Source organism: Lactiplantibacillus plajomi (genome assembly GCF_005405405.1).
GTDB classification, from domain to species: domain Bacteria; phylum Bacillota; class Bacilli; order Lactobacillales; family Lactobacillaceae; genus Lactiplantibacillus; species Lactiplantibacillus plajomi.
This window is the reverse complement of sequence record NZ_BJDZ01000004.1, coordinates 1-57,671: the sequence shown is the minus strand read 5'-3', so window position 1 is coordinate 57,671 and position 57,671 is coordinate 1. Positions and strand designations below refer to the sequence as shown.

Genomic DNA, 57,671 nt, shown 5'->3' with positions numbered 1-57,671 from the left:
GGTTAACGCTCAACGTATCGGTAATGACCGGACTAGTTAAAACGTTCCCGTTGGCCGCAATGTCGATCCCCCAATTAATGTGCGTTTGGGTCGTTGAATCCGCCCACGCCGCAGTTTTAGACACTGTAATCGGGACATCCGGAATTGGGTCCGGGACATTCGGTTCCGTCCCCGTAACTGCTAAGTGAATATACCCCTGCCGGTTTAACGGATAAAAAGTAAACGTGCTATTTAACGTCACCGTCCCGGTGTGCGACCCCGCCGCAATGAAGAACGTCCCGATAGATTTACCACTGGACGTATTTGTCATTGTGAAGCGGTCATCCGCCGGGATTTTTACGTTAGTTGGAACCTGCACGGTCATCGTATCACCACTGAACACCAAAACCCCGTTCGGAATGGCCCACTTATAATTTACGGTGTACTCCGAGCTTTCGGGTAACACCGCGTCGTGCGATAAAATGTTGCCATCCGCATCCTGAATCACGGCACTCGCCTCATCCAAGCCGGTTGCCTGGGTGATTTCCCGTGCTTGACTAAGAAGGGGTGGACTAATCAATATAAAGGTCATGCCCACAATGGCCGTCAATAACCATTGCCAAATTTTCCGCATGCCGATGCCTCCTCGTTAAAGATAATCGCGGACTTTTTTGCCCACACCCAAAAGATACCACGTTTGTACACTATCCTTTTATTGATTCGGATTGTTCGGAAGTTAACCGAACCACGAGCAAAATAGTTGCACCAATATACCTATGGGGGTATATTTAAATTATTCATTAACTTACAGGAGGAACTTACCATGATTAAAGAAATTCACGATCAAGACTTTGCTAAAGAAACCGATACAGGCGTCGCCGTTGTCGACTTTCGGGCCGACTGGTGCCCGCCATGCCGGATGATGGACCCGATTTTAAAATCACTTTCAGAAGACCCCGCCTACAAGGACCGGGTCAACTTTGTTTCGTTGAACGTCGATAACGATCAGCAAATCGCCAGCCAATTTCAAGTTCAGGGAATCCCGACCTTCTTGATCAAAAAAGACGGCCAGGTCGTCAACCACCTCGTTGGCGCGCGGCCCAAGCCAGCGTTTGAAGCCGAATTGAAGAAAGCCCTGGTTGATTAACATGACGACCACCGATTCGGGCTACGTAACCAGCAAACAAATCACGAGCCGGCTAAAGCGTTCCGCTGGCCAACTTGACGCGGTTTTACGGATGATGGAAGCGGGACGCTCGTGTGAAGACGTGCTGGTTCAACTCTCAGCCGTTAAATCCAGCGTCGATAAGGCAATGAAGCTAGTTATCGCGCGTAACATTAATAATTGCGTTGATGACGCGTCAACGCCCGACCCCAGTGAGCTTGAACACGCCCTCGATTTACTGTTAAAAACTAAGTGACGCGCGTGCGCTCAAATTTGGAGTGCCGGGAAGTACTGACGGTACAGGATGCATAAGCCTGGGCTTGAGTTATTCATCTTACAGAATTAGGCGGGTTCAGCTAACTTTTGGCGCCGCCTTAACCATTATGGTGGTGCTTTTTCTTTTATAATGAAACAGCGCAAATAATTGAATTCTGATAGCCAACCTGCTATCATCAACAATATGAAAGTAGTAGTGTTCGATTATTATGACTGGAATGAATTTACGACTTATTTAGACCGTTTACCGGATAAAGATGCTGCTAAATTACTAGCAGTTATTAATAATATTGACGAGCAAGGATTAACGATTGCTAAACGCCAAAAGTGGGTCAAAAAGTTAGCGCCAAATCTTTATGAAATCCGGTCTAAACAAGCCTCCAATATTCAGCGGGCAATATATTTTCAATGGGAAAATAATAAGTACATTATTACGCACGGATTTCCGAAAAAGGCCGAAAAAACACCTCAACGTGAAATTAAGAAGGGCCTACGTCGGCGTGACATTTATGAAGGGAGATGCCATCATGAGTAAGATTGATGAATACATTGCTAAACGTAGTCAACTGAGTGCCAATTTTGCTCAGAAATATCAAGAAGAAAACCAACAGTTACAGGTCGCGGTTGAAGTTCGTAATCTCCGTGACAGGCTTGGCATGAGTCAACGAGAGTTTGCTCAACTAGTTAAGAAACCACAATCGACTATCGCCAGAATTGAAAGTGGTAAAATGAATGTTTCTATTAACGTGTTAAATGAAATTGCTGACGCCACTAATCAAAAATTGACGGTTAAATTTGAGCCGGCGACCGCTTAACTGATGACATCTTTCCCATTATTCACTTACAAAATCAGGGTAAATAATCTGATATAACTAAATAATAACCACCCACTATGGGTACCAATCCAAAAATAAGCTGATTTTTGGACGGTTCTTAAGCGGCTTCATCGTAAAATTATTTTGCGGTGAGGCCCTTTTTATATCGTAGGACCAACGTAATCGAAATAGTAAATCCCAGCTTCGATTATGTTGACAAATTCCAGCCGCGTTCTAAGCACAGTAAAATCCCCTTAAAGTTAACAGATAATTATCGTTTTTCAGCTGTCAGCCTTAAGAGGACTATTTTAGTAGCGCTAATCCAATATTATATTATTTTGCTTTAGTCACGGTCAGTAAGTACTGTGCCGCTTCCGCCAAGGTCGCTAACTGATGCTGTTGGCGAATTTCTTCTAGTTTCGCCTGCGCCTTGGCACTGAGTTTAGTAACGTCAAAATTTTGCTTATCCATAACGATTTCCTTCTGAATTATTCAGGCTAGTCTTTCCAGTCGCCCTTTTTCCAGTCATCCTGGTTCCAATCGTCTTTATGCCAGTCATCGTCGTTATCCGACTGCTTTGGGTCCTGCGGGCGTTTCTTCGCCCGTTTTAACAGCACCGCCGTCGAAACAATTGTGACGAAACCGGTCGCGATGATGAAGACCAGCGTCCACATGATAATGGTACTAATTGACATCGGTCAGCCCCCATTTCTAATTGTCGTTAGTATAGCGCAGGCTTCACCGAAACACAAAGAACCACCCGCAACCGCGTGCCCACACAGCACGGTCGCGGGTGGTTCCAGATTGGGAATCACTGACGGAGGTGATTAATCCTCGTCGTCATCGTCGTCTTCTTCATCTAAGCCGGTCCGGGCGTCGTTACCTAGGTAGGCTTGTAATTCACGGATGTTGCGGTTGTTACTACCGCGGTAATCCGCCAACCAAGCGGCTAAGGCTGGTCGTTCTTCCTTTTCAGCTAACTTGATTGCCCGGTCGACGAATAAGTTTTCCGTATCGTAATCCTTAACGATTGCGGCTACCGTCGTTGCGGCGTCCTGGTACTTGAACGCACCGTTTTCTTCCAACATTGAATACTTGATCAATTCGGCCGTCGTTGAGGAAGGTTTTTGGTTTTCGTCCAACAATAAGTCACCTAATTCCGCGAACTGACGGACGTTTTGGTCCAACAGCCGTTGGAATTCGCCCCGTAAGTTAAAGGATTGCGGGCCCTTAACGTACCACTTAGCTTGGCCCAACTTGACGTACGCCACCATTAAGTTCGATAAAATGTGATTGGTCATGGCACCGGCCGTTGGGACGTGGTGGTCAATGTCACTTTGCTTTAATTCTGCTTGGTATTGTTCTTCGATTGTTAATTCGCTCATTACTAAATTCCTCCTACTTAACCTTAACGCTTTCGACTTCGTAACCTAAACCAGTAACAATGTCCGATAATTCATCGGCGTTGGTTACCTCGGGATCAAAATTAGCTTTAACCTTACTTGCGTTAAATAACACTTTTACGTCTTCAACGCCGTCGTGGTTCGCCACGGCCTTTTCAATCTTGGTCATGCAAGATGGGCAAGTCAACGTTCCTAATTTCATAATACTTTTCATAATTAATAACCTCCATTGCTTCATTTGATGGTTCTATCATAACGAGAAACCGGGGTTAAAAAATTGACGGCCGTCAAGAAATCAAAAAAGTTTTTCGAGTAAACTACAAGGTATAGAAAAATAAACCGCAAACCGTTATTTTAACGTTAAATCTGCTATCCTATTAGTGAAATCCTTTAAGGAGGTCTTTTTTATGGCAATCCACGAATGTGTGCAACTCGTCCCAATTTTTCAGGAACTTGCCGAACCACAACTTGATACCATCGAATCAATCGTTCGCCACCACCATTACCAAGCCGGCGAAACGATTTTTAGCGCCGACGATCCGCTCGACCAGTTAATGATTGTTTCCGCCGGTCAGGTCAAGGTTTATCAGCTGGCTGCCAACGGTCGTGAGCAATTACTCTACCTATTACAGTCCGGTGAAATCGACGGTGAGGCCGCCCTCTTCGAAAATCAGCGGCGAACATCCTTTGGTGAAGCGCTGGTTCCCACCGACGTTTGCAGCATTCGCCGCGAAGACTTCCAGAACTTGATGCAACAATACCCAAGTATCAGCATTAACGTCCTGAACGTTTTCGGCAAACGACTAACGCAGTTGGAACGACAAACGACCAGTACCGCTACCGAATCGGTTGAAGCCCGGCTCGCCAACTACCTCACCGAAACGGCCGCCTCGTTGAACACCAATACTTTCAAATTACCGCTTAAGAAAAAGGATCTCGCAACCTTCCTCGGGACGACGCCCGAAACGATTAGCCGCAAGCTGACCCGCTTTGAGCAACTCGGCCTTATTACCCAGAAAGCCGGTAAAGTGATTCAAATTAACGATGCGGATCAGTTGTTATTAACGGAATAATTTTCTTCCAAAACATACTTACGATAGCCCCCTAAGGTTGACAGATGAAAAACGATGATTCATCTACCAACTTTAAGGGGATTTTAGGGCGGATAAAGGATCTTGTGTAACCATTAATTCATTTGAACAGTAGTAAAAGTACTAAGCTTAGCGGCATAGCAGTTATCCAACGGGGTGCTTCTATGCTGCTAAACTTAGTATTTTTTTATTGTGGTAAGCCCGTCATAACTTGCTGCAAATAAAAAGACAATCACAGCGAGTTCAGCGATTACCTTACACGAATTCACTTTGTACGGAATAATCTATCGAAAGTAAATATCTCATATGTAAAAATCTAATGTACTTTAGAAATAAAATACTTAAACAGTCTTCTCAAACTAAAAAATAAGCCAGCTGGGATCGAAATTAGAATAAGAACCCCATTGAATAAAAAATCAACAATCAAACTAAAGCCGTCATCCCGATTGTTACTATGTCCCTTCAAGTCAAGTTTATTCATGACTGGATTGATTGAATCATGATACAACTTTGAAGTATTATGATTACTTTCGTTATTAAAACTCAATGCTTTAGTTGTAAGTGACGTCATATGGACACTCAATGTTGTTCGCTTTAGTAACCGTAGTCTTAAAACTGGATAAAAAAATAGAAATGAAATCGTCCAAATTGCATTAAGCACGTTCCACCTCAATGGCAACGTACCGTCCGGATTGGCGGACACTAGGTAAAATACTAATACGTAAATCAATATCCCGTGTAGATAGGAAGTTATGACACCTTTTACTATTTTCATATAACCCCTCCCAAGGACAAAAGCTAACCATTTCCGGGACCATTTAGATAATCTCCGTTTTTCAAGTAACTAACTAAATCACTAATTAAATCGGGATTGCCACCAGGTTCGTAAAACATCTGAGTTCCATTAGTCTCAGTGTTAGCGGCTGCCGCTGAAACTTCGTTAAAATTAATGGCAAAAAGGCCAGCCATCACTGTTAACAAAAGCATTGTCGTAATCTTCTTCAGGCCTATTCGCCTACTCTCTTTCTTAATAGTGCATATTATAACTTGGCATCTCTAAAATATCTCATACATTTGAAAAGCTTTAATGACCCAAAGTTTAACGATTCTTTTTTAAGTCAAAAAAGCGTGGATACTATCCAAAAATCTGTGTCTTGGCTAGTTATATTGTTAAAAAACACTCACAAATAATTAGTTAATGTGCCTAATAGCGTCAACCTTCGCATGACCAATAACGCTTACTCAGTCAACCATCCCCCAACTAAAGTCAGGCGATTTCCGCCACGAATGAATTAAATTGAACGCCCCTTCAAAATTGACGGTTTCGTCTAATTCTGAAGGGGCAATTTATTTCTTGGATTCAAAACAAATCAGTATGCCTGCCAATTGCAACTAAATAAACATTGTCGAGAGCTGACGCAAAGACTGAGTCGTCGGTGTCAGTCTACTCATTTAATAATTTCTCCAGCGTGGCTTTATCACCCGCACCTTCTAAGGGCTTAGTCCCAGCCAAATCATCCTTAACTTCGTTAACTGATTTAATCACCTGTTCATTGGGGAAACCGTAATACCGCTGTAAGCCCTGATTAGCAATGGTCGTTACCATAACTCGCATAAATTCGGACATCGTTAAACCGTGCTGCGCTAATTGTTTCTGCGCCCGTTCTTTAATTTCCGGATCAATGCGCGGATTGATTTTTGCACTAACAACTTTATGAGGCATCATTTTCAGTCTTTTCATAATCATATTGCACTCCATATGCCATACACGATGATAACTATTTGCCTGCGATTTTTTCACTTTTTATCAGTACCGGCATTATTCCACAAGGTCAAAACGTGTCCCCACCAAGCGTCTAGGGTATAATAAAATTAGTATTCGATAATTTATTAAGGAGTGGATTTAATGGCAACCATTAATCAAGCAGCAGTGAAGGAAGACCTGTACGACGCCGTCAACGGTGACTGGCTCAAGACCGCCGAAATCCCCGATGACCACGCGTCAACCGGGGGCTTCATGGACTTAGTCGACACAATTGAAAAGACGTTGATGCACGATTTCGATGCAATGGCCGCGGGCGACGTTGCAATCGACAATCCGCAGTTAGCCGAGTTCATTAAATTTTACCGTTTAACTAAGGATTTCAAGCAACGCGACGCTGCGGAAGCCCAACCACTCCAGTCGTGCCTCAAGCAAATCGATAGCCTGTCCGACTTAGCGGATTTACAAACGCGGATGCCGGATTGGATTTACGATGGCTTGCCATTACCATTCAGCTTGGACGTCGACGCTGACATGAAGAACACCAAGGTCAACACCCTTTTCGCCCAGGCACCCAACACGATCTTACCGGACAAAACCTACTATGATGAAGGCAATCAAGCGGGGCCTAAGCTATTAGCCGTTTACGCGAAAATGATGACCGAGCTGTTCCAAAAGGCCGGTTACGACGACGCCGATGCGCAACAAACCGTTGACGACGCGTTGAAATTCGACCGCTTGATCGTGCCGTGGGTCAAGAGTTCCGAAGAAGCCGCCGATTACAGTAAGATGTACAATCCGCGCGACTTCAAGCAGTTCACTAACGATAGTCGTTACTTGGACTTAGCCGCCATCACCTACGCCGTAATCGACGGTGACCCAACCACCGTTATTTTGCCGGAACCGGCCTACTTCGACCACTTCAACGAAGTCGTTAATCCTGATAACTTCACCATCATGAAGAACTGGATGAAGACCAAGCTGGTTCAACGGCTGAGCGCCTACCTCAGTGACGACATGCGGACGCTAGCAACCACTTACTCACGGACGTTGTCCGGGCAAAAGCAGCCGCGTAGTCGGGCTAAAAGTGCTTACTACTTAGCTGCCAACACCTTTGACCAAGTTGTAGGCTTATATTACGGCCACAAATACTTCGGGGAAGCTGCCAAAGCCGACGTTCACCACATGGTCGAAAAGATGATTGACGTTTACAAACGCCGGTTGGAAGCTAACGACTGGCTGAGTGCTGCCACCCGTGAAAAAGCGGTCACCAAACTGAACCACCTCGGGATTCAAGTCGGCTACCCCGACCAACTCGAACCGGTTTACAAACAATTCAAGACCCACACCGCCGAAGAAGGCGGCAGCGTCCTCAGTAACGTCTTAAACTTCGGGCGCATCGCCCGCAAGGACATGTTCGCCAAGTGGAACCAACCGACCGACCGGACCCGTTGGGAAATGAGTGCCGACACGGTCAACGCTTATTACCACCCGTTCATGAACATCATCGTGTTCCCGGCGGCGATTTTACAAGCACCGTTTTACAGTCTGAAACAGTCTTCCAGCGCGAACTACGGTGGCATCGGTGCGGTAATTGCCCACGAAATTTCGCACGCTTTCGATAACAACGGTGCCCTGTTCGATGAATTCGGAAATCTGAACAACTGGTGGACCGAAGCCGATTCCGCCCACTTTAAGGAATTAGCCAAATCAATGATTACCGAATTCGACGGCATTGACTTCGCCGGTGCCAAGGTCAACGGGACCCTGACCGTTTCTGAAAACATCGCCGATGCCGGTGGTTTGAGTTGTGCCGAAGAAGCGGCCAAGGGCGAAAGTGACGTTGACCTGCACGCCTTCTTCACCAACTGGGCAATGATCTGGCGGATGAAAGCCACCAAGCAGTACATGCAACTCTTACTATCAATTGACGTTCACGCGCCAGCTAAGTTACGGGCCAACGTTCAGCCACAAAACCTGGACGACTTTTACTCGACCTTCGCCATTCAACCCGGTGACGCCATGTACCTCGCCCCTGAAAAGCGGGTCAAAATCTGGTAACCCTACGTAAAGGAAGTTAGTATGGCACAATTTGAAAAGTATCACCCAATCTTAACGCCACACTACGCGTTAGATTGGCTCACAAAGGCCCGGGCAATTGACGTGCAACGGCTCTACGCCAACAACGCTAACGTCCCCGTCCCGATTACGGCGGTGGCCACGACCATCAACCAAACGATGCGCGCCATTTTCCGTAATCAAAAACTCGTTTGGGGCGTCAGTGACCGCACCAGTGACGCCTTCGTTGGTCAGGTCGGTTTCGACCCAATCGATATGACGACGCACCAAGCAACCTTACAAGTCAGCGTGTGCCCCGATTATCAAACGGCCGTCACGTTGCAAGAACTCTACCAACGGCTCGTCGCGTTCGGAACCGCCGAACTGAAGCTGACAACGTTAACGGTGCAGCACGTCGATGACCCGACCGCTGAGATTTTAACCGCGTTAGGGTTCCAGCGACTGAACCAACAAACTTATCAGTATCAGCGTTAAGACATCTAGCACTGGGTGACAATTTCCTAATTAACCATTAGGACGTTGCCACCCAGTTTTTTTGTTTGTGAGAACTTATTTTTGCCAGAACTTTTTTCTTATAAAAATTGTAATGTTTAATGATTAATGCCTGATATCATTGACTTTAGGCCCGCTTATTGTACGCGAATCGCCTTAATGACGCGGTTAGTTATCGTTTGATTAGTGAAAAAGTCCCCTTTTTTCGCCAAAAATGGTTGCGTTTTCTTTTTAATCTAGTACAATGAAATTGTTATCGAAAGCATGATACACAATCGTTTTTGTGAAAACTAACACATTAAAGGGAGCTGTTTTGCATGAAAGTTATTGTTATTGGTTGTACCCACGCCGGCACCGCCGCCGTTAATCAAATCTTAGCGTCTGATCCAAGTACCGAAATCACGGTTTACGAACGGAACGATAACGTCTCGTTTCTCTCCTGTGGGATTGCCCTGTACCTAGGCGGCGAAATCGCCGATCCTCAAGGCCTCTTCTACTCCAGTCCGGAAAAACTAGCCGAACTCGGCGCCACGGTCCGGATGCAACACGACGTAACCGACATTGACACGGACAAACACCAAGTAACGGTAACCGACTTGCAAAGCGGTGAAGTTAAAACCGACCACTACGATAAGTTAGTGATGACGACCGGTTCATGGCCCGTTATCCCGCCAATCGACGGTATTGATAGCCCGAACGTCTACCTGTGCAAGAACTGGGGTCACGCTCAAAAATTATGGGAAGCGGCCAAGCCAGCTAAGCGGGTCATCGTTATCGGTGGTGGTTACATCGGGACTGAACTCGTTGAGGCTTACCAACAACAAGGTAAGGACGTGACCTTGATCGACGGGTTACCGCGAATTTTAAACAAGTACCTGGACGCCGAATTTACCGACAAGATCGAACAGGACTTCGTTAACCACGGCATCAAGTTAGCACTCGGACAAATGGTCAAAGGCTTTAGCGACGACGGTAAAGAAGTCACCGTAACGACCGATAAGGGCAGCTACACCGCCGACATGGCAATTATGTGCGTTGGTTTCCGGCCAAACACCGGGCTCTTAAAGGGAAAGGTCGACATGAACAAGAACGGGTCAATCAAGACCAACGACTACATGCAGACTTCCGACCCGGACATTTACGGTGCCGGTGATTCCGTGGCCGTTCACTACAACCCGACCCACAGCGATGCCTACATTCCGTTGGCCACCAACGCCGTTCGCCAGGGGACCCTGGTTGGGCTGAACATTTTCAAGCCAACCCGTAAGTACATGGGTACCCAGGCCACTTCCGGCTTAATGTTATTCGGCAAAACCATCGTTTCTTCCGGAATGACGGTCGAACACGCCGCGGCAGAAAACGTCCCGGCCGAAGCCGTGACGTTTGAAGACAACTACCGGCCAGAATTCATGCCAACCACGAAACCGGTGCTGATGAAGTTAGTTTACAACCCCGAAACCCGCGTCATTCTGGGTGCGCAGTTCATGAGTGAACACGACGTTTCGCAATCCGCTAACGCCATCTCGATCATGATTCAAAACGAAAACACGATCGACGACCTCGGCTTCGTCGACATGTTCTTCCAACCAATCTACGACCGGCCATTCAACTACTTGAACTTACTGGGTCAAGCAGCCATTGCGCACGCTGACCAACAAGCTTAATTTAATTACTAACTAAAACGGCGAGCGCCCAACCTAACAATCAGGTTGAGCGCTCGTCGTTTTACTTTTTATTAAGCTAACGTCCGGCGGTTCGCTAAGTAAACCACCACAATCAACGGTACCGTCAGCCCCAGCATCACCGGATAGAACCAGCCCATCGGTAACGCACTGCTGATAATCCCACCGATAATCGGTCCCAGTGACATTCCCAGGTCGACCCCAATGTAAAAGGTACTGTTGGCCAAGCCATGGTCGGCTTCCGGCACCAACATCATCGCCTTGGCCTGACAAATCGAGAACATTAAGCCGTAACCGGCCGCCAACCCGAGGGCGGCAATCGCCATCATGACCCAGTTCGTCATGTCGGTCAGTCCTAACAGACCGATCACGTTGAATATCAGGCAAATCCAGACAAACCGGCGAAACGGGACTCGGTCAAACAAGTCGCGTAAAACCAGGCGCAAGACGAGTAAAATCACCGCGTACACCGGGAAAAATAACCCGGCGGCAACGTGGAAGTGGCGGGCCGCAACGTAAGTCACAATGTAAGTCTGGGTCGCAAAGTACGGCAAGGAAAACAGTAACAAAATTGCCGCTACCGGTAACACTTTCGGTTGCACGATTCGAATCCGGTGCGGTGCCCCGGCCGGCCGCTCCGGCCGTTTTACCGGCACGCCGCGGTCAGTAACGAACTGAATCATCAAAACTAGGAGTCCGCTGCAAACGGCCGCTAACCAAAACACACTTTGGTAACTATCATGTTGGTACAAGAACACGCTAATTGCCGGACCACAGGCCATCCCCAGCGCATTGGCCAGCCCGTAAATCCCCATCCCGGAACCAATGCGGTCGGGTGATAACAAGCTGGCCATCCAAGTCGCCATGCAAACGGAACATAGGGTGTAGCCGACCCCGTTCAAGACCCGAAACGCCGTAATCAGTGCAACGTTGGTCGTTAAACTATAACCCAGACTGGCGGCTAGTAATAGGCACCCACCGATTAGCGTTAGGTGGTACTTGGACACCCGGTCCGTCAAGTTACCCGCCAGCGGTCGTAACACCAGCGACGTCAGGTTGGTTAAGCCAGCGATGACCCCCGCAAAAACCGAACTCGCCCCGATTTCACGAACAAACCCCGCAATCACCGGGTTGATCAGCATCGGACTCATTAAAAAGAAAAAGCTGGCAACTAAGACCAGTTTCACGTTGGGCGTATACAGCCGCGTTTTCATCAATACTCACTACTCTCTCTATTTTCGGCGGTCATTGCAAAAGCAAGGCCGTCCCTTGCCATTGTACCGCTGGTTCGTCATTTTTCAAAAGTGGCCGAACCGCTAATTGTCAGTGGCCATCAAAAATATGGTTACCGGCCAAAACCGGTAACCATATTTTTTTACTCATCCGTTAACCCAAAAGTCATTGCGGTCACTTTAACTCGGCGCGTTGGTCAACGTCCAGGTAATTTTGCCACCGTAGTTGCCGGGGGTCGCCGCCGCGTTGGACTTATAAAACAGGCCAGTTTGATCAGACCAATCCTTAGTGACGTCGTATTCGTCGGTATCACTGGTCGTTTCGTGCTGGTCGATCACCGTTCCCTGATCATTCAGAACGGTCGTTTCACCGGCCTGCTTGAACAGTAATTGGCCGGGCAATTTTTTGCCGGCTGCGTCGGTAAAGTCGCCCACCTTGGCCTGTAATTGCCAGTTCGAGCCCTTACCGCGTTCATCACTAACGACGACTTGCCAATCATCTTGGCGGCCAGTTTCCTGGGCCTTACCGTCGAGCGTAATCGGTTGAAAACGGCTGGTCGCCGCCACGCTCTTGAACCCGAGTTCACCGCCGCTAACCGTGATCGTGGCGCTGGCTTCTGGGGACTCGTTGTCATCCATATCGGCCGCCCACAGCGTCAGCGTATTTTTACCAACCTTCAGCTGGTCCGCTTTAATCGTTAACGCGTAGTACCCCGATTCATCGTCATCACTCATTTGAAAACTAGCTAGTTTTTCCCCATTAAGCGTCGGGTGAACCGTAATGCTACTATTTTTTAACTGCTCAGAGTCTTCCGCAATCACCAACCCACTGACCTTGACGTCCTCACCCTTATTGACTGGGTAATTCGACTTCATGATGTACAGTGAAATTGGTTGATCGACGGTAATCACGTAGTCTGGCGAATCGGCAGTCGTTGAGAAGGTCTTATTCTTAAACGTACTGGTCGTCGTGGTGGTATTACTATTAATTTTGACGTCGTCAGCCGTCCCGGTCAACGTAATTGTTGCCGTTGCGTTGGTCGCGTACAACGCCTTTCCCAATTGATAACTAACTTCTTTGGCTCCCGCTTCCGGCGCGGTTAAAATTTGCTTCGAACCGTCGGCGTATTGAATCGCAGCGGTTTTAAAGGTCACGTTTTCCGGTAATTTCAGGTCAGCCTTCACGTTATTCCAGTCCTGACTACCGCCCTGATAATTAACCGTGTAGTCGTACTGCAACCCGTGCTTGGCCTTGACCTTGTCACCAGCATTGACGACCCGGTTCTTGGTTGTGTCGGTCACCTTAACGCTGGCAGCGGCTTTGACCATGTTCGGGGCACTTTCAATCACGACCATGTTGCTACTACTGTTGCTCCCAGTGGCCGCCATGAACCCCCAGCGTACGAGTCCGTCCGCGCTGTGGAACTGACTGGTATCAATGACTTCGCTCTTAGTGAAGCCGGCGGTATTTTCGCTCCCGTCCGGATTAACGTCATCAAACGTGTAGGTCATCGTCCGGCTGGCTGCGTGCCAGTCCAAAACCAGGTGGTGCCACTTGCCGTTACCTAGTGCCAGCCCGTCGACTAAGTTAGTATGATTTTGGCTAAAGTAATACCGGGTTCCCAATAAAACCCCCGTTAAATCCCAACTCTTTACGGATTGGCTAGCATACGTGGCCGCGTTGCCCGGATAGCCGGTCGCCATATGCTGGGTCTTAATCCCCTTATCAAAGGACAAGCCATTCCCCGCGTTGCCGTATGACGTTTCCTTATGCGCGTAAGTGTCAAATTCCAACGCCCAACTATTTTGAATCGCGGTGCCAGCAATCACTTGCGGGTCCTGCTGCTTGTTGTCGGAATCCACACCCCAGGTCGCCATCGTTTCCGCCAAAATTTTAGATGGATTAACTTGCGCCGCCGCGCTGACCCCGTTTGCGTCGTTTTGCAACACGAACGTCATCCCGGCGCCCGCCTTAGAAGCACTACTTTGACTACCTAAATAAACCCAGGCCTTTAAGGTAGTGTCTTCATTTAAGTTAAAGCGGTTCGCATCGTTGGACCAGACGCCCGCTACCTGATTTTTTGCATTAACCAGTTCCACGGCCTGGGTGTTCGGTGCCGCAGCGTTTGTCACGTCCGAGATTTTAGCCTTGTTGGTACTACCGTTGCTAAACACGGACGGGACGGTAAAAATCTTGTCCAGCTGATCTAACCCGGACGGCGCGGTCGCGAGTGACATGGCGTCACCGTCATCGGCGGCTGAGCTGCGGAGGGCCCCACCCCATAAACCGAGGCCCACTACCACTGCTAGTACGAGTCCCTTCTTCCACTTACGCACGCTGACCACTCCTTTCCTCAATCATTAATCGTCCTGCCGACACTTATTTTTCAATACCAACCAGATGACAACGGCCAGCAACGCAATGATGATCACACCGAGAGCCACGAACCACCAGAAGTAGTTCGGTTGGGCCTGATCGCCGACCGCCGTCTCGTTCAACTGATCCGCGTCCTTACTACTAATGGTAAAGTCGCGGGTAAACTGCCAATGACCCTCATCGGCCTTGGCCTTTAAGTGTAAGGTGTACTTACCAGCTTTAAGTGGCGCTTCGCCATCACCCATCGCGAAGTTGAAGTTACTGTTTGGTGCCATCGCCAAGTTGTCCTTTTTAGTGACCATTAACTGCTTTTTCCCGCCGCGTTTCGTAATGTAACTATTGATCTTCAAATTATGCATAATCGCGGGCTGGTCGTTTTGCAAGTTAGCCGTCACGTAATTCCGGTAGTTTAACTGGGCCGCTTTAATTTGGTGCAACTTCATCCGCGGTTTTGACTTACTCGTTACGTTCTCACGTAACTGTACGCCTAAAACGTAGGCGTACTGGTTATCGATTGCCATACCGCTTTGCTTCTTACGTTGGCTAGTCTTCGCTTGGACCACGTTAATGCCGCCCAGTGCCGTCCCACTGAACCGTTTTGCCGGCACCGTCAGCTTGACGGTGACCCGCTTACTCGACTTCGCCGCGACCGTCACGGTTTGTTTACCCGATAACGCCGACTTAACGTTGAATTTTAACGATGAATCTGCCTTGGCCTTGGACTGGCTATAGTCGATGACCCCGTTATCGTTGGTCACCGCTAAGTTAGGTGAAACCGTGTACTGGTGGTCACGCTTGTCGTTGTTCGTAATGGTAACGGTTAAATTTTGACGTTGGCCGGGTTTCACTTTCAGATCGAAGTAGGAGACGTCCTGATTGACCTGGTTGGAAGGTAGCTCCGCTTTAACCGTGTAATTAAGATTATCCGCACTAGCGGTGATCGCTAGCCCACTAACGAACAACCCCACTACCAACATTACTTGCCAAATTATTTTTTTCATGAGCCATTCCTTCCCTTTCAACAGTTTGTCCACAGTGGACTATGTAACAGAGCCGCCGGTAAAAAATCGCCGGCAGCTCGTGCGTTGATCATCATGCTTAGTGGGGTGCGTTAGTTAACGACCACGCTAACGTCCCGGTATAGTTGCCAGTGGTTAGCTGGCGGTTATTGATTTTGAGCGTCGTGGGGGTGGCGCCGCGATTAAAAATAAATAACCAAGTTCCGAGACCCGCGTTGGCGTTAGCGACCGCCACGTTATTCGCCACACCCGGCATTAGCGGTCCGGTGTTGACGATTTGCGGCGCCGCACTAACGTTGCCACTACCAGCTTGGAGTTGGATTGAGCCAAGCGTGAGCGTTGTCGACAACGTCGTTTGCGCACTGCGTAACGGGCTAGGTGTGACCTGTAAGGTCCAGCCGGCGCCCGTTCCACGCCGGTCCGTAATTTGAATCATCGCCCGCTGATTACGGGCGGCCAGTTCTAACGGACCGTTAGCAGCCGTAGCACTAAACTTTAAGTTACTAACATAATCAATACTTAACGTATCGGTCGAACCGGTACCGGTGACGTTATCCGGATCCGCTGAATCACCCGGATACGGCTGACCCGGTTGATCCGGGTCGACTGGTTGAACAGCCGTATTATCATCCGTCGGTGTCAGGTTGACCTGCACTTGTGACCGGCGCGCCGCCTGACTAACGACGGGAGTCCCAATCAGTATCAATGCAAGTGTCGTCAACACTAACCGGCCCGTGCGAAAGATTCCCTTAGTCATGCTGCCACCTCAGTCTTTTAGCGACTCGGCTTAGCTTGGGGCGTTACTGAGCGTCCAAGTTAAGGTCGATTGGTAAGCACCAGCCGCGTTCCCGGCAGGTACTAACAGTGACACGTTATCGGTCGTGTGGGTGGTCGTAAACAGCCCGATCCCTTCGTTTACGGCCGCCGTCACGATGGTTTGGTTCTGATTGTTAATTGTAACCGTTGGACTCGTTGGTAATTCGGACGCGTTTTGCGTATCATCCGCAGTCGTTTGCCCGTTTGCGAATGTTAATTTGGCCCCCCGTAACGTCTTGGAACCGTCACTAAAGTCGGTACCTTGAACTTGAACCTTCCACCCGTCAGTGTTACCAGGGTTCGTGACCTTAATGGCACCGTCGATCGTGTCGGCCGTATAAGTCGTCGTTTCATTCTTGTTAATGTGGCTCCCAAGGTTCACGCCGGGAACTTGCGTTAACTCAATATCCTTGTTAGTTTCGTCCTGAGTCAATTCAACTTCAGCCTGCGTATCCTTAGTGACATCCGCAGCCTGGGCAGCCAGTGGTAATCCGGCCATTAAAGTGACTCCAGCAATTAAAGTTCCGATGGTTTTTTTCATTTTGGTTGCTCCTTTATTGTTTGACGATGACGCCAACAGATGATTGTTAGAAAAATCAACAAAGTAAATCCGACCAAGCCTAACAGGAGTAGCCACCACTGCTGCGCAGCATTTAACTGTGGTAGCACCCCGTTGAGTGGTCCGGGTGCTGCCGGCGTACCACTACCCCGACCCGCCGTTTCGACGACGAGCTGGTAATGACCCGTCTGGACGTCCGCTCGCACGGTCGTTAGCAACGGTCCCAGTAGCCAGAAAACCCCGCTTATTAAACTGAGCTGCCAGCGCATCCGATCACTCCCTAATTGGTTCAAAACTCCCTTGCCGACCTTTCATTCTTGGTTACCAATAGTGTCCTGCCCTATCAGCAACGAGAATATAACACGGAATTGAAAGCCCTGTCAATTGATTCGAGGGGTTAATTATCTATGGGCAAACTTATTTTAACGTGGCTATGAGAATTTTATAATTTTTGAGTTTGCGAACTGCATCAGTTTAACCTGTTCCAATCAGTTTATAAATAAGGGATTCCGTTATCTCGGAGTTTGTGAAGAATGCAAAGCGCTTGCACCGATTAATAAAACTACTTTCATTCATTATATTTAAATTAAATTTAGATGAGATAAAAATTTCGTGATTTTGGCAATAATTAAAATATCATATTACATCATCAAAATAACATAAGCTTGTTATATCAAGCACTACTATATAAAAAATAATTATCTTTAGCGCAATTCAGCGTGCTAAAATTAAATCATATTATGTTCATCTTTTAGAACATTAAAATTCGCTAGTAACCCCGTAAGTCGTGCAATCCGTTGCCCCAATCCGACCGGCTCGCGCGGTATGGTATACTGACAACACCACTTCAACTTGAAAGGAGGGCGTTTCTTGCCTGCTAAAAAAACCTTCAATGACGACCAGGTCGTTGAAAAAATCATGCACCTGTTTTGGAAACAGGGTTACTACCACACGTCGATGGACGACATCGTCACGACCAGTGGTGTCAAAAAGCAAAGTCTCTATAATGCACTGGGCGATAAACATACCCTCTATTTAAAAGCGTTATCCCGCTACCACCAACAGACGTTAACGGCCTGCGCCCGCAACATGCAAAAACTCGAACGGGCCGGTGAATCCGCCCTGACCGTCCTGGGCATGCTCTTTAGCCGCGGTTTGAAAACTGACGCGCAACCGCAAGGCGACTTGATGGCGAACGCCGTTGCAGAATTTGGTGCCAGCGATGCCGACGTCCAGCGCGCCGTTACCTGGTTCTACGACGACTACCTGACCTTGATCGCCGCGGCGATTTTAAAAGGTCAAGCCAGCCAGCAAGTCACCACCCAGCAATCTAGTATGGCGCTGGCCCAAAGCTTACTGGACGCCCGCATTGGGTTACAAACCCGGCTGCGACTTGGTAGTCAAATCGACGTTGCCCAGCAGCAACAAGTTTGGCTCGCTTTCTTAAAAGCCTGATTTAAAACCAAGGAGACGCAAAAAGAAGCCGTGACGCACGTCACGGCTTCTTTTTGTCGATTTCACATGAATTATAAGTACGGTCGCACCAACCACCGCTGGGCGGCCGGACTCAACTGACTACCAAAGTGCTGACAAATTTGTTGCACCCCGGCGTAACTTTCAAAGTCCCAACGACTAGTGAGCGTCTGACTGCGCAACAACGCCTGGGCGAATTGCAGGTCATCGGCCGTAATCTGCTGGCGGTACGGCAAGTCTTCGTCAGCTATGATTAGTTGCCACTGGTCATTCAGCACGGCGGCCGCCCGCTGGTAACGCCGGTCGTGCGTTAGTAGCGACTGCATATCCCGTGGCTTTAACGGTTCACCCATCCGCGTCCCCTCCATTTAGATGCACGACCCGACCAACGACCGGCTGAACCGACAACTGGTCACTCGGCTTGGCGAGTAGCCAAATCACGTTGGTGAAGTGGTGGCAAGCCACGGTGCGTTCCCCCCGGCCGTCAGTTAGAATCAGTGCTAGCGTCGTCGCGTTGGTCCGGTGTTCGGCAGCCAAGTCGTCAAAGATACTTTGATAAACGGTGCCACCACCACCGCGACGGTTAAAGCGTACCTGCTGCGGTAATTGTGCTTGGTAGCGTTGCCCCGGTTGGACGATTGCGTCAAACGGCTTAACGGTAATGGTGCTAGCCACCAACCGCGTTAGGGCGGCCACCTGGGCCAACAACGCCCGTAACGTCTGGTCACTGATCGATCCGGAATTATCCACATAAACTTGAAGATCCAGGCGCTGGTCACTGACCTGCCCCGGCAACTCCATCCGGGCCGGCTGACGGCGGTTAAAGCGGGCCCGCGACGGGCGTTTACCCGCTGGTTGACGGCCCAACCCGCGAACTAACCACTGGCGCCAGTCGATTTGAGCCGGCGTACTTTGCCGTTTCAGCGTTGCAACCACCTTTCCCGCAACCAGGCCGCGGCCGGCTTCGTTAGTCGCCGCCCAGGCATCGTGGGTCAGTTGGGTGGTCCGGCTGGCCGCCAAGTTTGGGTTCGTTAGCCCCCCCGCCTGTTCGGCCCACGGTTGCGGGTCGTCGATAACGCTGAGCGGTTGGTGCCCCGTACTCACTTGGGACTGCTGCTTGTCCGATGGTTGCGGCGCTTTTCCGGCTTGCGAGGGCTGCGGGGACGTTTGTTGCCGTTGTAACAATTTCAAATAGGTCCCCGAATCGGCCTTTAATGGTAGGCGGGTCGCCACTAACGGTTGCACCGTCGCCAGACCGGTCATCCCCGCCGGTAACCCCGTAACGTACTGGTTAACGGCCAAATCAGTCGCCAACCGTACTAATTCGGGTTGGCGCAACACCCGCTGACGGTAGCGGAGCGGGTGTTGCCAAACAACGTGCAACGCCACGTGTTTCAACCCCGCCTGCAAGCTGTCAAAGCGGGGAAAGGCCGCTGCGATCGCGTTCGGGGCCAACTTTAAGACCAGCCGATTATCGCGCCAAGCGAGCGCAAACGGCGCCGTTTGGTTGACCGCCAACTCCCGTGGCAGCCGAGTCAGTAACTCCCCGTAAAACTGGTCGCGTGCTAACAAATCAATAACGGCTCGCGTCACCATCGTCAAGCCGGCGGTCACGTCCCCGCTCCGCGTTGTCAGTGTGGCTTGCCGCCACTGTGCGTATTCCGCCGCGTGATTAATCATCGCGACCACTCCTTTCTAGCTTACTGGTTCGACCAACTAGCGACTTGTTGTAAATATTGGTACAACGCCGTTACGTAGGGTTGTTGCTTGGCCACGTTGACCGTGTATAGCTGCTTTAATAACTCGCGGTTCTGCCCAATCGTCTGGACCAGTGCAAATTGGCCGTCTTGACTAAGGGTCTGCATCAATTGTAGGAAGCGACCGGCGTTCCGTTCATCGGTCAACGGGTAATCGCGCGTTAACTGCAAACAGCTCCGTAGTACTTGGGCCTTTTGCACCTCACTCATCACTTGAAATTGTTTCAGGATCGGTGCCGGTACGACCGCCCCGACCGGTTGACTCGTATACAGCTCCTGGGGCGTCAAATGAATCGCCTGTTGTTCCAAGAAGGTTTCAAAGCTCCGCCCTAAGTCGGCGCCGACGTCGCCCTGAAAGATGTCCAATGCCACCGTTTCCCGGGTTACCGGTGGCAGTTGTTCCAACTGATAAAGGTTCGCCGAGACCCGTTCCCAAGCCCGCGGGGTGGCGACCAGGTCTTCCTGCGGGTCGGCCTGGTTCAAACGGGTCACGTCCTCACTAATAAACCGTTGTACTAACGGGTGAATCCGGGGCCGTTGCCGCTGCGAATCAGTCGTCGCCGCCCAGCGTAACCAGTCGGCGGCATCACTGCGCATCACCAGCCGCACGGTGCGGTCCTTAATGGCGTTATCGCCGGCAACCACCCCGTAAGTACTACTTTCAAAGCCGGTCATACTAGCATCCGGATTTTCGGCCAAAATCAGTTGGACCTGTGCCGGCAGTTTCAAGGTATTGATCGTTCGTTGCAACACCAAGTTCATCAGTTCGCTTTGCACCGCCTGACTCCCGCGGTTAAATTCGTCTAAAAACCACAAGATTGGTTGTTCCGGGTGGGCCTCCGCGTACTGAATAATTTCGATCAACGTATGGGCGTAACCGAACTGAACGTCCGCCAAGCTCCCGTACGCATCCGTTTGGACAAACGATTCGCTAGTTAGCGGGGGCACCGGAATCGCTAAATCCCCCTTTTCGGACAGACTGACGACGGTCGTAAACAACTTTGCGTGTAACTGTTGCGCTACGTCCGCCACCAGGGCCGACTTACCGATACCGGCCTCGCCGACAATGTTCGGGACGTTGCCCGCTTTCAAAACTACCGGTACCGCCGTTAACAGTGCCTGATACGATAACGCCATAACTTCATCCAACCTTCCTGTTTCACGTGAAACATTTATGCAAATCCAAGCTGATATTTCACAACACTTTCACCATTACCCTGCGGAATTACTTGTAACTGCGCCGGCAACTGTTCCTCCAACTCGCTAACGTGGCTAATAATCCCAATCATCCGTGATTGGCCCTCCACCCGTTGGAGGGTTTCCATCGCCATGTCGAGTGCTTCTTCATCTAACGAGCCAAACCCCTCGTCAATAAACAGCGCGTCGATTTTAATTCCACCGGACTGTTCCTGAATGACCGTTGCCAAAGCTAACGCCAACGATAGCGCCGCCACGAAGCTTTCACCACCCGATAAGGTGTGCACACTGCGGACCTTACCGGCGTTATCATCGTAAACGTTGATTTCCAAGCCGGTGCCGTTACGGTACGTCCCCTGCTGCTGATCCAGTTGGAAACGGTAGCGCCCGCGGGTCAGCTGTTGCAGTCGCTGATTACCGGTCTGCAGGACCTTTTGCAGGTATGTTTGTAAGACAAAACGTTCTAAGCTTAACTTTTGCGGGCCGCTCCCGTTAGCCACGTTCGCCAGTTGTGCCATTTCGGCGAGCTGGGTCTGTTGCTTGCGAGCGGTGGCCAGGGTCGCCTGCATTTGTTCAACTAAGCGTTGATTAGCCGTTAACAACTGGTCTAATTCTGAATAAGCCTGCTGGGCCGCTTGTTTGGCCGTATTGGCGGCTGTAACGGCCGCGGCCAGCTTTTCTAGGTCTGGTTGCGCTTGGTGACCAATTTCTCGTTGAACCGCTTTTAGTTGACCGGTTAACGAACTTTGACGTTGCTCGTAATTGCTAATCGCCTGTCGTAGCGGTGCTAAATTATGCAGTTGCGCCATTAACTGTGTCAAGCGGTCAAAATCGACCGCCTGCCAATTCGTCTGCATGGCGGCCGTTAAGTCGTCGGTTTGCTGGCGCTCATTTTGTTGGGCCGTAGCCAACTGGGCCTGAATGGTCGTCAGTTGTGCGTGGGTCGCGGCTAACTGCCGTTGAACGTTAGTCAACGTATCAGTGGCGAGTTGGTAAGCGTCCTGGAACGCCCGTTGCTCACGCCCTAATTTTTCAATCTGATCATTTAAGCTGTTCAGGTCCGGATATTCGGCCGACCGCTGTTGTTCCAAATCATTCAAACGGGTCGCTAATTTTAAGGTTTCTTCCTTATAACTCGTTAAGGTTGCGGTGGTTTGCGTGACTTGGTCACTGACTTCTTGCTGCTGCTCCGTTAGTGTTTCGAGTTGCCGCTGCGCATCCTTAGCCGCCACGACCCGCTGTTCACTTTTCTGAATTTCGCGTTTTAACTGCTGACTAGCCGTGGCTAACTGCTGCATCACGGTTGCCGGCGTGTTCGGGGTTCCCAGCGATTCGGTCATCGCCGTAGTCAGTTCAGTCGTGGCCCGATTGAGTGCCGTTTGTGCCGTCGCTAACTGGGTTTGGTCGGCACTGAGTTGATTTTCCGCCGCCGCCAACTGTTGACCAGCATCCGTGCTGACCCGTTGCGCCGCTTTGACCTCGTCTTCGGTGACCGTTAGTTGGTCAGTTGGGGCGGGGTGCGGGTGTTCCGGCGAGCCGCAAACCGGGCAGGCCTGCCCGGGCAACAACCGTTTGCTCAAAATGGCAATTTGGGCGCTGGCCCAGCGGCTATCTAACTGCTGGTAGGCCGCCAACTTGGTCTGCGCCGTTTGCCGACAAGTTGCTACGGTAGCCGTCTGCGCCGTCACCGTGGCGGCTAACTGGTCAAGCTGGCGTTGCTGGTCGCGAACTAGTGCCGCTTGTTGGGTCAGTTCACGTAAACTTTGTCGCCGTTGGTCTAACTCCCGTTGCTGAGTCAACGCCGCACTCAGATCCGCGGCGACCGGCGTAAGCCGTTCCCGCTCTGCCGTCACCGTTGCGAGCTGCTTATTAACGTAACTGACCGCGTGTTGCTGTTCTTGTAACCGCTGCTGGGCTCGCGCATGACCCGCTTGGGTGTGTGCTAATTGTTCGTACACTGGTCGTTGAGCAGTTAAGGTGGTAATCTGCGCTTGGCGCGCGTCGGCCGCCACTTTTTTAGCCGTTAACGCCTGGAGCTGATGAGCACGCTGCTTTTCTTGGGTCGTTAGTGTCGTCGCCCGGTCAGTTAATTCGCTAACTTGTTGCGTTAAAATTTCAATTCGGTGCTGAACGTCCTGGCGTTGCTGGTAAGCGGGCGCCATCGCTTGAACGCTTTCTAGTGCCGCCACTTGCTGGCGCTGGGCGTCAATTTTAGCGGCCTTAGACGTGAGTTCGCCCAGCTCAGCTTGCAGGTGGGTCTGGCGTTGATAATGGTGTTGTAACGTTTCACCGGCCGTTTGCGCCGTTCGCGCGCTGGTCAGCGCCGTGTCGGCCGCATCGAGGGCCTGCTTGCGGGCGGCCAATTGGGTGCATAATTCAGCTTGTTCCTGACTCTGGGCATCGACCGCCGCTTGCGGCGTTAACCCTTCGGCGTCTTCGGGGTGTTGCCACTGTAACTGACTTTGTAACGTCGTTAACCGGCTCGTCACGTCACGGTTGGCTTCTTGTTGGGCTTTTAGTTGGGCCTTCAACTGTTGCGCCCAGCGGCTGTACAGGCTCGTCCCGAAAATGTCACGCAGGACTTTTTCTTTATCATCACTATTAGCCATTAAGAATTGGCGAAACTGGCCCTGCGGTAACAGCACGATTTGTGAAAACTGCTCGCGGGTCAGCTGTAACAACTCGTGAATGTACGTTTGAACGGCGTTGACCTTTTTTAACTGGTCGACTTCCTGACCGTTCGCGTCAAAAACCGTAAGTTCTACGGCCGCCTTTTGTAAATGGGTGCCACTCCCGCGTTTCTTAGCAACTTTCTGTTCCGGTGAGCGGATAATTTTAAACGTCTGGTCCTGGTGTTCGAAAGTGAAGGTCACTTCAGTCTGGTCGTCAAAAGTGGCGAAGTCCGACCGCATTTGCTTGACCTGCCGATCGCCGCCCGACGTCCCGCCGAACAGAGCAAAGCACATACCGTCAAAAATCGTCGTCTTCCCAGCCCCGGTCTTACCGCTGATCAAAAAAACCGGAAAGTCACTAAAGGCGGTGAAGTCCACCGTCTGGTGCCGAAACGGACCAAAGTAATTTAAAGTTAAGGTTAACGGTCGCATTTTAGTCCTCCTTGTTGGCTGCGGTCAGTGCGGTTTGCGCCCACTTGCACTGTTGCTCGGTCAGTGCACTACCGGTAGTCTCTTCAAAGAATTGATCGAATAACTCACTCGGATTTAAGTGCGGGTCGACCGGGGTCAGTTCTTCTGCCAACTTAACCGGCCCGTCCGCGCGACCCAACTCAATGACGTTCGGATAAATTTCCCGTAACGCCTGCATCACGTTGGGGATCACTCGTTGATCGGTTAACTGAATCGCAAGGTAGTCGTCGACTTGCTGCTGACGGTAAAAGTCGGGCGCCGTTAAGTCATCGAAGGCCCCCTTTAAAATCCGAACGTCGCGCAACGGCGTTAGTGGCTTAAACGTCAGCGTAAACGGGTCGGTATCCACGATCCAGACGCCCTTTTGCTGGTCGGCTTCCGAAACCGAGAATTTCAACGGCGAGCCGCTATACCGAACCCGTTCGGCGTGCAACGCGTCCTTACCGTGTAAGTGGCCTAGCGCCACGTAGTCAAAGTCGGCCAGGTCGCTGACCGGAATTACGTTAAGCCCGCCGACCATCACCTGCGTTTCCGAATCAACGTGCGAACTGCCGGCCGCAAAAAAGTGCGCCACTAAGACGTGCTTTTTAGCCGGATCAAACGTTGACTTCATCGTCGCCACAATTTTGACCATCGCGGCTTGGACGGTCGTAATTTCGGGGTCGTCAAAGTACCGCCGGGCTTCGAACGGTTCGAAGTAGGGCAGTAAAAAGAACTGGGTATCACCAAGCGTGACCGGCGTAAACGCCTGACTGAGCTTAGTATGTAAATAAAAATTAGTTGCGGTAAACCACGGACTCCCGGTACGCAACCGCGGGGCACTATCATGGTTACCACTAATCGCGAGTACCGGTAGTTGGTGGGTCAGGTTCAAGTCTTGTAGCATGGCGTCCAACTGGGTGACCGACTTTTCGTTCGGCACACTGCGGTCGTACAAGTCACCAGCAATCACAACGGCGTCGACCCGCTCATCCAGCGCAATTTGCCGAATTTGTTCGTAAGCATCCTGCTGTTCCGCCGTTAAGTCAAAGCCGTGGAGTTTCTTACCGATATGCCAATCGGCCGTGTGTAAAAATCGCATGTTGTTGCCCCCTTCTCTTCAATACTCCCATTATAAAACAGTTTCGCCCGTCAGCGAACCGCGGTGTTTCACCACGTTTCCCACCAGTTTGAACGTTGAACTTACCTTGGATCAAACCTCCTTTTTTTCGTGAAAAAAATTAGGAAACTTATTCTGACAAGCTTCCAAGTCCAATATAATTGAACAATTTCAATTATTTACTTGATTAATATAATTGTGCAAAGATTATTGATATTATCATTTATCTATCGTTTTTTTGGCGCCACCAAGCGAAAAGTATTGTAAGATAACTTATGTAGCAATTTTTTATAAAGGAGTGCGTTAATTATGCGCAAATATTTAGCCGAATTTCTCGGCACATTCATGCTGGTCTTCTTAGGGACCGCAACCGTCGTCATTGCTAAGGGCGACGTCCTCGCCATTGGGTTAGCCTTCGGGTTAGCCATCACCGTTTCCGCCTACGCGTTCGGTGGCATTTCAGGCGGGCATTTCAACCCGGCCGTCACGACCGCAATGCTGATCAACCGGCGGATTGACGTAGCCGATGCCATCGGCTACGTGATCGCCCAAATTGTGGGGGCCATCGTTGCCTCAGCCGCCGTTCGCAGCTTTGTTAGTGCCCTCGGCTTAGCCACTAACTCGCTGGGCCAAACCGATTTTCCAAAAATCGGCGCCGGTATGGCCTTCTTCGTTGAAGCCCTGATCACCTTCCTGTTCTTGATGGTCATCTTGAACGTCACCAGTAAGGACCACGGCAACGGCGACTTCGCTGGTTTAGTCATCGGGATTACGTTAGCTTTCTTAATTATCGTTACCCTGAACTTAACCGGTGGGTCCTTAAATCCGGCCCGGTCGATCGGACCAGCCATCTTCGCCGGTGGTAGTGCCTTATCACACCTGTGGGTCTACATCGTTGCGCCAGAAGTTGGGGCCATTTTAGCCGCCTTCTGTGCCCGCGTTTTAGGTTCCGAAGAATAAGATTCCATGTCAGCAAATAAGCTGTGACTAAAAAGTCACAGCTTATTTTTTGTCGCTATCGTAATTGTCGCTATCGTAATTGTCGCTATCGTAATTGTCGCTATCGTAATTGTCGCAACCCGCGTCCAAAGCCAGTTAGCCCACTATTGCCTGCGTTCAGTGCATGCCCACGATCATCTGGTCGCCCCAACTTTCAAGCGCCCGTAACGACTGTTGTAAAGCTAGTCCAGTTGGCGTCAGCTGGTAACGGTAGTGGTCGCTTTCCGTCACTAACTGCAAGCCGTTCATCTTAGCGAGGACCGTCAGTAACTCGAGCGTGCCGATCCCCCGCACTCGCCTGCGCAACGTCATAAAATCCGCGGGCGTTGCGGTTAAATTACAGAGTACCAACCCGTACCAACGGTCGCTCAGGACGGCCAGTCCCAACTTTGTTCCAATGTTCAAATCACGCATCACCACGTTATCGACCCCTTCAACTCAAATTAGACTTTCATTTTAGCGAACGGGGTGCGCGATTGCGACTAATCGGTTCGCTCAGCCTTAATCGTCAACGATTTTCAAGAGGCCGTTCAAGTTTGCTTGGCGGTTTAAGGTGGCCACTAATTGTTGCTTGGCCGGTTCGAAGCGCAGCTGGTCAAAAACCGCCACGTCGGCGGCCAAAACCGGCGTGCTCAACTGGGTTAAATTAGGGAGCGGGTCAATTTTTGAACTAGTGGTATACATCATGGCAAGGTCCGGGAGCATCTCGCCTAACGGTAGTTTGGTGGTATAGTTACCACTTTTAAAGTAAGCGTGTAGGCAATACATCAAAATTGCCCGTTCGTACATCGAAAGTTGCGTTAATTGTGCTTTAATCTCTTTTGCCATCCCGTATAATCATCCTTAATTAAATTTATTTTTACTACCTAGTCCGTTATAGTTTGCCGCGCCAGCGCTGATACCAGCGGTGCAACGTCCGAATAATCAAGCCAATAATGACTAACACGGCCGTTACGTAGCCGAAAATCCCGATGTTAGTAATCCAACTATTATCGGAATGGCTCTGCACGAGCAGTGACGACCCCACGATCAGGGCGGCCAAAACGACCGCTAAAACAAGTTTATTGACCATGGCATCAATCCGGTCCAAAAACTGCTTGCGGTGTGCGAACACCAGGTTGACCCGCGCTTGCCCGTTATCAAACGTATCCAAGGCGGCTAATAGCCGCGACGGTAACTTAGGAGCGTCCTGTAACCCTTTTAGAGTGGCTAACAAGCCGTCTTCTAGCTCGTTGCGCAAGTTCAGGTGTTCGCGCATATACTTGCGAGCAAACGGCCGAGCGACGTCCATCATCGACAAGGTTGGGTCGAGCGTTTCCACGATTCCCTCGATGGTCCCAAAAGCCTTGCCCAGCATGGTGACGGCTGGGTTCATCTGAATATTGTTGTTACGGCAAACCTTGACCATTTCAAATAATAAGCCTTGAAAGTCAATGTCGCCAAGACCAGAGTTATAATACTGGCTTAAAAACGGTGCTAATTCACTAAAAAAGGCCTCTTCATCGACCGTACCGGTACGGTTTGAAATCGCCAAAATTGCTTTACCGACCTGGCGAGTATTTTCGGTCGTAACCGCGATCACCACGTTGGCAATGCCGCTCATTAACGCCGGGCTGATTTCACCCATCATCCCGAAGTCTAAGTAGACCAAGCGGTACGGCGGCAAGCGCCGTTTACCAATCTTACCCGTCCGTTGCGGAACCGCTTCGTCAAAATCAACGTCGCCCGGTCGTAACTGGCGTAATAAGATGTTGCCGGGGTGCGGATCAGCGTGGAAAAAGCCGTCTTCAAAAACTTGTTTCAAAAAGTTTTGGACCAGCGCCCGAGCTAAATACTGCCGCACATCGTCTAATTGATGGTCGTTAGCTTGATCCGCCGCGCGAACCTGCGCCATAAAGTGCTGAATGCTAGTCCCTGCCATGTACTGGTTGACCAGCACCTTTTGCGTACTGTATTTCGCGTACACCCGTGGCACCCGGATAATGTCACTGTGATCATTTAACTGGTAAAAGCGGGTCCCGTTTTGGACTTCAATGTTGGTGTCCAGTTCGTTGAACAGGGACCGCTTGATTTCCGCCACCATTTCGCGTAAATCGACAACCGAAGATTCCGGAATGTAGCGTAGCAACGGTAACGCCCGCTCAAACAGCGAAATGTCGAGCGCAACTTCGGCGTCAATGCCCGGGTGCTGCACCTTTACCACAACTTTTTGACCGTTCAGTAAAGTTGCGTGGTGGGTCTGCCCCATCGAGGCCGACGCGAACGGTTGCGGATCAAAATCCGCAAAAATCTCCTCGAGTTGCTTACCAGTTTGACGTTCAATCGTTTGCCGGACCACGCTAAAGTCGTCCGCTTTAACGTTATCTTGCAGCCGCTTAAACTCGTTCGCAAACTCTGGCTTGACGATGTCGGTTCGCGAGGATAAAATTTGGCCCACTTTAATAAAGGTCGGTCCGAGTTCCTCGAAGGCGGCCCGCACCTGCTCAGGGTGCTTTTGGCGTGCGAGGTTACTCAAAACGTTATACCGCCGCAACACGCTCACAATCGTTCGAAAACGGGTATGCCGGTTTTGGCTTTTCTGTAATTTTGGCTGTTCAGTTGTGGTTTGCTCCGCTTGTGCCACTTTTAGGCCTCCTCACCGGTGCGCTCTTCTTTCCATTATCTAACAATCCTGGAGAATTCGCACGAACTAGTGTTGGATTTATGATAAAAATACCAATCACAAAAACTAGGGCTCAAGTTCACTTTTACAGAACTCGAGTCCTAGTTTATTGGGGGAAATATTAAGTAAGGCGCTATTGGGGGTTAACTCTTACTTAACCGGGTCTTTATATTGAAAACCCGCATAATTAGTCGCAACTTCAATGATTCGGTAAACGTCAAGGTATGGTTGGAACTGGGATTCGTGTAACTTAATGAAGTCAACGAACCCGCGCCATTCAGCTTCGGCTAAGCTGGTCTGGTCGTTGGCAATGTCCGCCAGCGCCAGGGCTAACTGGCCGTAAGCTTGGCGGTGATAATCCAGCACCCGCCAATTTTGCCGTTGCACGCCGGTCGTTTCGGGTAACGCCTGGTTAACCGTGGCTAAAAAGTCGGTCGTCAACGAAACGATTTTTTCGAACCGTTGGCCCATTTCAGGATTATGCCGCGGGCCGATCGCATTGAAGTAGTCACTGCTAGAATGATCCGAAATCGCTTGAAGGTACGCGCGAACTTGGCCACCCTGGTCACCGAAGGCCGCCGTGAAGTACTCGTCACACAGGTCGTTGTAATCGGCTGACTTGTCCCACAACGTCCGCCCCATCACGTAGTTTGGTAAGGTCGTCGGTAAGCCGGAACGTAATTCCTGACAGCTAATATAACCATTTAGGTGGAGCTGATCCAAGAACTTAATGTCGCGGGAAATAATCTCGCTGATCCGCATGTAACCTAAATCACCGTAATGGGCCCGGCCAAGCGGGTAGTCGTAAACGAAACTGTCGCCGTTAAACTGCTTTTGCCAGTCGAATAAGAAGGCCAGGTTGGCTTCCAGTGAATTCGGCAAGGTAATGTCATTTCGAACGTACGGTGTCGCGGCGGGAATCCCGTGTTCGTAGTCAACGTCCGCGTAACTCTTTTCAAACGTCCGGCTGATTGGGGCAAACATCATGGTGAAACGATCCGGATGCTTGATCTTCGCGTGTTGCGGTGCAAATAGTAATTCATGGTAAAGTAAGAAACAAATTTTGGTATCAAGGTCGGCAGCGGTCAACTTTTCATCCAATAAGTTTAAGAATTCAACGTATTGGTCTGACGGCGTCGTCTTTTGGCAAATGTCACACTCACAAATGTTATTATTTGCGTCCGATAGCCAAACGTGCAAGTAATCAACGTTTTGGTGGGTTGCCGCGTAATCCACGATCACCCGTGCCATCTTTTCATTAACTTCCGGATTAGCAAAGTCCAGACTCGTAAAGATCGGCGTATCGTTGATCAAGGCCCGTTTACCGTTGACTAGTGCCACCAACGGCTCCTTTTCCTTCGGCAGGGTCACGCCGGATTCCCACCCAAACTTGGATGAGTACCCGAGCACTTCACCGGTCCAACCGTGGCCGACCCGGTGATGGTGCAGCCCGCGAACCTGAATAGCTTGGTCAATGGCATTGTTCATCGCCGTAATGGTGGCCGTTGAGAGTGCTTCCCGTTCCAAATAGTTATTTGATTCGTGGTCGTACCACCGCTTCAAGAACGTGTACGAATTCTCGAACTGAACGAAGAAACTGTTGTACCCGTTTTTAGGTAACCAATCGATGAAATCAACAATGTTTTCAACGGAATCCGCCCCTTCGATGCAGACGCCGCGGTGCTTATAACTCGCCACGTGGTCGTAGTGGTAATCATCCAAGAGAAATTCCGCGCTGACGGCTGGTAATAGGTCGTGCGCCTTGTCTGGGCGCAGGAAACGGGCCCCCAGATGGTGTAAATATTCGTACACCCCGATTAAGGCTGCGACCGGGCGGTTCCCCGTAATGGCGCAACGGCCGTCCCGTTGGTCGATCACCACATGGTCCAGCGTTTCGTCATCTGCAACCCAGTTGACCCGAATGGTGGCGTTCGGCGTGTCGCCGACCAGCGTGATTTTCGCCGGCGTCATTTTGGTTAAATGAGCTTGTAATTCTTCGGCGGCAAACTGTAAGGTTTGATCCGCCCGATTAGTTGCAATTGAAATTAACACGCTAATCTCCTCCTATGCTTGTTCGGTAGTTGCTTTGGTTGTCACGTCTTCTTTTTCCTGCTTAACGTGGGCACGGTCCGCAACCTTGAAGAATGGGTAGTAAATAAAGAACGACAGGACAACGCAGAGCGCTTGTAACAAGGCTGCTGCCCAGCTACCACCCGTTGCTAAGAACCCACCGATAATTGGCGGCGTGGTCCACGGCAAGGTTACCCCGGTCGTCAACGGTACCCACCCGAGTACCATGGCAAAGTACGTAATGGCAGCGTTTGCAATCGGTGCCAACAAGAATGGAATCATCATGATTGGGTTCAAGACCGTCGGGAACGTGAACAGGATGGCGGTATTAATGTTAAACAGCGCTGGAATCCCGGAAATCTTCCCTAACGTTTTGTATTCCTTACTGCGACTAAAGAACATCAAGCAGAGTGCTAAACCAATCGTAGCACCGCCACCACCGGCATAGACGAATAAGTCAATGAATGGTTGCGTGATGATGTTTGGTAAGTGTTCCGCACCGGCTTGTAAGGCCACCCGGTTTTCATCGGTAAATTGTAACCAGATTGGTTGCATCACCGTGTTGACCACTTGGCCACCGTTGACCCCGCAGAACCAGAACAGTGAGTTAAGTAGGATCGCAACGAAGGCCCCGATTAAGCTCCCACCGATCAAGCTCAGTGGCTTACCCACAATAATTGCTAACAGGGCGTTTAAGCTCGTGATATTAAGCGCTTTCAATCCCGCGTTAACTAACGCGAAGAAAATTAAAATGACCGCACCGGGAACTAACGCCATGAACGATTGCCCCACGACGGCCGGCACACTATCCGGCATCTTGATGGTAATGTTCTTTTGGATAAACCAACGATAAATTTCCGCCGTAATGAACGCGATCACAATGGCTGAAAAGAGCCCTTGACCACCGATTCCGCTGTAAGGAATCCCGGCAACCCCGGTTTTATCCGCAATTGACGGTGTGGCTAAAAGAAAGCTGGCTAACGAGAGGGCCCCGGCTGGTAACCCTTCGGTATCGTAAGATTGTGCCAACCGGTAGGCAATCCCGAAAGTGGTGAGTAACGCAATCAGACCAAAACTGTTATTGACCATCCGGTTTAAAACGTCACCAATTCCCGTCTTTGCTAACCAATTGGTATAGCTGGTAATGGGAAAACTGACTAATAATTGAAAAATCGACCCAACGAGAATTAGGGGCATTGCTAGCATGAAACCTTCACGCAGTGCTTTTAAGTGGCGCTGTTTGCTAATACGTTCGCCGACTGGGGCTAACTTATTTTGTAGGAAGTTCATGAATCCGTGCATCCGTAACATCTCCTCTTCTTTATTTATATTTCAAAAATAATAATAACATGTTTCACCGGATAATCAAGCCTTTTTTTATATATAATAAATAAAATCGCTCATTTGATGACGCTCACATTCGCTTATTAGCCGGATTCTATACTTCTCTTGGTTAAAACTAGCGCTTGTTTCCCTTTTATTTTTAAATTATAATTAAAACTGGTGATGAAGATGAAAAACGAACAAATTAATCGCAGTAACTACACCCGCACCATCCAATTTTTATACCGCCATCCGCGGGCAACGCGAACGGAAATTTACCAGGGGACCGCGATGACCCCCGCGACCGTTTCGCAAACCGTTACGGCGCTGATTGCCGACGACCTCGTCATTGAAACCGGCGCGGAAGTCACGAAGACTAAGGGCTCCGGCCGAAAGCAAAAGGTCATTTCACTCAATCCCGATTACGGGGCTTTAATGGGCATCGACTTTACACTGGCCGGGATGACCGCTGTCATTACAACCATTACGGGCACCTTGATCGACCACCAGAGCATTCCGTACGACCAAGTGGCGGCTCACCCAATTAACGAAACGATCGTCGGGCTCGTTCAGACCATGCAGGCTAACAATCCCGACCTCAACTTACTCGGACTGGGGCTGTCAATTCCGGGGCACTACGACATCGACAAGCACACGATTATTTCGAACAACCCGATGTGGAACGACTTCGACTTGGAAATCGTCCGTCAACAAGTTGATTTCCCGGTACTGGCCGATAACAACGTCGAAGCGATGGCACTCGCACGCTACCTATTCAACGCGGAAACAACGCCCGAAAAGTTCCTCTTTCTGCAGGTCGGGTTCGGGCTATTCTGTTCATTTATCGAACCGAACAGCCTCCACCCGAAGCAAAATTACTACATCGGCGAAATCGGGCACACGGTCGTCAACCCCCGCGGGACCCAGTGTGAATGTGGTAAACGCGGTTGCTTACAAACCTTTATTTCGGAAACTTGGCTGATCAAACGGGCCAAGCAGTTATTCGAGCTGTCCGAAGCCTCGCTGATCCATTCGCTGGTAAACAGCGCCGATGAGATCGACTTAAAAACGGTGCTCGCCGCCTACGAACTAGGTGACCAGTACATGACCGATATTTTGGATCAGGGCATCGAATATTTGGGCATTTCGGTCGCCAACCTACTAATGATGTGTGACGCAGACGCTATTTACATCAATAGCCGGATCCTTCAACGTCACGAGTTCAATCAGCGAATCAGCGCCACGATTGCTAACCAGCTCCAATTCATTCCGACTAAGAAAAACACTGAGGTTCAAATCTTACCGTATGAACAAACTCGTGGGGCGCTGGGTGCCTGCGCACTCGTAGCCTTTTCCAAGGTCATTCAAAGTCCGGCCTACGAACAGATTACGCTAGCCTAATTACTTTTACTTCATAAATAAAACGGGTGACCCGCACTTTTTGCGGGTCACCCGTTTTCAATTACAATCTATTCAAAACTAATTTTTAGCGTCTTACCCAGTGCCGCCGCTAACTTAGATAGCGTGTCAACGCTGGTATTGGCCCCGCGTTCGATCCGCGAGATCGTTGATTGCGGCATTTCGGCCAAGTCGGCCAATTGGCGTTGTGTCAAGCCGGTTCGTTCACGCGCCCGGGTCACCGCCCGTGCACTGGCGAAGGTCACGTCCTGCGCCGTTGTTGGAACGTCCGTCTTAGTTGATAAATAATCATGATACTTCATTTTTGTCATGAACAAATTTCCTTTCTACACAAACATGTCATTAAAAAATCAGGTGGGTCAATCTTCCCCGTAACCTCACCTGCAAAAAAGACCCCGCCAGCCGCTAAACTGACGGAGTAAAAACAACCTACTTCGTACTGTCGCGTTCGATTAGTCGCGTTCCAAGTTCGACCCGCTGTGGTGTTAGTCGGCCCTCTAAACGGCTAACAATCAAGTCGACCGCCGTCGTTCCCATTAGGTCAGTATCCACCCTGACCGCACTGAGCTCTGGGTATACGAACGTGGCTAACGACGTGTCATTGAAACTAAATAGCTTGACCCGTTCCGGCACCTGGATGCCCGAAGACTGCAGGGCCTTGAGCGCCCCGGCCGCCATCGGATCGTTGGCAACGAAGAACGCCCGTGGTAGCTGTTTGCCCAGCGTTTTAATTGCCCGTTGCATCATCTTGAATCCCGACTGACTAGTGTAATCTCCCTCAAACACTAGCTTAGGGTCATAGGCGTGGCGACGCGCCATTGCAGCTTTGAAGCCCAGCATCCGTTGATCGACCACTTCGACCGCGTTATCGGTCGTCCGTTCGTGACCATGAATAAAACCAATTGCGTGAATTTTTTGTTGCCAAAAATAAGCCACGACCCGTTCGGTAGCCAACTGAAAATCAGTGACCACACTATCATAGCCCGCTTCGAATTGGTCATCATCAACAAAAACCAAGTTATCAGTAACTGCGGCCATCCCGGCAACCTGTTCCGGACTGAATTTTCCAATTGCAATCACCGCATCAATGTCGTCACCCAGCTGTTCCAAATTATTTTGGAAAATGCGGGTCACTTCAAACTGGTGCGCCTGACCACGTTTTTCAATCCCCATCCGGATCGACATGTAGTACAGGTCATCTTGTTCCTTAGATTCCGAGTACCACTGAACGACGGCTAGCCGTTTGCGCGCTGTCACCGATACGTGGCGTTTGCCCTTTGAATACTGTAGCTTTTCCGCCACTTCAAAGATCCGTTGCCGCGTTTCGGTACTGACGGACAGTGATTGGTCCTTATTTAATACCCGCGAAACCGTTGCTAGTGAAACGCCAACTTCGGTCGCAATGTCTTTTAACGTTGCCGCCATGTTCTGCCCCCTGATTGAACGGCATTTTGAACTAGTTCAACGTGGCAATAAAGCGGTCAAAGGCAGCCGCCCCGGCTTTATCCCACTTGAAGACCCCGGCATCCGCTAAAACGCGGGCAAATACGCGGCCAACTTCCTGGTTCAGAATTTCCGTTACGTTATCTTGATTAAATTGATACTTCGCTTTCAATGCATCCGCCCACGGCTGGTGCATCGCTACCATTTGATTATGCCGTCCCAGCAAATATTTTGCAACTTCGGCGAGTTCGGTCTTCAAACGGGCTGGTAGAATCGCCCGCCCCATGACCTCGATCAAACCGATATTTTCCTTCTTAATGTGCTGAACGTCTTGGTGCGGGTGAAAAATACCGTCCGGATAAGTTGCGGACGTCTGGTTGTCACGCAAAACGATATCTAGCACGTAATCATCGCCGACTTTACGGGCAATCGGCGTCGTCGTGTGGTGGCGCGTCTTCCCCGTATAAGCGCGGACGTTAACCGTTTCATCCGAATAGTCTTTCCACGCGTCGTGAACTTTGACCGCCGCATCGACTAACGCCGACGGGTCACTGGATTGTAGCCGAATCGTGGACATCGGCCATTTCACGATCCCCGCGCTGACGCCGGCCACGCCAACGTCGATTTTCTTCGCAATCGGTGCCTTCATCATCGGAAAGTCGTGGCGTCCGCCCTGGTAATGTTCGTGCGACAACATTGAGCCGCCCACAATCGGCAAATCGGCGTTGCTGCCGACAAAGTAGTGTGGCAACTGGTGGACGATTTCAAGCAAGTTAGTGAACGTCTGCCGGTTGATCACCATTGGCCGGTGAACCGCGTCTAAAAAGATCGCGTGCTCGTTAAAGTAGGCATAAGGCGAATATTGGAAGCCCCACGGTTCGCCGTTGATCATCATTCGAATGATTCGGTGGTTACTACGGGCCGGGTAACCGAGCCGACCGCGGTAGCCCTCATTTTCCATACATAGTTGGCATAGCGGGTACCCATTTTGCGGCTGGTTACGCGCGGCCGCAATCGCCTTAGGATCCTTTTCCGGCTTTGACAAATTAATGGTAATTTCTAAGTCGCCAAAGTCCGTCGCCGCATCAAAAACCACGTTTTTAGCAATCGCCTTGGTTTTAACGTAGTCGTTCGCCCGACTAAGCTGATAAAAATAGTCGGTGGCCACTTGCGGACTTTGCTGATACTTATTCCAAAACGTTTGGTTTAACGCGGACGGTAACGGCGTCACAAATGCCATCAACTGGTCGCTTAAAATTTCGCGGTCGGTTGTCGTGGCCTCGATGCGGCCATTGTCAATTGCCGCTTGAACTAACGTCGCCACTAAGCCGGTCAACGTTGGTTCCGCCGCCGTGGCCGGTATCGCATCACCAACGAGCCCGAGCACCCGGTTCGTCACGTAAATACGATCCAAGTCCTGATAAGGGGCCGGTGACGCAATCACGGCGTCAACGAATTGAGTTAAAACGGTCATGTTACTTATCCTCCCGATCGGCGTACCCCTTAGGATGACGTTGTTTCCAATTCCAAGCGGTCCGAATAATTTCTTTAACGTCGTCGTACTGCGGTTGCCAGTTCAACACTTTCCGCGCCTTCGTGCTAGCCGCAATCAGCGTACTTGGATCCCCTGCCCGGCGCGGTGCCATAACGGTCGGAATTGGTTGACCGGTCACTTCGCGGGCCGCTTCCAACATTTGCTTATTTGAAAAGCCGGTTGACGAGCCGAGGTTGAAGGCGTCACTATCATGCCCCTGCTTTAAGTATTCCAGCGCCAAGATGTGGGCGTCGGCTAAATCAACGACATGCACGTAATCGCGCACGTTGGTGCCGTCCGGCGTCGGGTAATCGTCGCCAAAAATTTGGAGTTGGTCACGTTCACCAGCCGCCACTTGTAAAATAATCGGTACGAGGTGGGTTTCCGGGTGGTGGTCTTCACCGATACTCCCGTCCGCCTTCGCGCCGGCAACGTTAAAGTACCGTAAGGCGACGAATTTAATCCCGTAAGCCAGGTCTGACCAGTGCATGATTTTTTCCATCGCCAACTTACTTTCACCGTACGGGTTGGTTGGTACTTGCGGGTCGCCCTCCTCGATCGGCACCCGTTCTGGTTCGCCGTACGTTGCGGCGGTTGACGAGAAGACAATTCGCTTAACGTCGTGTTTTGCCATCACTTCTAGTAACGCGACCATCCCCGCCGTATTATTGTCAAAATACTTGAGCGGATTTTTCATCGATTCGGGAACGATTGAAAAGGCGGCAAAGTGGATGACCCCCTCTACGTCTTCCTGATCAAAAACCGAGTTCATGAAGTCGCGGTCGCGGACGTCGCCTTCGTAAAAGCGGGCCTTGGCATTAATCGCGGCTTGGTGGCCGGTCACTAAATTATCAACGACCGCCACGTCATAACCCTTCGTAATTAACCGATCAACCATGTGGGAGCCGATGTAGCCGGCGCCCCCTAAAACTAACACTGCCATTTTATTACCTCCGTTAATTCGACTTAAGCTTCCACCGTCAATTCGCGCGGTCCGTCCGCGATTTCCGCAATGTAAAAGTCAGCTTCGTAACCGACCGTTTCCGCGTAAACCCGGCCAACGTTCTTCTTAAAGTTAGCCACTTGGTCCTTGGCCACGATTGCAATCGCACAGCCCCCGAAACCAGCGCCGGTCATCCGGGCACCCAGCACCCCGGGTTGTGCCCAGGCCGTTTCAGCCAAGGTATCCAATTCTTGCCCGGTCACGGCGTAATCGAAATGCAATGAGACGTGCGACGCGGTCATTAACTGGCCAAAGGTGTCCAGGTCGTTGTCTGCCAAGGCTTCGGTCGCCCGAATCGTCCGCCGGTTTTCAAAGACGGCGTGGCGGGCCCGGCGAATTAGGGTGTCATCGTTAATCAGGTAGGCGGCCCGGTCAAATTGATCCTCATTTAAGTCACCCAATGATTTGATTGGTAGCGCGGTCTGTAACCGGGTCAGGGCCGCTTCACATTCCGAACGCCGCTCATTATACTTGGAGTCCTGCAGTTCCCGCCGTTTATTGGTGTTCATAATCACAATCACGTTATCGCCCAAGTTGACCGGCGCGTAATCGTAAGCCATCGTATTGGTATCCAGTAAAATCGCTTGGTCTTTTTTACCCATCCCGACCGCAAACTGGTCCATAATTCCCGAGTTAACCCCGATATAGTCGTTTTCAACCTTTTGGCCGAGCTTGACTAATTCCAATTGCCCGACCGTTAAGTTGAAAGTGCTGCGCAAAATCGTTCCCATCAAAAGTTCGATTGAGGCCGAGGAAGATAAGCCAGCACCGTCGGGTAAGTTGCCGTGAACGAATAGGTCAAAGCCGTGGTCAAAACTCGCACCGGCCTTAGCTAACTCGTACATCATGCCCTTCGGATAGTTCGTCCACCCGGCCGCCTTCTGGTACGCCAAGTCATTCACGTCAAAGCTCACGATCCCCTGATCCGGAATGTTGGCGGAAAACATCCGCACCGTCTGATCCGTCCGGGCTGCGTAAACGCCGTACGTCCCAATGCTGATTGCACAAGGAAAAACGTGGCCACCATTATAGTCGGTATGTTCCCCAATTAAGTTAATTCGTCCGGGTGAGAAAAAGACCCGTTCTGAATCACGGTTAAAGGTTTCTTTGAATTCTTTTTGTAAGTTAGCGATTTCCATTGTCGGAACCTCCATCATCGATTTACTAAAATTTTACTAAACATAATGTAAGCCTTTCCAGTCCGTTTGTCAACTAAAATCGGGTGCTTCTTTAGCTTTTATTACAAATATATTTATATTGTGGTACACTAACAGTAACTATTAGGTACAGTAAGGGCCGCATCTTCGGATGCGGCCCTTACTTTTTACTCGCCTAGATACTGATAAGCAAACATAATGTGGTAGGTTGCCGGGTAATTCGGGCGTAACGTAATGTCACCAAAGCCCGGATGGTTAATGGCGTCCGGCAACGTCTGGGCTTCAGTCGCCACCGAATTATACTGGTGGGCGTCCTGCTTGGCCCCGTTAACCGGATCAGCCGTAAAAATCACTAACCCGTTCCGGTCAGAATAAACATCAACCCGACGTTTACCGCCGACATCGCCCAGCGAAGCCACCGGTTCGTTCAGGCTCGGGGTCACTTCGTAAGCGTCGTCAAATTCAACCTTACCGTTTTCGACAGCCAGCTCATCCAACGCTCGCTGTAAGTTCCGGGGCTGGTTAAAGTCGTAGGCGGTTTTTTCAACCGGTAACCGTCGTCCGGTCGGTACCTTCTCCGCGTCAAATTCCAATTGTTGATCACTATGAATTTGTAACCACTGTTGATCCAACCCTTCCTGGCCATCCGAAACGTTCCAATAAACGTGATTGGTCGGGTTAAACAACGTTGGCGCATCTGTCTGAGCACTAAAATCAATACTCAATTGGTCTTGATCATCGAGGGTGAACTTGACGATCAATGCAATATTTCCCGGGTAATGATCATCAGTGGCCTTCACGTGGTGGGTTAACACAACGCTAGCCGTGTCATCGGTCTTTTCAAGCTGACCGGCAAAGTTAATCTTAGTGAAACCGTGGTAACCGCCGTGCAACGAATGCGTCTCTTCGTTCATATCCACCTTATAAGTTTGCCCGTCCAGTTCAAACTGGGCACCACCGATGCGCCCCGCAACCCGACCGATCGTCTGGCTAATATTAAAACCATTATTTTGATAATCCGCCAGCGTTTTCAGGCCAATCGTTAACGGTCGCGCCGTCCCGTTTTCGTTGACAACAAACTCCTGTAACGTGGCCCCTAAACTAATCACGGCGACCCGGGTCTGATGGTTATTCGTTAAAGTATAGCGGCTGACCCGCTCCCCATCAACCTTGCCAAAAACTTCCTCTTTCACTTTCATAACTCGCACCTCCAAGTAATAAACCGCTTTCATAAATAATTATACCTTAAATTCTAGTAAAACAAGTAAAACTTTTTAGTAACCGTTTGAACGCAATAAAAAAGTAGGTGCGGGCAAGCACCTACTTTCCGTCTCTATCTGATAATCGTCAGAACAGACGCCAAAAGTCAGCTGGCTTTGGGCCCATTCTCCTGAATTGATCCCTAACTAATAATTTGCTAACTGGGCCACTTTTTGAACGTTGATTACGTAGGCCTTAGTCCCCAGTTGACGGGTAAGCTGGCGCATTTGATTCAGGTCGATTGAAACACACCCAGCCGTTGCCCACTGATTTTTAACGTGGATAAAGAACCCGGAACCGTTATTTTGACCGTGATTATCCATGACGACCGCTAACTCGTACTGGTTATGCGGGGCGGCCTTCGTATAATCGATCAGGTGCTCGTTCTTACTGTTAGCCGACCGACGCTCTTGCCAAGTATTATACTGGCGGTCATTCAAGTCTGAAATCCAGTACGAAGTCGACTTAATCTGCCGGTACGGCATCCCGGCTGTCTGGGCGTTACGAGCTTTCCCGAACGCAAAGCTCAGATGGTAGGCACCGATTGGGGTCGTACTACTTCCTTCACGTGATTGTCCGATACCACGACTACCAATCCGACTAGCCGCACTCAACTTTTGACGCCAAGTACTCCCCTGCTTTTGCCACAGGTGTAACGTGGCCGTCGAACTACCGTTTTGCACGACCGTGACGATTTGTTGAGCCTTTTTAGCCACTTTACTTTGTGCAACCAACGTTGCTTCTGATTTTGGCTTCGGCGTCGCCTTGACCGGCTTTAAGTAGCCGTTCCAGACCCAGCCACTGGCCCCATTCTTACTATTACGAACGTAGTAGTACAACACGTTTTTACCGTTTTTGTTAATGTACGTCTTAGAGCTGCGCGTCCACACCGTATTACGATAATTTTTCAACGCGTGGTTACGCTTAAACGTCCAGTTATTATAATCACCATTCGCTTTATAAGTGTACGCGGTGGTACTCGTCGAATAGTATTTCTTGGCACTGACCTTGGTCGTCGGCGTCCGGTGGTACGTTTTGATTGGTTTTAAATAGCCACTCCAGACCCAGCCACTGGCACCGTTCTTACTGTTGTGAACATAGTAATACAGCACGTTTTTACCGTTTTTATTAATATACGTTTTTGAACTTCGAGTCCAGATCGTATTCCGATAGTTTTTTAAATCGTGATTACGTTTGAATGTCCAATAGTTATAGTTTCTATTCGCCTTATACGTATGGGCAGTCGTACTCGTTGAATAGTAGGTCTTGGCACTGACCTTAGTCGTCGGCGTCCGGTGGTACGTTTTGATTGGTTTTAAATAGCCACTCCAGACCCAACCACTGGCCCCATTTTTACTATTACGAACGTAGTAGTACAGGACATTTTTGCCATTCTTACGAATATACGTTTTGGAACTCCGGGTCCAAATCGTGTTACGATAGTTCTTAAGCGCGTGGTTGCGGTTAAACGTCCAACGCTTATAATTACCATTGGCTTTATACGTGTACGCGGTCGTACTCGTGGAGTAGTAGGTCTTGCGACTAACCTTGGTCGTCGGTGTTCGCGTGTAAGTTTTCTTAGCTGCCGCGGGTTGGACCGTAACGACTAAAACGCTACATAGCGCTACCAGCGCACATAGTACTAATTTTCCCCATCTTTTCAACATAACTTCCTCCTCCAAAAACTCATCATTACCATATTTATATAATAATAAATGTTATTTTGCAACACAAGATTAACAATTAACCAGCGCACGGATTTATGTGCTTTCCAAAAAACTAATTAGAAAGTGGGTTTACACGGTGAATAACATTGAAACTATCAAGCAGGCTATCATGACGGACCCCGAAAACGCGGGGTTTACGGCTAAGGGCTGGCAACCCTTAATTCAGGTCGCACCAGCAGCCAAAATTCTAATTATCAGTCAAGCCCCCGGCCGAGTCGCGCAGGCCGCCAACAAATCCTTTGACGACGCTAGTGGCAACCGGTTACGCGACTGGATGGGGGTCACCCGTGACCAATTTTACAACGACCAAGTTGCCATCATGCCGATCGATTTTTACTACCCCGGTAAGGGAAAGAGTGGCGACTTACCCCCACGTAAGGACTTTGCGGCTAAGTGGCACCAACCGTTACTGGACTTAATGCCCAATATCCAGCTAACCATTCTGGTGGGGCAGTACGCTATCAAAACGTACTTGGGTAAAAGCCGACAAAAAACGCTAACGGCCACCGTTCAACACTACCAAGACTACCTGCCAGCTTACTTCCCGCTCGTACACCCGTCCCCACTGAACTACGGTTGGCAAAAGCGCAATCCCTGGTTTGAAACAGCGGTCATACCAGTTCTACAAGCCAAGGTTGCGGACGCGTTGCAAAGGTCAACCACTTCCGACTAAAGTCAGAAACTTGTGATTACCGAGTCCAGTCTAGCTAGTGGTTCAACAAATGATTCGATTCAGTTGCCGCCAATTGAAAGGATACGTAATAACGCCTAATAGCATCCATTTTAAACGTTACAGTTCCAATATGAATTTGGCTAACTACGTTTGAAATCCCAGTTAACGGTCGTTTTAAGCTTTGTCCCAGCGTTTGTATTCATTGCTGTTAAGTTTGATAACAAGTTTTTGTCGCGTAGACGGCAACACCCGAACTTTAACCCCATAGTGATATGGTATTACACCATGGTGGGCGGCTACTCATCCCCTGGCTAAAATACAGGGATTTTCGTTAAAGATTCGTTAAAAGTACAGTTAAAAAAAGGGGGGGATAACCGTTAACTTATCACGGTTATCCCCCCCTTTTAATATCACATTAATGGTGCCGCTGAATCAAGGTCAATAAAAAACCCATCACTAAAACAATGATCAACGTCAATCCTAACAAGGCAAGACTAATTTTTGCAACACCTACACCGGTTAGCGCCAAAATCATCGTTAAAACGCAGTTACTACCCACAGCAATCATAACAGACCGACTCGGAACACTTTGCCAAAACGATTGTTCGGTCCTGGTAATTAGAATCGTCAGCATGGCGCTGAAAATTAAGTAACAATAGAGTACGGTACTAATTTGACTTACTAATAAGCCTTGATTGAGCGCCCAGAACAAGTATCCCATCCCTACTAACGTCCATCCGACGGCTAACACTCCGGCAACCCAGCTTAAGCGACCCAAGTCCCAATGCTCAGGTGAATGCGTAATGGTCGTATTGTCCGTCCCTAGAACTAGAGTAACACAGTCGTTTAAGATGGCGACCAAAATCATGGCGTTCAGTGTTAGTGGAATGAATCGCCACCAGAGATAGCCGAAGGTTAGTAACATAGTGAGTTCGGCTGTCCGAGAAAGCTTGGTGACTGTCCACGTCATCATCCGCTGGTAAACGCGGTGACCGCTATCAAGAATATTGATGATAGGCGTTAAGCCGGGTGATAGTAGAACCAATTTAGCCGAACGTTTGGCAAGATCGACCGCGTTTTGGACAGCGATGCCAACATCCGCTTGTTTGAGTGCGGGAGCGTCGTTAACTCCGTCACCAGTCATACCGACAACGTAACCGGCAGACTGGAAATGTTTGACGATGGCCAACTTGTTTTCCGGGACCACTTCAGCAATACCTGCGAGCTGGGTGGCTGTGGTCGTGGCTGACAAATCAGTAAACGCCGTTACGACGCCCGTTAAGCCGACTTGTTTGGCAACAGCAGCGGCCGTCTTTTGATTATCACCAGTCAACATAACGACCCGAACACCCCGAGCCTGTAAATCTTGAATGGCTTGAGCGCTATCGGAGCGGGGCTGATCCTCGATAATGAAGAGCCCGGCCAAGCGATCGTTGGTCATAATTGCGACACTTCGGCCACTACTAAAATCAACACCAGCAACGGACTGAGCGGCGGCTGCGTCAAGGTGGCTTAATCGCTGCAACGCCCCCAGTTTCACGTCTAATGGCTGCTTACCGGGGAACAGAGCTTCTGAAAATTCTTGCTCGGAATTAAAGGGTTCCAGGTGAAGCGGCGTAACGACGGTAACGGCATTTTGATGAGCATAGTCGAGCAACGCCCCGTCGATCACACTGGGATTTTGCTGGTTCGTGGCGCTGGTAGCCCACTGGATTAATTCTTGATCTGACCACTCGGAGAAATTATACAATTTCACAACTCGGGGCTGGTTCGTGGTAATTGTGCCAGTTTTATCGATTAACAACAAGTTTAAGTTGGCGGCGGCTTGAATCCCCGATAAGTCGCTGACTAAAATTTGTTGTCGACCCAACTGCTTGGCCTCAACTGAATTGGCAACTGCGAAACTGGACGGCATTGCAATTGGAATAGTTGCGATGAAGAGCATGGCCAAAAATGGTAACATACTGATGAGATTTACGCCACAAATCAGGGCGGTGATGATTAAAATAACTGCTAAGATGGTGTCGAGCAGCGCAAGATAACCAATAATTTTACTTAACAGTTTCTGCAATTGACCGGGCGCTGACGATTTATTGATCAGACTAATAGTTTTACCAGAACGACTGTGACGACCGGTCTTGGTGACAACCGCCAGTCCATGACCGCTGACAATTTCGGTTCCGGCAAAGACACTTTCGCCATTTTGATGACGAACGGTAACCGATTCACCAGTAATACTACTTTCATCAACTTCAACGGTACCATCGAGTAATTGAATGTCTGCTGGAAGCAGGTCACCGCGATTGAGACTAATCAGGTCGTCAGGAACGATTTGATCAGCAGATAATTGCTGCCAGCGACCATCCCGCTTAACGGCAACGGTTAATGTTAATTGCTCAGTCAGTGCGCTGAGAACGTTATTAGTGCGGCGGGCCTGAATCGCGCCGGCGACTGCTGAGAATAACAGCATCAGGAGGATGAAGCCCGCCTGAATACCCTTACCAAGTAGCAATTCAACAATTAGGGCGCCTTCAAGAATCCAAGCGGATGGTTCCCAGAGTCGGGAACCAAGCGCTTTTGGAAAGTTAAATTCTGGTTGCGGCACGACGTTAGGACCAAACTTCTTTAGTTGTTCCTCAGCTTCGTGCTGGGTCAGCCCAATCAGCATATCCGAGGATGTTTGCATTTTGATCACCTCTCCAGAGTTGACATTTATTGGCCTGGATTATAGGTCATAGTCCACACTGTCAGGAAAGTGGGCTAAGCGGGTCCCTTCTTCACCGAGTTCTTCTTCAATCCGTAATAATTGATTGTACTTTTCAACCCGTTCAGAACGTGCGGGCGCACCAGACTTCAATTGCGCTGTCTTGGTTGCAACCGTGAAATCGGCCAAAAACGTGTCACCAGTTTCACCTGAACGATGAGACATCATCGTTGCGTAACCATTCTTGCGGGCTAACCGGATCGCGGTGATTGTTTCAGTAACCGTTCCAATTTGGTTCAACTTAATCAGAAAAGCGTTGGCCATACCCATCCTAATGGCTTTAGCAAATAACTTCGGGTTGGTACAGACATTATCATCGGTAATAATCTGAACGCGATTACCATACTCCTTAGTAAAGGTCGCGAAGTTCTCCCAGTCGTCTTCACTGTACGGATCTTCAACGGAGACAATTTCTGGAAACTTGTCTAGTAAGCCAACGTAGTATTCACCTAATTCGACTGGTGATAAGTGTTTGCCTTCAAAGTCATATTGCTTAGTCTCGGTGTTGTAAAAGTATGAAGCAGCGGCATCAAAGGCAATGGCGATTTCCTTTCCCGGAACGTAGCCGGCTGCAATGATTGCATCATGTAGCATCTGTAAAGCTTCTTCGGAGTTGTTTAAGTCGGGCGCGAAGCCTCCTTCATCACCTAAACCGGTCGTGTAACCCGCTTTTTCAACAACTGTCTTTAACGTGTGGTAAGTGTTGGTAATCTTTTCAAAACCATCCCGAAAGCTGGTCCGTTCGACGGCAGTAATCAAGAATTCTTGAATATCGATTCCGTTATCCGCATGTTCTCCGCCATTAATAACGTTGTGAAACGTTTGTGGTAACTCGAGGTCGGTCCCGCCAAGATAACGGTAGAGTGGTTGATACGTTTCAACTGCAGCGGCCCGGCAAACGGCCATGGAAACACCAAGGATGGCGTTGGCGCCCAAGCGTGATTTATTTGGCGTACCATCCAAGTCAATCATGATTTGATCAACTTTGGCCTGATTAAACGGACTCTCATCGTGCAATGCATCGTTAATTTCGGTATTGACGTTATTTACGGCCTTGGCGACTCCTTTGCCTTGTAACCGGTCTCCACCATCACGTAATTCAACGGCTTCGTTAGCGCCGGTTGAGGCACCTGATGGAACTTCGGCGCGACCGCGAATCCCGTCAGTTAAAACGACATCGACTTCAACTGTTGGGTTTCCCCGTGAATCAAAAACCTCACGTGCCTTTACTGCATCGATTACTGCTACCATTATAAAAACTCCTTTCAAATTGTGGTTACCTAAAAGAAAAGACGTCTACTACTTCAAGGACACGTTGTGTCGTTGAAGTAGTAGACGTCATTAAATTGATAATCAATTAGTTACGGTGAACGTCATCACCATTTAATTTTACGTTTAAAGCGTACACTACTTAAAAATAAGACGCAAACATTTCTATACGACAAATTTACAAGGCTCACTGATTAGCCACTCACAATTAGGTAGTCAAGTTAAACAACGGTAGTCATCATAAAACTGACTAAAAGTTGAAAGTACCAACCATTGAAGAACACGTATTAGGCATAGATACCATTATTCTTAAAGGCAGCATCAACTAGCTATAAAGTAACGACATTCAGCTTATATTGTGCTTGCACCCGATGCTTGGCTGCCAAGGAACAACAATCAAGTTGCTTGAACATTTTCAATTTATTGGTTCAGCTACCAAAAAATATTACGGCAGTTACAGACAGTTATTTTTGGAAAATGAGCCGCTTTATCATCCGGAAAAAAACAATCACAAGAACCCGTCAGTAGCCACTTCAGTAATTAAGAAAGGTGGATAAATTTTAATAATTACAAAAATAGTAGATTTAAGTATCAGGCCGTTGTATTTTAGGCATGGACATGAATCTTCTCTGTATGTGGTTTAAGCATACGATGCGGCGTAACCCGTGTCTATTTTTGTCCAATAAAGCCCAGATTTCCGCACCTCTTTACTATACTATTTAACTTTCAACCTTTAATAAATTTATGTAAATGCCGTCTTGACGGTAGCATAAAAACCTGGCGGCCAGAACAATGTCTGACCGCCAGGTCCTAACTAGAACTGATTAATAAAACTAGCAATTTGCCGGGCTAACCGGCGGTACCCTTTCGGTGTTGGGTGCAAGCGGTCCGCCGTATAGCCGTCCGGACCGACTAACGGATCGAGAAAAACACCAATGTTGCCCGAAGCGTATAGGTCCAACACGGGTAGCGAATAGTGATCCGCGACGGCCTTAATCGCCGCTACGTAGTCGATTTCCAACAAACCCGCGGCATTGGGCGTACCAGTCGGAACAAACTTATTTTCCTTCATCGGGGTAAATACGACCATCGTTGCATCGGGGTTCTGCCGGGCTAGGGCTTCGATGACGTACTTTAAACCACCACTGACAGTCCGCAAATCATCCGTCTGCAAATCGCCTACCGGTAATCCCTGGTCATAGTCGTTAACACCACCAAAAATAGTGATGAAGTCCTGATCATGAATCGTGTGACAGCGGTCAACCAGACTAATGCCATCATCGTTCAAGCTAATCGTCGCGGCGTTCTTACCAACATTCGTAACTTCCTTAAAACCACACAATTCCGTCATATAAGCTGGCCATGACCAGTCTTGCGAAGTGTGGTCCTGTCCGTCGTAACCGTTAGTAATGGAATCACCCAAACAGCTTAACTTCTCCCCAGCATGGGGTAACGTCTTACTCATTCGTTTCACCCTTTCCAACCGCTGCCTCTAACTTGGCAGTGACTTCACGAACCCGTTGTCGCGTCAAGGGGTACCAGAAAGCCAGGATTGCCGCCGCGGTAATCATTAACAATGCTGGCACGAGGTTGGCCAACATATAAATATGATCAAGCACGGCCTGCGTCTGAACCCGGCCGCCGCTAGTTGAGGATTGGTAGCCGATGATGGAGAGCAGCACCCCACCGACCCCGTTGGCTAACGCCTGGGCAATTTTACGGCCAAAGAAATTGATACCGTAAATTGTGCCGTCTTCACGCATCCCCGTAATCACCTGATGATTATCGTTGACATCATTAATAAACGCCCAAATCATCAAACTAAACGTTGAGGTGCCTAACGTTGCCACAAATAAAATGACTAGGTATAACCACGGGTTTTGGATATGCAGGAAGTACAAAATCGCGTACAGCATTGCCGTTACCGTCAGTGACGTCGCACACATTTCCTTCTTCCCAAACTTAACGGTGATCCACTTTGCAAACGGCGCCAACGCAATCGTGGTCCCGTACGTGAATAACAGCGCCACCGACAGTGCGTGGTTGTTATTAAAGTAATCGTTGAATAGGTAGGTGGTCGTAATCCCACTCAAACTAGTGCAGGTCGTAACCACGATATCGGCCATAATCAGGGATACTAGCCCGCGGTCGTGCAGCATTGCCTTAATCGAACTATGCAACCGTACTTTTTGTTTCGGGTTACTGGCAATCCGTTCGTGCGTATAGTGGTACAAAATACTGTACGAAATAAATGCCAGCACCGCACAACCAATCGCGCTCCAAAACAAGCGTTGTTCGGACAAAATCTTATGACCCGCAGCGTTTTCCGTATAAATGATCAGGGATAGTGCAAAGCCAGTTCCGCCAGCACCGACCGCTGAACCAACGCTCCGAAAGACCGAAAGCGACGCCTTATCATCCGCATTGGCACTCATCGTTGACGACAACGAGCCGTACGGAATGTTGATGCAGGCAAAGACCAGTCCGAACAAGATGTAGGTAAAGACCACGTAAGCAATTTTTCCCGGTTCCGAAAAGTGTTTAACAAACGGTAAAAACATTAATAAAAACGTTAGGCAGGTCGGCCACTTCATTCGCCGAATCCAAGGCCGAAAGCGCCCCTCATGACCAACTTTAGCGACGTCCGCCACCCGACCGACAATCACGTCCGCAAAGGCGTCGATCATCGTGCTGGCAAAAAATAACGTCCCCACTAATCCAGCTGGTAATCCCAAGATGTTGGTATAGTAAATCATTAGGAAAGCGTTCATTAATCCTAGTAAAAAACAATTCCCAACGTCGCCAAACATATAGCCGATCTTATCTTTCATGCTAAATGCTGGTAATGGCTTTTGAACTTGTTTAGCTTCCAAAGAAGGGCACCTCGATTCCCGCTAACGTATTTTTAAATTCTAATTATCAACCTTATTCAAGACCTTCAACTTATCAGCAACTTCCGTTAACTTGCGTTTGCTCAACGGGAACCAGAACGTTAAGATCAGCGCACCGGCTAACATCAAAACAAACGGAACCAAGGTTGCTAACGAGTATAACCCGTTCAAAACTGATTGTGACTGAACCGTACTCCCAGTTGAAGAAGCTTGGTAGCCGATGTAGGTCAATGACAACCCGGAAAGGATCCCCATTGCCGTTTGGGCCATCTTCCGGCCAAACATGTTGACACTGAAGATCGTCCCGTCTTCACGCATCCCGGTACTATATTGGTGATAATCGATAATATCGGTCATGAAAGCCCAGACCATGATGTTGAACATTGAGAAACATAGCGCCGTAAAGAACGATAGAACCAAGTAAATCCAAGGGTTCGAAACCTTAGCAAAGTAAATAACCAAATAAATGGCCGATGCGGCAAATAACGAAATCGAAACAACTTCCTTCTTACCGAACTTCTTTGACAAGGCCTTCGCAAATGGTGACAATAAAATGGCTTCCGCGTAGTTGAATAACAGCGCAATCGACAAGGCTTCCTTACTATGATAATAAACGGTAAAGAGGTAAGTCGTTAAGAAACTGGTGAAACTAGTTGAGCAAACAATCACTAGTTCTGCAACCAAGAATGAAATCAGCGCTTTATCTTTAAATAATGACGAGACCAACGCACCCGCTTTAACCTTTTCCTTGTGGTCAACGATGACCCGTTCAGTTGTAAGCGTGTACATAATTGTATAACAAATCATGGCAATAATCACACAGCCGATTGAGCAAAGGAACAACCGGTCACCAGAAAGAATCTGCGAACCATCCTTAGCCGTCGTGTAAACGATGTAAGGAATGATGAACCCAGTCCCACCGGCACCAATCGTTGAACCGACCGTCCGGTAAATAGATAGCGACGTCCGGTCATCCGGATCACTACTAATGGCTGCTGCTAACGACCCGTAAGGAATGTTAAATCCTGATAAGGAGGCCGCGTAGAAAATGCTGGCGATGATGATGTAGGTAATTTTAGCCGACATCGAGAAGTTACGAACCATCGGGAAGAACATGATCAATAGTGATAAAACGAGTGGCCAGCGCATCACCCGAATCCACGGGTGGAACCGCCCCTTCTTACCCAGCTTCCGCGTATCGGAAAGCCGACCGACCGTAACGTCGGTAAAGGCCCCAACTAAGGTGGTCAACGAAATTACCGTCCCAGAAATGGCCGGAGAAATCCCTAAAACGTTGGTAAAGTAAATCGATTCAAAGGATGCTAGCACCCCCATGACGAAGGTCGTCCCGACGTCACCAAACGCGTATCCGATTTTATCGCGCATACCGAACTTAGGAATTGGTTTCCCGCCGTTCGCTTTAACGGCTAAGCTTTCGCCGCCGTTTACTGCAGTACTTTGAGACATTGCTGCCTACCCCACTTTCTTAATTCTAACGAGTTGACATTGATATGCTGCTAACGTCTGTTGACCAGCTTCGAGCGGCTGATCATCCGCATCACAACCACTCTGGTGTAAGTCGTAAGTCAACGGTTGTAACGTCATGTTGGCAACGTAGAACTGAACTTCGGTGTCACTTTCACGCCGGTACTTGAAAATGCCGTTTGGCGTATCCAAAAAGGCGTGGTCGGCATCACACGGTTTCACGAATTGATCGACCAATTCATCCCAGAGCGGGCTGTTCACACTGTCCTTAGGCATCCCGCCAAGGTACATCACGTTTTTATTCTTGTAAATAATCGACCGGGTATCCGCTACCGGCGCTTCGGTCGTGACGTTATCCATCACTTTATCGGTATCAAACAAGGTAACTAAGCCACCGAATTCATCCTGCTGGTCACCCACTTTAACCCAGGCCCGGGTGGTCTCATCTTCGGATAAGTATTGAATTTCATTTTCAACACCCAGCCATTCACCAATCCGGCCAAGGCCGTTATGACCACGAATCCAACCCATATCAGCGGTCCGATCACCGGTCATCGGACCAATGATCAAATGCCCGCCGGCGTTCGCAAAGGCCTTCATTTTTGCCAATAAGTGGTCGTTAACGTTGCGGACATACGGAATCATTACGCAGTCAAACTGATTAAAGTCTACGTTTTCCGGCACCATTTCGATCGCAATGCCACGGGTCGTAAACGCCCGGTAAACCTCGGTAATGTTCTTCCGGTATTCGTAAATGCCACCGGTTTCAACGTGCATCTCCCGCTTAGCGTTGTCGGAATAAACTAACGCAACTTTTGAACGGGTCACTTCGGTTTGATCCAAGAACGGCCGGTACTTTTCTAAGAGTTGTTGTCCCTTTAAAACGTCGGCGTAACCGAGGTCCGGTGTCCCAACCTGGGTCACGACCGCACTATGGGTCTGTTCAACCCCGTTTGGTTGGGCGCGGAACGGCCAGTACGTGAAGGCCTTTAACCCGGCGGCGTAACCAATGAAAATCTCGGTCGGTAAGTAACCGTGCGGGTGCGGTGTCACGTAATTGCCCGTATAACCAACGTGTGACGTTGCCGTTTCTAGCAGTAAGACTTCGGTCCCATTTTTCAAATTCCGCCATAAATCAAGGTTAATCGGGAAGTTCCAATACTGGTTATACATTGGGTAAGTATCAAAACCGACCACGTCTAACTGGCTAAAGAGCTCGTAATTGATCAAGTTAAAGTTGAGCGACGTGTTATGGGTAATCGGAATATCGGTTTCCGCGATTAAAATCTGGGCAATTCCCGCACAGAAATCGTTGACCGTATCCGCCGTAAACATCCGAAAGGCGTTGTCCAACCCGGAGTTGTGTGCAAATGGCGTCTTGGTTGGTAACACGACCGATTCAAAGTCAGGGTAACGTTCACTCCAAATGTCCGTGCCCCAAGCGGCGTTTAGCTGATCAATCGTTTGGTACTTTGCCCGTAACCAGCGCGGCCAGAGTTGCCGACACGTTTCACAGAAGCACTGATCGACGTGACACTTGAATTCGTTATCGATTTGAATCCCAATAACGTTATCAAATTGGGCGGCCACTTTCGCGATTTCATGCGTCAGTTGGTAGACCTTACGCCGAAAAATCGGGTTGTTCGTGCAAACGTGCTGCCGCGACCCGTGTTCTTCGGCCTGACCGTTGACGTTGACCAGCTTAGCTTCAGGATAGTGTACCGTAAACCACCGTGGCGGCGTTGGTGACGGGATACCCAAAATAACTTTTAAGCCGTGGTCACGATATTTGGTCAGTAAATCGACCAAGTAATCCATGGTATAATGATCCTCCTGGGGTTCCAATTTGTCCCAGAAGAATTCACCGATGCGAACGGTGTTCATCCCAATCTTCTCAGCGTGGGCCATGTCCGTTTCGTTAGTCGCATCATCCCACGCTTCGGGATACATGCAGGCACCGTAACTATAGTCCTGCATGAACTGGTCATGAAAGAGTTGGCGGGTCATCCAGTTAGCGACCCACGGGGTGAGCATTGCGGTGAGCTTGGTTGCTTTGACCTGATAGCGATTTTCAGCAACTGCCTCAAGGTTAGTGCGGCGCGCATCAGTCGAAACTCGCTGGTACCAACTGTTCACAAAACTATAAACGTCTAATACTTTCAGCCGGTGGTCAAACGCCAGCTGATAAATCGCTAGGTCGTCAGTCGACTTATCAAAGTAGGTCTCGTTAACGTTAAACCGCCGCAATTCAGTGGTTAGGACGATTTGAGCGCCCTTCTTTTCAAAGAACGCAACTTGTTGCGGTAATTGATCCTGCACAAAATCAAGGTCGAAACGATGGCCGAAACCAAGGACAACCACGTCATCAGCCGTTACGGGCAGTTGATCGACGGGGGTTTGCGCAGTGGAAATAAATTTAACTGTTGGTTCTGCGGTTAGCTGGGCTTTAGCCTTTAAGTCTGCCGCAAATTTCGGATAATTTAATAAGATATTTTCCTGATTATTTAGAAAATATATTTTCAACTTATTCGCCTCCAATTAGCATGTCATCTACTAAGCTACCGCGGTATGCTTCAAGTTGCGTTCAAACAATCGACCGTTAACTCGGCCGAGTGACCGATCATTATTCTGCTGGCTTGATTACGTTTATTGTAAAATGTAAGCGCTTATTTTTATGTCGCAATTTAACTAAAAATGTGTCAAAATTTAACTAAATATCCCGTAATTTAACTTTCGAGGTGCTGCTCATGGCAATTATTTTTAATAATGGTACGGCTAACTTACCCCTGCGATTTTACGATATCGGTACCGACTGGGACCAACATAAAGTGTACCGGCCAAATGGCTTTGACTACTTTCATTGGCTACAAACGGACACGGGGACGGGGATTCTTAGTATCGGTAATCAACAAATCAAGCTGGGACCCGGCCAGGGTTTTTTAATGCGGCCCAACATTCCGCACTCCTTTTTCCCCGACTCCAGTCTAACGGCGTGGAAAACGTCCTTCCTTACCTTCGAAGGTGTCGCCGCCGAAGACATGGTAACCTTTTTAAATTTGAATGACTTTCAAATTTACGACCAGTTAGACGAACCACTCGCACACTATTTACAGCAAAAGTTTCCAATTTTTTATAAGACCGACTTAGCCGCAACGTTTCAGCAGTCAAGTGCAATTTATAATTTTCTCCTGTTACTGCGTCACAATGCCATCACCAAGCAGCTGAATTTCACGGCCAACACCGTTCCCAACGCCATCATGACCTACATCCGTAAAAATTATCAGCGAACGATCACCAACGAAGAACTCAGTAAATTAGCAGGCTACTCGGTGACTCACACCACTAAAATCTTTCGCGACGAGACCGGCCAGACCCCGTTAGAGTACTTAACCGATTTCCGGCTGCGGATGGCTAAGTCGCTCCTGACCTTTAATGATGACCTCACCATTAAACAAGTGGCGACCAACGTTGGGTTTGCCAATTCCTCTTATTTTGTCCAACAGTTTAAGCAGTATTTCGGCATGACCCCCGGCCAGTTGCGAAAACAAATCCAGTTATAAAGCGTGGGCCAAAAGTCGGTTAACCGACTTTTGGCCCACGTTTCAATTATTATCGTACAGAATCATAAAAGGATTTTCAGTTAGAGCTAAAAAACGATTCCCCCAGCCGTTCAACTAACGCTTCAGCTAAGCACCGACCTAACTTTAACGAACCACTGGCACTCGGGTGGAACTGATCCGATCCTTCGAACGGCCAACGATCCGTCCGCACAAACTGAGCCGTTGGCACCCGCTTGACGGCCGCCTCCATTTCAGCCACAAAGCCGCCGATAAACGGCTGTAAAACAATGATGGGGACGCTGGGAATCTGGGCGGCAACTTGTTGCAAGTAACGGGTAAAGGCGGGTTTAAATGCGGACCGGTTATCACGGTCGTTAGTTCCGTAATTAATGACGCAGAAATCCGGTTGTGGTAAGTGGGCCGCAACCCCGTCCTTCGCAAAGTTTAAATAGGCGCTTGCTTGTGGAACGTCTCCGGAACCCCCAGTGGTGATTCCCGTCGCACCGAACGCGGTCGGAACGTTATTGACCTTCAATAGTTGCGACGCAACGCTGCCATACGACTGCACAAAACTGTTAGTTAGCGGTTCGTTGTGGCCATTGACATGAATACCGGCCGTAATGGAGTCCCCGAGAAACCAGCCAACCGGATTAACCGGTTTAACCGCCCGAACTGCATCCGCCCGGATTGCCTTAACACTGAGGCCGCGACCACCGAACCATAAGTCGTCATTTTCCTTAATCCCGTTTGCCACCACCTTTACCGTGTGGTGACCTTGATCCAACCCGGTCGCAACAACGCAATGCTCACTAGCCGGTAATTGGACGTACGGACGCTGGTCAATCGCAACGGCAACGACGCAAGGTGTTTGCCGAACAATAAAGTCTAACGCGAGCGTTGACCCCTCAAACTGAAAAAAGAGGGCCGCCCCCTGCGTAATCGTTGTCACCGCGATCCCCTGCGCCGTTTGTGCTTCAAACCACCGTCCCTGACAATAAACACCGGGTAAACTTGAAAAATTAGCCCGTGTCGGTACGACTGTCAGTGGATTGGTATAGTTAAAATCTGTCTGGATTGTCATCTTAACGCCCCTTTTTAATCACAGTTAAATTTTAGTAAATCATTTTTTAAGTTCCACCTTATGATGTAACCGGTTTCAATCACTGTCAAGTTTTTTCCAATTTCAACTTTTAGTAAACTCGTTGCAGCAGCCAAGCACATCACTTGAAAACCGCTTACACAATTATTATAATGTATTGGTAATGATATATTATAATAATATTAAGTGAAAGAAGCGTTCTAAATGGATCCAAAATTTCTCGAAGTTATCAAAGACACCACCCCCGCAACCATCGTGACGGTCAATGCCAATCCGGCACACGTCGTCAACACTTGGAGTCACTACATGCAGCTTGTCGACGACCACACCCTGCTGATTCCATCCGCCGGCATGCACTCCATTGAAAATGACTTTCCAACGGACAACCACGTAACGATCACGGTCGGTAGCTACAAAGTGCCCGGCACGACTGGTACTGGTTGTGGCTACCACATTCACGGTACCGGCCACTTCGAGACGGAAGGCACCCACTATGACGAAATGAAGGCCAAGTTCGACTGGATTCGGGCTATCTTAGTCGTTACCATCGATGATATTCAACAAAAAATTTAACGCTTAACGTTAAACGTCGCGATGACCAGTTACCCCTGGTTATCGCGGCGTTTTTTATCTGGTCAACGCACATCCCAATCAATCGCGGGTTGTTCGTCTAAAATCTGATCAATGGCTTGTAAATCGGCTTCACTGAAGTCTAAGTGCTCTAGTGCCGCGACGTTATTAACTAGCTGTTCCGGACGACTCGCGCCAACCAGCACACAGGCTACGGCGGGTTGCCGTAAATTCCACGCTAACGCCATCTGTGCTAAGGACTGCCCACGGTGCTCTGCAACGGCATTAAGCCGCTTAACCGTCGTCAGAGTCTGCTCAACCTGATTCACCCCGAGGAACGGAACGGTCGCCTTTTTCGCCCGCGAATCCGCGGCGATTCCATTTAAATACTTGTCGGTCAATAAGCCTTGGGACAACGAACTAAACGTCACGGCACCCTTACGTTCACGGCGCAGTTCATCGAACAAGCCGTTTTCCGCCTGACGATTAAAGAGGTTGTAGCGCGGCTGGTGAATAATGTACGGCGTGTGTAAGTCCTTAAAAATTTTAGCCATTGTCGCCGTTTGAGTCGCACTATAATTCGATAGCCCAACGTACAGTGCCTTTCCTGCACGCACTAACTGATCCAAGGCCAACGCCGTTTCTTCCACGTTGGTTTCGGGATCCGGTCGGTGGCTATAAAAAATGTCAAAATAATCGAGCCCCGTTCGCTTTAAGCTTTGATCAGCACTCGCAATGATACTTTTACGGGACCCCCAGTTACCATACGGGCCCGGCCACATAGCGTAACCCGCCTTACTGGCAATTATCAGCTCATCGCGGTACGGTCGCAAATCACTCGCCATCAAGCGGCCAAAGTTTTCTTCCGCACTCCCCGGTTCCGGACCATAATTATTCGCCAAATCGAAATACGTGATTCCCAAATCAAACGCTTGGTGAACAATCTTTTTCTGCTTGGCAAGTGCATCGACGCTCCCAAAATTATTCCAGAAACCCAATCCAATCGCCGATAACTTTAACCCGCTATCGCCGACCCGGTTATAAACCATCTGTTCATAACGGCCTGTGTCTGCTTGATACATCCTAATCATCCCATTCGTTTAGTTAAAAATACGGTAGCGCTTTCATTAGTAAAAATCAATCTTCAAAGTTTTACCCAGCATTTTTATGACCGTGCCGTCCTAGCTTTAGTCGGCGACCGTGCTGTTTTCAATAATTCCAGAAAAAAGGACCCGTGATGTGATAATCGGCTCTATGATATTTGGTGTTGATGGATAAAAACCATCAACACCATTTTTTATGCACAACAAAAGGACATACCGTCCTGTGCTACAATCTAGTCGACCA

Annotated in this window: 52 protein-coding genes and 1 riboswitch (1 of these 53 running past the window's edge); of the genes, 14 read left to right on the top strand and 38 right to left on the bottom strand. The window is 49.2% G+C overall.

The annotated features are described in order from the left end of the window. Positions 1 to 613 carry the 5' end (the start) of an Ig-like domain-containing protein gene (locus FFM82_RS02200; protein WP_137644237.1) on the bottom strand. 1,058 nt of this gene lie to the left of the window's left edge, so the window shows 613 of its 1,671 coding nt (coding positions 1-613); it begins with the start codon at positions 611 to 613; its stop codon lies beyond the left edge, outside the window. Between the two features lie 189 nt (positions 614 to 802). Here FFM82_RS02200 and FFM82_RS02195 point away from each other — a divergent pair, with 189 nt between their 5' ends. The 4 genes from FFM82_RS02195 to FFM82_RS02180 all read left to right on the top strand — a co-directional run bounded on the left by FFM82_RS02195 (position 803) and on the right by FFM82_RS02180 (position 2,235). Then, positions 803 to 1,126, top strand: a complete 324-nt coding sequence (locus FFM82_RS02195) for a thioredoxin family protein (RefSeq protein WP_137644236.1) — start codon at positions 803 to 805, stop codon at positions 1,124 to 1,126. A gap of 1 nt (position 1,127) precedes the next feature. Beyond that, positions 1,128 to 1,400, top strand: coding sequence for a metal-sensitive transcriptional regulator (locus FFM82_RS02190; RefSeq protein WP_137644235.1), 273 nt, complete (start codon positions 1,128 to 1,130; stop codon positions 1,398 to 1,400). A gap of 204 nt (positions 1,401 to 1,604) precedes the next feature. Then, positions 1,605 to 1,955: a type II toxin-antitoxin system RelE/ParE family toxin gene (locus FFM82_RS02185; RefSeq protein WP_137644306.1), complete on the top strand. Its 351-nt coding sequence runs from the start codon at positions 1,605 to 1,607 to the stop codon at positions 1,953 to 1,955. Next, a complete protein-coding gene (locus tag FFM82_RS02180; RefSeq protein WP_137644234.1) occupies positions 1,948 to 2,235 on the top strand; it encodes a helix-turn-helix domain-containing protein in 288 nt (95 codons plus the stop codon). Before FFM82_RS02185 ends, FFM82_RS02180 begins: the two co-directional genes overlap by 8 nt. Positions 2,236 to 2,568: 333 nt before the next feature. Here the strand turns inward: FFM82_RS02180 and FFM82_RS13495 are convergent, their stop codons facing one another. The 4 genes from FFM82_RS13495 to FFM82_RS02165 form a co-directional block, all read right to left on the bottom strand. Then, entirely contained in the window at positions 2,569 to 2,706 is a 138-nt protein-coding gene (locus FFM82_RS13495) for a hypothetical protein (RefSeq protein ID WP_170178179.1), read from the bottom strand. Between the two features lie 26 nt (positions 2,707 to 2,732). Beyond that, positions 2,733 to 2,930 carry a hypothetical protein gene (locus FFM82_RS02175; protein ID WP_137644233.1) on the bottom strand — a complete coding sequence of 66 codons (198 nt, stop codon included), beginning with the start codon at positions 2,928 to 2,930 and terminating at the stop codon, positions 2,733 to 2,735. Positions 2,931 to 3,062: 132 nt separating this feature from the next. Further along, the gene (locus FFM82_RS02170) at positions 3,063 to 3,620 is read right to left on the bottom strand and encodes a Dps family protein (RefSeq protein ID WP_137644232.1); all 558 of its coding nucleotides are present in this window, start codon (positions 3,618 to 3,620) and stop codon (positions 3,063 to 3,065) included. 13 nt (positions 3,621 to 3,633) lie between these two features. Beyond that, positions 3,634 to 3,852 carry a heavy-metal-associated domain-containing protein gene (locus FFM82_RS02165; RefSeq protein ID WP_170178178.1) on the bottom strand — a complete coding sequence of 73 codons (219 nt, stop codon included), beginning with the start codon at positions 3,850 to 3,852 and terminating at the stop codon, positions 3,634 to 3,636. 193 nt (positions 3,853 to 4,045) lie between these two features. Here FFM82_RS02165 and FFM82_RS02160 point away from each other — a divergent pair, with 193 nt between their 5' ends. Beyond that, entirely contained in the window at positions 4,046 to 4,711 is a 666-nt protein-coding gene (locus tag FFM82_RS02160; protein ID WP_137644230.1) for a Crp/Fnr family transcriptional regulator, read from the top strand. A gap of 816 nt (positions 4,712 to 5,527) precedes the next feature. Here the strand turns inward: FFM82_RS02160 and FFM82_RS02155 are convergent. Beyond that, entirely contained in the window at positions 5,528 to 5,716 is a 189-nt protein-coding gene (locus FFM82_RS02155; protein WP_137644229.1) for a hypothetical protein, read from the bottom strand. Positions 5,717 to 6,173: 457 nt separating this feature from the next. Then, positions 6,174 to 6,470, bottom strand: a complete 297-nt coding sequence (locus tag FFM82_RS02150; protein WP_225425583.1) for a type II toxin-antitoxin system RelB/DinJ family antitoxin — start codon at positions 6,468 to 6,470, stop codon at positions 6,174 to 6,176. A 165-nt stretch (positions 6,471 to 6,635) separates the two neighbouring features. On the opposite strand from FFM82_RS02150, the gene FFM82_RS02145 reads away from it, so the two are divergent. The 3 genes from FFM82_RS02145 to FFM82_RS02135 all read left to right on the top strand — a co-directional run bounded on the left by FFM82_RS02145 (position 6,636) and on the right by FFM82_RS02135 (position 10,726). Further along, positions 6,636 to 8,552: a M13 family metallopeptidase gene (locus FFM82_RS02145; RefSeq protein WP_137644227.1), complete on the top strand. Its 1,917-nt coding sequence runs from the start codon at positions 6,636 to 6,638 to the stop codon at positions 8,550 to 8,552. Between the two features lie 21 nt (positions 8,553 to 8,573). After that, on the top strand, positions 8,574 to 9,044 hold the full coding sequence (locus FFM82_RS02140) for a GNAT family N-acetyltransferase (RefSeq protein ID WP_137644226.1): 471 nt from the start codon (positions 8,574 to 8,576) through the stop codon (positions 9,042 to 9,044). 335 nt (positions 9,045 to 9,379) lie between these two features. Then, the gene (locus FFM82_RS02135; protein ID WP_137644225.1) at positions 9,380 to 10,726 is read left to right on the top strand and encodes an FAD-dependent oxidoreductase; all 1,347 of its coding nucleotides are present in this window, start codon (positions 9,380 to 9,382) and stop codon (positions 10,724 to 10,726) included. A 71-nt stretch (positions 10,727 to 10,797) separates the two neighbouring features. Here the strand turns inward: FFM82_RS02135 and FFM82_RS02130 are convergent, their stop codons facing one another. The 6 genes from FFM82_RS02130 to FFM82_RS02105 all read right to left on the bottom strand — a co-directional run bounded on the left by FFM82_RS02130 (position 10,798) and on the right by FFM82_RS02105 (position 17,016). Continuing rightward, positions 10,798 to 11,958, bottom strand: coding sequence for an MFS transporter (locus FFM82_RS02130; protein ID WP_170178176.1), 1,161 nt, complete (start codon positions 11,956 to 11,958; stop codon positions 10,798 to 10,800). Positions 11,959 to 12,156: 198 nt separating this feature from the next. Then, positions 12,157 to 14,313, bottom strand: a complete 2,157-nt coding sequence (locus tag FFM82_RS02125; protein ID WP_137644223.1) for a cell surface protein — start codon at positions 14,311 to 14,313, stop codon at positions 12,157 to 12,159. 24 nt (positions 14,314 to 14,337) lie between these two features. Further along, positions 14,338 to 15,354 carry a WxLIP family cell surface protein gene (locus tag FFM82_RS02120; protein ID WP_137644222.1) on the bottom strand — a complete coding sequence of 339 codons (1,017 nt, stop codon included), beginning with the start codon at positions 15,352 to 15,354 and terminating at the stop codon, positions 14,338 to 14,340. Positions 15,355 to 15,451: 97 nt separating this feature from the next. Further along, positions 15,452 to 16,129, bottom strand: a complete 678-nt coding sequence (locus FFM82_RS02115) for a WxL domain-containing protein (protein WP_137644221.1) — start codon at positions 16,127 to 16,129, stop codon at positions 15,452 to 15,454. Positions 16,130 to 16,159: 30 nt separating this feature from the next. After that, entirely contained in the window at positions 16,160 to 16,729 is a 570-nt protein-coding gene (locus FFM82_RS02110) for a WxL domain-containing protein (RefSeq protein ID WP_137644220.1), read from the bottom strand. Further along, positions 16,726 to 17,016: a cell surface protein gene (locus FFM82_RS02105; protein WP_137644219.1), complete on the bottom strand. Its 291-nt coding sequence runs from the start codon at positions 17,014 to 17,016 to the stop codon at positions 16,726 to 16,728. Before FFM82_RS02105 ends, FFM82_RS02110 begins: the two co-directional genes overlap by 4 nt. Positions 17,017 to 17,617: 601 nt before the next feature. Here FFM82_RS02105 and FFM82_RS02100 point away from each other — a divergent pair. Then, the gene (locus tag FFM82_RS02100; RefSeq protein WP_137644218.1) at positions 17,618 to 18,202 is read left to right on the top strand and encodes a TetR/AcrR family transcriptional regulator; all 585 of its coding nucleotides are present in this window, start codon (positions 17,618 to 17,620) and stop codon (positions 18,200 to 18,202) included. Positions 18,203 to 18,273: 71 nt separating this feature from the next. Here FFM82_RS02100 and FFM82_RS02095 read toward each other — a convergent pair whose 3' ends face one another. Genes FFM82_RS02095 through FFM82_RS02075 form a run of 5 tightly spaced genes read right to left on the bottom strand, consistent with a single transcriptional unit; the run spans position 18,274 to position 25,398 of the window. After that, positions 18,274 to 18,573 (bottom strand): hypothetical protein, encoded by a 300-nt coding sequence (locus FFM82_RS02095; protein WP_137644217.1) that lies wholly within the window; start codon positions 18,571 to 18,573, stop codon positions 18,274 to 18,276. Continuing rightward, on the bottom strand, positions 18,566 to 19,900 hold the full coding sequence (locus FFM82_RS02090) for a vWA domain-containing protein (RefSeq protein ID WP_137644216.1): 1,335 nt from the start codon (positions 19,898 to 19,900) through the stop codon (positions 18,566 to 18,568). Before FFM82_RS02090 ends, FFM82_RS02095 begins: the two co-directional genes overlap by 8 nt. Positions 19,901 to 19,920: 20 nt before the next feature. Further along, complete coding sequence (locus FFM82_RS02085) at positions 19,921 to 21,114, bottom strand: P-loop NTPase family protein (RefSeq protein ID WP_137644215.1); 1,194 nt, start codon at positions 21,112 to 21,114, stop codon at positions 19,921 to 19,923. Between the two features lie 35 nt (positions 21,115 to 21,149). Continuing rightward, the gene (locus FFM82_RS02080; RefSeq protein ID WP_137644214.1) at positions 21,150 to 24,278 is read right to left on the bottom strand and encodes an AAA family ATPase; all 3,129 of its coding nucleotides are present in this window, start codon (positions 24,276 to 24,278) and stop codon (positions 21,150 to 21,152) included. Position 24,279: 1 nt separating this feature from the next. Next, positions 24,280 to 25,398 (bottom strand): exonuclease SbcCD subunit D, encoded by a 1,119-nt coding sequence (locus FFM82_RS02075; RefSeq protein WP_137644213.1) that lies wholly within the window; start codon positions 25,396 to 25,398, stop codon positions 24,280 to 24,282. Between the two features lie 327 nt (positions 25,399 to 25,725). Here FFM82_RS02075 and FFM82_RS02070 point away from each other — a divergent pair, with 327 nt between their 5' ends. After that, positions 25,726 to 26,376, top strand: a complete 651-nt coding sequence (locus FFM82_RS02070) for an MIP/aquaporin family protein (protein ID WP_137644212.1) — start codon at positions 25,726 to 25,728, stop codon at positions 26,374 to 26,376. A gap of 156 nt (positions 26,377 to 26,532) precedes the next feature. Here the strand turns inward: FFM82_RS02070 and FFM82_RS02065 are convergent, their stop codons facing one another. From FFM82_RS02065 to FFM82_RS02045, 5 genes are all read right to left on the bottom strand, one after another. Further along, positions 26,533 to 26,829, bottom strand: a complete 297-nt coding sequence (locus FFM82_RS02065; protein WP_225425590.1) for a winged helix-turn-helix transcriptional regulator — start codon at positions 26,827 to 26,829, stop codon at positions 26,533 to 26,535. A gap of 87 nt (positions 26,830 to 26,916) precedes the next feature. Next, on the bottom strand, positions 26,917 to 27,243 hold the full coding sequence (locus FFM82_RS02060) for a hypothetical protein (RefSeq protein WP_137644210.1): 327 nt from the start codon (positions 27,241 to 27,243) through the stop codon (positions 26,917 to 26,919). 46 nt (positions 27,244 to 27,289) lie between these two features. Further along, on the bottom strand, positions 27,290 to 29,038 hold the full coding sequence (locus tag FFM82_RS02055; protein ID WP_137644209.1) for an ABC1 kinase family protein: 1,749 nt from the start codon (positions 29,036 to 29,038) through the stop codon (positions 27,290 to 27,292). A gap of 189 nt (positions 29,039 to 29,227) precedes the next feature. Then, positions 29,228 to 31,129, bottom strand: a complete 1,902-nt coding sequence (locus FFM82_RS02050; RefSeq protein WP_225425582.1) for a DUF4838 domain-containing protein — start codon at positions 31,127 to 31,129, stop codon at positions 29,228 to 29,230. Between the two features lie 12 nt (positions 31,130 to 31,141). Next, positions 31,142 to 32,449 carry a PTS sugar transporter subunit IIC gene (locus FFM82_RS02045; RefSeq protein ID WP_137644208.1) on the bottom strand — a complete coding sequence of 436 codons (1,308 nt, stop codon included), beginning with the start codon at positions 32,447 to 32,449 and terminating at the stop codon, positions 31,142 to 31,144. A gap of 210 nt (positions 32,450 to 32,659) precedes the next feature. Here FFM82_RS02045 and FFM82_RS02040 point away from each other — a divergent pair, with 210 nt between their 5' ends. Next, a complete protein-coding gene (locus tag FFM82_RS02040; protein WP_170178175.1) occupies positions 32,660 to 33,871 on the top strand; it encodes an ROK family transcriptional regulator in 1,212 nt (403 codons plus the stop codon). 68 nt (positions 33,872 to 33,939) lie between these two features. On the opposite strand, the gene FFM82_RS02035 is transcribed toward FFM82_RS02040, so the two are convergent. The 7 genes from FFM82_RS02035 to FFM82_RS13630 all read right to left on the bottom strand — a co-directional run bounded on the left by FFM82_RS02035 (position 33,940) and on the right by FFM82_RS13630 (position 41,953). Beyond that, on the bottom strand, positions 33,940 to 34,200 hold the full coding sequence (locus FFM82_RS02035; protein ID WP_137644206.1) for a helix-turn-helix domain-containing protein: 261 nt from the start codon (positions 34,198 to 34,200) through the stop codon (positions 33,940 to 33,942). Between the two features lie 118 nt (positions 34,201 to 34,318). After that, on the bottom strand, positions 34,319 to 35,314 hold the full coding sequence (locus FFM82_RS02030) for a LacI family DNA-binding transcriptional regulator (protein WP_137644205.1): 996 nt from the start codon (positions 35,312 to 35,314) through the stop codon (positions 34,319 to 34,321). A 31-nt stretch (positions 35,315 to 35,345) separates the two neighbouring features. Then, positions 35,346 to 36,806 carry a UDP-glucose--hexose-1-phosphate uridylyltransferase gene (locus FFM82_RS02025; RefSeq protein ID WP_137644204.1) on the bottom strand — a complete coding sequence of 487 codons (1,461 nt, stop codon included), beginning with the start codon at positions 36,804 to 36,806 and terminating at the stop codon, positions 35,346 to 35,348. A 1-nt stretch (position 36,807) separates the two neighbouring features. Continuing rightward, positions 36,808 to 37,809 (bottom strand): UDP-glucose 4-epimerase GalE, encoded by a 1,002-nt coding sequence (gene galE, locus FFM82_RS02020; protein WP_137644203.1) that lies wholly within the window; start codon positions 37,807 to 37,809, stop codon positions 36,808 to 36,810. Between the two features lie 23 nt (positions 37,810 to 37,832). Further along, positions 37,833 to 39,008 carry a galactokinase gene (locus FFM82_RS02015; RefSeq protein WP_137644202.1) on the bottom strand — a complete coding sequence of 392 codons (1,176 nt, stop codon included), beginning with the start codon at positions 39,006 to 39,008 and terminating at the stop codon, positions 37,833 to 37,835. 185 nt (positions 39,009 to 39,193) lie between these two features. Beyond that, entirely contained in the window at positions 39,194 to 40,225 is a 1,032-nt protein-coding gene (locus FFM82_RS02010; RefSeq protein WP_137644201.1) for an aldose epimerase family protein, read from the bottom strand. A gap of 207 nt (positions 40,226 to 40,432) precedes the next feature. Beyond that, positions 40,433 to 41,953 carry a hypothetical protein gene (locus FFM82_RS13630; protein ID WP_174795683.1) on the bottom strand — a complete coding sequence of 507 codons (1,521 nt, stop codon included), beginning with the start codon at positions 41,951 to 41,953 and terminating at the stop codon, positions 40,433 to 40,435. 136 nt (positions 41,954 to 42,089) lie between these two features. On the opposite strand from FFM82_RS13630, the gene FFM82_RS02000 reads away from it, so the two are divergent. Next, complete coding sequence (locus FFM82_RS02000) at positions 42,090 to 42,686, top strand: uracil-DNA glycosylase family protein (RefSeq protein WP_371852229.1); 597 nt, start codon at positions 42,090 to 42,092, stop codon at positions 42,684 to 42,686. Positions 42,687 to 43,101: 415 nt separating this feature from the next. On the opposite strand, the gene FFM82_RS01995 is transcribed toward FFM82_RS02000, so the two are convergent. From FFM82_RS01995 to FFM82_RS01970, 6 genes are all read right to left on the bottom strand, one after another. Further along, a complete protein-coding gene (locus FFM82_RS01995) occupies positions 43,102 to 45,354 on the bottom strand; it encodes an HAD-IC family P-type ATPase (RefSeq protein ID WP_170178183.1) in 2,253 nt (750 codons plus the stop codon). A gap of 57 nt (positions 45,355 to 45,411) precedes the next feature. Beyond that, positions 45,412 to 46,701, bottom strand: coding sequence for a phosphopyruvate hydratase (gene eno / locus FFM82_RS01990; RefSeq protein WP_170178174.1), 1,290 nt, complete (start codon positions 46,699 to 46,701; stop codon positions 45,412 to 45,414). 74 nt (positions 46,702 to 46,775) lie between these two features. Then, positions 46,776 to 46,840, bottom strand: a riboswitch (Fluoride riboswitch). 693 nt (positions 46,841 to 47,533) lie between these two features. Continuing rightward, the gene (locus FFM82_RS01985; RefSeq protein ID WP_137644199.1) at positions 47,534 to 48,184 is read right to left on the bottom strand and encodes an SGNH/GDSL hydrolase family protein; all 651 of its coding nucleotides are present in this window, start codon (positions 48,182 to 48,184) and stop codon (positions 47,534 to 47,536) included. Continuing rightward, the gene (locus FFM82_RS01980; RefSeq protein WP_225425581.1) at positions 48,177 to 49,592 is read right to left on the bottom strand and encodes an MFS transporter; all 1,416 of its coding nucleotides are present in this window, start codon (positions 49,590 to 49,592) and stop codon (positions 48,177 to 48,179) included. The genes FFM82_RS01985 and FFM82_RS01980 overlap by 8 nt, the downstream gene beginning before the upstream one ends. A 39-nt stretch (positions 49,593 to 49,631) precedes the next feature. Further along, positions 49,632 to 51,077 (bottom strand): MFS transporter, encoded by a 1,446-nt coding sequence (locus tag FFM82_RS01975; RefSeq protein ID WP_137644198.1) that lies wholly within the window; start codon positions 51,075 to 51,077, stop codon positions 49,632 to 49,634. A gap of 6 nt (positions 51,078 to 51,083) precedes the next feature. Further along, entirely contained in the window at positions 51,084 to 53,618 is a 2,535-nt protein-coding gene (locus FFM82_RS01970) for a beta-galactosidase (protein ID WP_137644197.1), read from the bottom strand. A gap of 224 nt (positions 53,619 to 53,842) precedes the next feature. On the opposite strand from FFM82_RS01970, the gene FFM82_RS01965 reads away from it, so the two are divergent. Beyond that, complete coding sequence (locus FFM82_RS01965) at positions 53,843 to 54,655, top strand: AraC family transcriptional regulator (protein ID WP_137644196.1); 813 nt, start codon at positions 53,843 to 53,845, stop codon at positions 54,653 to 54,655. Between the two features lie 76 nt (positions 54,656 to 54,731). On the opposite strand, the gene FFM82_RS01960 is transcribed toward FFM82_RS01965, so the two are convergent. Further along, on the bottom strand, positions 54,732 to 55,736 hold the full coding sequence (locus FFM82_RS01960) for a GDSL-type esterase/lipase family protein (RefSeq protein WP_137644195.1): 1,005 nt from the start codon (positions 55,734 to 55,736) through the stop codon (positions 54,732 to 54,734). A gap of 222 nt (positions 55,737 to 55,958) precedes the next feature. On the opposite strand from FFM82_RS01960, the gene FFM82_RS01955 reads away from it, so the two are divergent. Then, entirely contained in the window at positions 55,959 to 56,327 is a 369-nt protein-coding gene (locus FFM82_RS01955) for a pyridoxamine 5'-phosphate oxidase family protein (RefSeq protein ID WP_137644194.1), read from the top strand. Positions 56,328 to 56,389: 62 nt separating this feature from the next. Here FFM82_RS01955 and FFM82_RS01950 read toward each other — a convergent pair whose 3' ends face one another. Next, positions 56,390 to 57,406 carry an aldo/keto reductase gene (locus FFM82_RS01950; RefSeq protein ID WP_137644193.1) on the bottom strand — a complete coding sequence of 339 codons (1,017 nt, stop codon included), beginning with the start codon at positions 57,404 to 57,406 and terminating at the stop codon, positions 56,390 to 56,392. Positions 57,407 to 57,671: the final 265 nt, after the last annotated feature.

What these genes read in the sequence shown, in the direction of transcription:
- FFM82_RS02195 (WP_137644236.1), top strand. Translation starts at nt 803, where the DNA reads ATGATTAAAGAAATTCACGATCAAGACTTTGCTAAAGAAACCGATACA.
- FFM82_RS02190 (WP_137644235.1), top strand. Translation starts at nt 1,128, where the DNA reads ATGACGACCACCGATTCGGGCTACGTAACCAGCAAACAAATCACGAGC.
- FFM82_RS02185 (WP_137644306.1), top strand. Translation starts at nt 1,605, where the DNA reads ATGAAAGTAGTAGTGTTCGATTATTATGACTGGAATGAATTTACGACT.
- FFM82_RS02180 (WP_137644234.1), top strand. Translation starts at nt 1,948, where the DNA reads ATGAGTAAGATTGATGAATACATTGCTAAACGTAGTCAACTGAGTGCC.
- FFM82_RS13495 (WP_170178179.1), bottom strand. Translation starts at nt 2,706, where the DNA reads ATGGATAAGCAAAATTTTGACGTTACTAAACTCAGTGCCAAGGCGCAG.
- FFM82_RS02175 (WP_137644233.1), bottom strand. Translation starts at nt 2,930, where the DNA reads ATGTCAATTAGTACCATTATCATGTGGACGCTGGTCTTCATCATCGCG.
- FFM82_RS02170 (WP_137644232.1), bottom strand. Translation starts at nt 3,620, where the DNA reads ATGAGCGAATTAACAATCGAAGAACAATACCAAGCAGAATTAAAGCAA.
- FFM82_RS02165 (WP_170178178.1), bottom strand. Translation starts at nt 3,852, where the DNA reads ATGAAAAGTATTATGAAATTAGGAACGTTGACTTGCCCATCTTGCATG.
- FFM82_RS02160 (WP_137644230.1), top strand. Translation starts at nt 4,046, where the DNA reads ATGGCAATCCACGAATGTGTGCAACTCGTCCCAATTTTTCAGGAACTT.
- FFM82_RS02155 (WP_137644229.1), bottom strand. Translation starts at nt 5,716, where the DNA reads ATGCTTTTGTTAACAGTGATGGCTGGCCTTTTTGCCATTAATTTTAAC.
- FFM82_RS02150 (WP_225425583.1), bottom strand. Translation starts at nt 6,470, where the DNA reads ATGAAAAGACTGAAAATGATGCCTCATAAAGTTGTTAGTGCAAAAATC.
- FFM82_RS02145 (WP_137644227.1), top strand. Translation starts at nt 6,636, where the DNA reads ATGGCAACCATTAATCAAGCAGCAGTGAAGGAAGACCTGTACGACGCC.
- FFM82_RS02140 (WP_137644226.1), top strand. Translation starts at nt 8,574, where the DNA reads ATGGCACAATTTGAAAAGTATCACCCAATCTTAACGCCACACTACGCG.
- FFM82_RS02135 (WP_137644225.1), top strand. Translation starts at nt 9,380, where the DNA reads ATGAAAGTTATTGTTATTGGTTGTACCCACGCCGGCACCGCCGCCGTT.
- FFM82_RS02130 (WP_170178176.1), bottom strand. Translation starts at nt 11,958, where the DNA reads ATGAAAACGCGGCTGTATACGCCCAACGTGAAACTGGTCTTAGTTGCC.
- FFM82_RS02120 (WP_137644222.1), bottom strand. Translation starts at nt 15,354, where the DNA reads ATGAAAAAAATAATTTGGCAAGTAATGTTGGTAGTGGGGTTGTTCGTT.
- FFM82_RS02115 (WP_137644221.1), bottom strand. Translation starts at nt 16,129, where the DNA reads ATGACTAAGGGAATCTTTCGCACGGGCCGGTTAGTGTTGACGACACTT.
- FFM82_RS02110 (WP_137644220.1), bottom strand. Translation starts at nt 16,729, where the DNA reads ATGAAAAAAACCATCGGAACTTTAATTGCTGGAGTCACTTTAATGGCC.
- FFM82_RS02105 (WP_137644219.1), bottom strand. Translation starts at nt 17,016, where the DNA reads ATGCGCTGGCAGCTCAGTTTAATAAGCGGGGTTTTCTGGCTACTGGGA.
- FFM82_RS02095 (WP_137644217.1), bottom strand. Translation starts at nt 18,573, where the DNA reads ATGGGTGAACCGTTAAAGCCACGGGATATGCAGTCGCTACTAACGCAC.
- FFM82_RS02090 (WP_137644216.1), bottom strand. Translation starts at nt 19,900, where the DNA reads ATGATTAATCACGCGGCGGAATACGCACAGTGGCGGCAAGCCACACTG.
- FFM82_RS02085 (WP_137644215.1), bottom strand. Translation starts at nt 21,114, where the DNA reads ATGGCGTTATCGTATCAGGCACTGTTAACGGCGGTACCGGTAGTTTTG.
- FFM82_RS02080 (WP_137644214.1), bottom strand. Translation starts at nt 24,278, where the DNA reads ATGCGACCGTTAACCTTAACTTTAAATTACTTTGGTCCGTTTCGGCAC.
- FFM82_RS02075 (WP_137644213.1), bottom strand. Translation starts at nt 25,398, where the DNA reads ATGCGATTTTTACACACGGCCGATTGGCATATCGGTAAGAAACTCCAC.
- FFM82_RS02070 (WP_137644212.1), top strand. Translation starts at nt 25,726, where the DNA reads ATGCGCAAATATTTAGCCGAATTTCTCGGCACATTCATGCTGGTCTTC.
- FFM82_RS02065 (WP_225425590.1), bottom strand. Translation starts at nt 26,829, where the DNA reads ATGCGTGATTTGAACATTGGAACAAAGTTGGGACTGGCCGTCCTGAGC.
- FFM82_RS02060 (WP_137644210.1), bottom strand. Translation starts at nt 27,243, where the DNA reads ATGGCAAAAGAGATTAAAGCACAATTAACGCAACTTTCGATGTACGAA.
- FFM82_RS02045 (WP_137644208.1), bottom strand. Translation starts at nt 32,449, where the DNA reads ATGCACGGATTCATGAACTTCCTACAAAATAAGTTAGCCCCAGTCGGC.
- FFM82_RS02040 (WP_170178175.1), top strand. Translation starts at nt 32,660, where the DNA reads ATGAAAAACGAACAAATTAATCGCAGTAACTACACCCGCACCATCCAA.
- FFM82_RS02035 (WP_137644206.1), bottom strand. Translation starts at nt 34,200, where the DNA reads ATGACAAAAATGAAGTATCATGATTATTTATCAACTAAGACGGACGTT.
- FFM82_RS02030 (WP_137644205.1), bottom strand. Translation starts at nt 35,314, where the DNA reads ATGGCGGCAACGTTAAAAGACATTGCGACCGAAGTTGGCGTTTCACTA.
- FFM82_RS02025 (WP_137644204.1), bottom strand. Translation starts at nt 36,806, where the DNA reads ATGACCGTTTTAACTCAATTCGTTGACGCCGTGATTGCGTCACCGGCC.
- galE (WP_137644203.1), bottom strand. Translation starts at nt 37,809, where the DNA reads ATGGCAGTGTTAGTTTTAGGGGGCGCCGGCTACATCGGCTCCCACATG.
- FFM82_RS02015 (WP_137644202.1), bottom strand. Translation starts at nt 39,008, where the DNA reads ATGGAAATCGCTAACTTACAAAAAGAATTCAAAGAAACCTTTAACCGT.
- FFM82_RS02010 (WP_137644201.1), bottom strand. Translation starts at nt 40,225, where the DNA reads ATGAAAGTGAAAGAGGAAGTTTTTGGCAAGGTTGATGGGGAGCGGGTC.
- FFM82_RS13630 (WP_174795683.1), bottom strand. Translation starts at nt 41,953, where the DNA reads ATGTTGAAAAGATGGGGAAAATTAGTACTATGTGCGCTGGTAGCGCTA.
- FFM82_RS01995 (WP_170178183.1), bottom strand. Translation starts at nt 45,354, where the DNA reads ATGCTGATTGGGCTGACCCAGCACGAAGCTGAGGAACAACTAAAGAAG.
- eno (WP_170178174.1), bottom strand. Translation starts at nt 46,701, where the DNA reads ATGGTAGCAGTAATCGATGCAGTAAAGGCACGTGAGGTTTTTGATTCA.
- FFM82_RS01985 (WP_137644199.1), bottom strand. Translation starts at nt 48,184, where the DNA reads ATGAGTAAGACGTTACCCCATGCTGGGGAGAAGTTAAGCTGTTTGGGT.
- FFM82_RS01975 (WP_137644198.1), bottom strand. Translation starts at nt 51,077, where the DNA reads ATGTCTCAAAGTACTGCAGTAAACGGCGGCGAAAGCTTAGCCGTTAAA.
- FFM82_RS01965 (WP_137644196.1), top strand. Translation starts at nt 53,843, where the DNA reads ATGGCAATTATTTTTAATAATGGTACGGCTAACTTACCCCTGCGATTT.
- FFM82_RS01960 (WP_137644195.1), bottom strand. Translation starts at nt 55,736, where the DNA reads ATGACAATCCAGACAGATTTTAACTATACCAATCCACTGACAGTCGTA.
- FFM82_RS01955 (WP_137644194.1), top strand. Translation starts at nt 55,959, where the DNA reads ATGGATCCAAAATTTCTCGAAGTTATCAAAGACACCACCCCCGCAACC.
- FFM82_RS01950 (WP_137644193.1), bottom strand. Translation starts at nt 57,406, where the DNA reads ATGTATCAAGCAGACACAGGCCGTTATGAACAGATGGTTTATAACCGG.